The organism is Stenotrophomonas sp. HMSC10F07 (assembly GCF_001807895.1).
GTDB classification, from domain to species: domain Bacteria; phylum Pseudomonadota; class Gammaproteobacteria; order Xanthomonadales; family Xanthomonadaceae; genus Stenotrophomonas; species Stenotrophomonas sepilia.
Genome location: NZ_KV791319.1, coordinates 1 through 41,487 on the forward strand (window position 1 = coordinate 1; position 41,487 = coordinate 41,487).

Consider the following 41,487-nt stretch of genomic DNA (forward strand, 5'->3'; position numbering starts at 1 on the left):
GGCCGGGCCCCGGAGGGGTACTTGCAGCGGCCCCTGCAACCGGACCCCCCCGCCATCCCACGGAATGCCAGCTTTTGCTTTTGCTTTTGCCGTTGTTTCGGCAGGTGCAGGGCTGCAAGCCCTGCCGCAGGTACACCCCTCATACCACCGGAATGCTGTGCTGTCCCAGATTCCGGTACGGCGGCGTGGACATGACCATCTCCGCCAGCGAATAGGCCAGCTCGCGCTCGGCCATCACCGTGCCATCGGCACCATGCTCCAGCAGATGCTTCACTTCGGCATCGCTGTGCGCACGTGCCAGCAGGGTCAGGTCCGGGTTGATCGCACGCAGCTTGGCCAGTGCCTCGCCGGCTTCCAGCGGCTGTGGGATCGCCAGCACTGCGATCTTGGCCCGCTCCGGATGGGCCTCGGCCAGCACCCGGTCGGCGGCGGCGCTGCCACGGATCGCGGCCAGGCCCCTGGCGTGCGCCTGCTCGACGTGCTCTTTGTTGTCATCGATCACCAGCACCGGCACGCCGCGATCGCGCAGTACCTGGGCCAGCTCGCTGCCCACCCGGCCATAGCCGATCACGATGGCATGGTCATGCAGGTCGCGCGACGGGCCGGTCGCCTCTTCCGGCTCCGGCGTTTGCGGCTGCTTTTCCTGCTTGGCCTGCCATCGGTCGAGCAGGCCGAACACCAGCGGGTTGAGCATGATCGATACCAGCGCGCCGGCCAGCACCAGCGACTGGCCTTCCTTCGGCAGGATCTGCAGCGCCACGCCGAGGCCGGCGATGATGAAGGCGAACTCGCCGATCTGGGCGAGGCTGGCCGAGATGGTCAGCGCAGTGCTGGTCGGGTGGCCGAACGCACGCACGATGAAGAACGCGGCTGCCGACTTGCCGAACATGATGATCAGCACCGTGGCCAGCACCTGCCACGGATGCTGGACGAGGATGTTGGGGTCGAACAGCATGCCGACCGAGACGAAGAACAACACCGCGAACGCATCGCGCAGCGGCAGCGAATCGTGCGCGGCCTTGTGGCTCAGTTCCGATTCGTTGAGCAGCATGCCGGCGAAGAACGCGCCCAGCGCGAACGAGACGCCGAACAGCATCGCCGAGCCGAACGCCACCCCCAGCGCGATTGCCAGCACCGACAGGGTGAACAGTTCGCGCGAACCGGTACCGGCGATACGTTCGAGGATCCAAGGGATGACCCGGCGTCCGACCACCAGCATCACCGCCACGAACAGGCCCAGCTGCACGAAGGTCCAGCCGATGTCGGCCAGCACGCTGCCCAGCGAGTGCGACTCCTTGGCCGCGTCGGGGCCGAACACACCGGCCATCACCGGCATCATCACCAGTGCCAGCACGCAGGCAAGGTCTTCCACGATCAGCCAGCCGACCGCGATCTTGCCGCGCATGGTTTCCAGCAGACGGCGTTCCTCCATCGCCCGCAGCAGTACTACGGTACTGGCCGTGGCCAGCGAGAAACCAAAGATGACGCCGTGAATGGCCGGCCAGCCCATCAGCGAGGCCACGCCCCAGCCGAGCAGGGTGGCCACCGCGATCTGGCCGATGGCGCCGGGGATGGCGATGGCCTTGACCGCCATCAGGTCCTTCAGCGAGAAGTGCAGGCCGACGCCGAACATCAGCAGCATCACGCCCAGTTCGGCCAGCTGGTTGGCCAGCGCCTGGTCGGCGACGAAGCCAGGGGTGAACGGGCCTACGCAGATGCCAGCAACCAGGTAACCGACCAAGGGAGACAAGCGGAGCTTGTTGGCCAGCGCGCCGAAGATGAAGGCGAGCCCCAGGCCAACGGCCACGATGTTGATCAGGTCGGTGTCATGGTGCATCGGCACTCGCAGGAAATCGGGGGTGCCCCGATTTTCACCGATGAGGCCAGATACGGCAAACCCGTCCAGCGTATCGGATCGTTGCGTGGGCGGCTTGTACGGGCGAGATATCAAGCCTTGTTGAGAGATGGCAGGCCCTGACGGGCCGAATGGAGCCTACCTATGGGGGCTCCAGGCGTAGCCGTCGATGATCACACCATCTGCCGGCGCTGGGTCTCTTCAAGGGCAGGCTCGGCCTGCTGCGGCGAGGCGGCCAACTGCTTGTCCAACTGATGAATCTGCCGCAGCGACTCCGCAACGGATGGCTGAAGGGCCGTTTCAATGTTGATGGGGGCACGCAGATGGCCCGGGTCATCCAAGGCTCCTTGAATGACGAAGATGTTCTCCGGCCTTGGGGGCTGACCAGTCGGCAAGCCCAATACCACATGGTCGATCCGTTCCAGACCTTGTGCCCGGGCAAGTTGGGTGAGGCTGGCCGCGATGCGTTGGCTGGATTCATCAGATGTGCGACCCAGCGATGCGTCCAGCGCATGGACGCCGGCGAGTGCCTGCTGGTGAAGCGATGCCGAGGCATCGCTCAGCGATGGGATGCTGGTTTCCGGCCGTTCGGTTGCCGGTTGCGGCTGCGAAGGACTGGTGGGCCGCACGCGCTCTGCCTTGCGAATGGACTCGATCAGCTCCCGCGGCGTATCGGTGAACAGCAGTTCGCCTGCATCCAGGGACTGCCCAGTAACCTTGTTCACGGTACTGGTCGCCCACGATGCGCAGGTATTGCCATATGACCAGGTGACATTTTCGCCCAAGGCCTGGTCAAGTCGCTTGACCTGCTCGGGAGTCAATTCGTAATAGCGTGAGGCCGAAGATGTGGCCCGGGCTTCCATGCCTTCGCGGATGTCCGAACCTGGGCCATTGTCCTCAACGAGTGGATGGTTGTCTGGCCACAGGCCATGGAACGTCGTATGGCCGTTTCGCGTCACCGAGATCCAGGCGTGGCCGTCCACGAACTGATTGAACGACCCCTGTGTATTGGGGTCTACGTGACTATGGATGCCGAGGACGACCTTGTCGCTCATGGGATGCCCTTACGGAAAAATCTGTGTTTCGCCATCGGCGTACAGCATCACCACGCGCGGCGCCATCAAGGGAATTTCCTGACGGGCCGGGCCAGCAGGTCCGGGCTTCACGTCGCGCCGCAGCATGGTTGTGCATTGGCCGGATATGGGACAGCGATCGACAACGACTTTCATGGTGTCCCCTTCCACGACATAGCTCATCCCTGCCGCGTAATACATGCTTTCCATCGGTTCATTGAACTGGACCTGGAGCTTCGACGCGGAGAGCTGGGTGACGACGACCGGCTCAAGGCTCGATTTGGAATAGCTGGGTTTCACGTGATCTCCTGAACACCCTGACAGGGGGGCCGCCAGCGCAACCCACGCGAGCGCAGCGTACACATGGCGGCGAGTGATGCAGGCTCTCGTCACGGAGCGGCTCCTTCGTTGGTCCGCTGATTATGCACGGGACGGCCTATGAGGCGCGTGCAACAGAGCACAGCCTGGAAACCGGGTGCAGGAGCTGGCAACGGTATACGGTCAGGACCGCGCCTGCCCCGAGGTCGCCGGCGGGTGTGTGGAGCAGCGCCGGGCAGGGCACGGCGCCCCCATTACCGCTTACCAGGTGTACTTGATCCGCCCGTACACATACGCGCCGTTGAAGCCGAACGGCGAGTAGTTGCTGTACGGCAGCATGCCGAAGGTGGAGTTCTGCAGGTCTTCGGTGCGGTCCGGGTACTTGTCCAGCAGGTTGTCGGCGCCCACGGTCAGGGTCCAGTTGCTGCTCGGCTTGTAGCTGGCCGAGGCATCCACCACCCAGGCATCGCCGTAGGTCTGGTCGCGCAGCGCGGTGGCCGAGTTGCGCACGGTGAACTTGCCGTAGCGGGTTGCGGCCAGGCCCAGTTCCCAGTGATCCGAACGCCAGGTGCCACTCAGGATCGCCTTGTCGCGCGGGTAGCTGTCCTCGATGCGACCGATCTCATCACGGCCGATCAGCGACTGGGTCAGGCCCAGGGTGCCGAACACCGCCGGAGTGCCGTCGACACGGCGCACTTCGGTGTCGTTGTAGCTGTAGGCGGCGGTCAGCTCCAGGCTGCTGGCGCTGAACGGCACCGTGTAGCTGGACACGAAGTCGACGCCACGGGTGCGCGTATCCAGGCCGTTGGTGAAGTACGAGAACGCAGTCACCTGCGGCAGACCCAACCCGGCCAGCAGGGCACTGGAGGCCGCGTTGGTAGTGATGCTGGACGACAGCGCGATGCGGTCATCGATGTCGATCTGGTACGCATCGACGGTGATGTACAGGCGGTCGACCGGCTGCAGTACCAGGCCCAGGCTGTAGGAGGTGGAGGTCTCGGCCTTCAGTGGCGAGGCGCCCAGTGCCTGCGCGGCCGGGCTGGTGGTCGGGAAGGTGCCGCGCTCGACGAACACGCCGTTGAGGAACTGGCTGGTGACCGCCTGGTAGCCCTGCTGCGCCAGCGACGGTGCACGGAAGCCGCTGGAGGCGGTGGCACGCAGCGCGACCTTGTCGGTGAACGCATACCGCGCCGACAGCTTGCCGGAGAAGCGGTCGCCGAAGTCCGAGTAGTCCTCGTAGCGGCCGGTGATGCCGGCCGAGAACTTCTCGGTCAGGTCCGCTTCCAGGCCCGCATAGACCGCGTAGTTGTGGCGGTCGGCATGCACTTCATTGGTCGGGGTGAAGCCGGCGAAGCCCTGCGCGCCGCTGCCGGTGTACGAGTTCAGTTCGCCCGGGTTCTGGTCCCACTTCTCCTTGCGGTACTCACCGCCGAAGGACAGCGTGACCGGGTAGGCAAGGCCCCAGTCCAGCGACTTGGTCAGGTCGGCGTTGAAGATGTCCTGCTGGTACTTCAGCGTGCCGTCGTAGAACGAGCGCGGGCTGGTCGCACCGAGGCTGTAGTTGATGCTGTTGCGGGTGTGGAAATCGAGGGTGTTCTCGCCGTGGTTCAGGCTCAGGTCCCAGGTCCAGCCGCTGTCGGTGTTGCCCTTGACCCCGGCCACCAGCGAGCGGTCCTTGGAATACTGGTTGATCTCCGGCACGTAGCCGTCCGGATAGGTCTGCGCCAGCAGCGCGCTCTGCCCGCTGTGGTTGCGCGAACGGTAGAACGCAAACGAGGTGATGTCGCGATTGCTGAGCAGCGCGCTGGCGTAGCCGGTCACGTGGTCGCTGAAGTCGAAGCTGGCGTTGGCCGACGCAGCAGTGGCATCCACGCGCGGGTCGCCGACGATGAAGGTCTTCTGGCCGATGCTGGGGAAGTTGCCGGTGTTCGGCGTGGTGCCGCGGTACGGGCCGGCGCGGTTGCTTTCATCCTGCTGGCTGATCTGGCCGGCCACGTGCACGCGGCCACGGCCGTTGCCGAACTCGACGCCGGTATCGCCGGAAAGCTGGTACTTGTTGCCGTCGCCGGCGGAGTACTGGCCGTAGTCCACGGCCAGGCTGCCGCCACTGCCGCTGCCCTTGAGCACGATGTTGATGACGCCGGCAATAGCGTCCGAGCCGTACTGCGCCGACGCGCCGTCGCGCAGCACTTCCACGCGCTCGATCGCGGCGATCGGGATCGCGTTGATGTCCACCGCTGACGAGCCACGACCGATGCTGCCGTTGACGTTGATCATCGCTGAGGTGTGGCGGCGCTTGCCGTTGACCAGCACCAGCACCTGGTCCGGCGACAGGCCGCGCAGTTGCGCCGGGCGCACGCCGCTGGTGCCGTCGGTCAGTGCCGGGCGCGGGAAGTTCAGTGAGGGCAGGGCGCGTGAAAGGGCGGTGGCCAGTTCGCTGGTGCCGGTGGACTGCAGCGCTTCGGGGGTGATGATGTCGATCGGCGACTGCGATTCGGCGACGGTGCGGTCGGCCACGCGGGTGCCGGTGACGATCACGGTGTCCAGGGTGTTGGCGGCGGTGCCGGCCTGCTGGGCGGCGGCGACGAACGGAGAGCCACCGAGTGCGACAGCGACGGCGGCGGCGATCAGGCTGGTCTTGCGGGTCATCGGGATGGGCTCCGGTTGGCGGGGGCGGCACCGGAATCGACATCACGGGGGTGAGGCGGACGGCGGTTGTTGCGGTGCGCAATACAGCAATTAACGGGATATTCAGTGCCTGTCAAATGCCGGTCATCGGAAAAAACGTTGCAGCAGCAACCATTTAGCCCGGACAGGCATCGGCGGGGAGGAGACCCGGGACGCGCGCGGCGAGGACGTGGGAGAGAGGAACGTCGGCCACTGCGCATCCCGGGACGCGTCAAGTATTCGTTAACGCTAGAATTGCGTCGCAGGAACAGTGCTCACCAGCACATTCCATCCGGTTATATGGACCCCTTCCCCGATGATCTCCCTTCGTAATTTCGCCTTGCGCCGCGGCGAGCGGCTGCTGTTGTCCAATGTCGACCTGACCCTGCACGCCGGTTACCGGGTAGGTGTGGTCGGCCGCAACGGTGCTGGCAAATCCAGCCTGTTCGCGGCGGTGAAGGGCGAACTGGAGGCCGACAAGGGTGACGTCGACCTGCCCGGCAAGGTCCGTATCGCCAGCGTCGCCCAGGAAACCCCGTCGCTGCCGGACCCGGCGCTGAGCTTCGTGCTGGGCGGCGATACCGAGGTGGCCGCGGTGCTGGCCGAAGAGGCCGAGGCGACCGCCCGCGAAGACTGGGAGGCGGTGGCCAACGCACACACGAAGATGGCCGAGATGGGCGCCTACGACGCCGAAGCGCGCGCCGGCAAGCTGTTGCACGGCCTTGGTTTCCCGGCCGAGACCCACCACCGCGCGGTGTCCTCGTTCTCCGGTGGCTGGCGCGTGCGCCTGAACCTGGCCCGCGCGCTGATGATGCCCAGCGACCTGCTGCTGCTCGACGAACCGACCAACCACCTCGATCTGGACGCGGTGTACTGGCTGGAACAGTGGCTGCTGAAGTACCCGGGCACCCTGCTGCTGATCTCGCATGACCGCGAGTTCCTCGACAACGTGGCCACCCATACCCTGCACCTGCACGGCGGCGGCGCCAAGCTCTACCCGGGCGGCTACACCGATTTCGAGCGCCAGCGCGCCGAACAGCTGCGCCAGCAGCAGATCGCGCACGAGAAGGAGCAGGCCGAGCGTGCCCACCTGCAGAGTTTCATCGACCGCTTCAAGGCGCAGGCCAGCAAGGCCGCGCAGGCGCAGAGCCGCATGAAGCGCCTGGCCAAGCTGGCCGGCACCGAAGCGGTGCGCGCCGAACGCGAGTTCCGCATCGAGTTCGCGCCGCCGGCCAAGCTGCCGTTCTCGCTGATCCGCCTGAATCACGTCGAGGCTGGCTATGGCCAGGACGCGGTGATCCTGCACAACGTCGGATTCGGCCTGGAAGCGGGCCAGCGCATTGGCCTGCTCGGCCCGAACGGCGCCGGCAAGACCACCCTGGTGAAGACCCTGGTGGGTGAACTGGCGCCGATCGTCGGTGAGCGCATGGCGCACCCGGACCTGAAGATCGGCTACTTCGCCCAGCACACGGTGGAGTCGCTGCACGAAGGCCAGTCGCCGATGGAGCACTTCCGCGAGATTGCCCCGGATGCGCCGAACCAGTCGTTCCGCGATTTCCTTGGCAAGTGGAATTTCCCGGGCGACCGTGCGTTCGAGCCGGTCGATGGTTTCTCCGGTGGCGAGCGCGCGCGCCTGGCGCTGGCGCTGATCGCCTGGCAGCAGCCGAACGTGCTGCTGCTGGACGAACCGACCAACCACCTTGACCTGGAAATGCGCGAAGCGCTGGCCGAAGCGCTGGCCACCTTCGAAGGCGCGATCGTGATGGTCTCGCATGACCGCCACCTGATCGGCCTGGTCTGCGATACCTACTGGCGCGTGGCCGATGGCGTGGTCGAGCCGTTCGACGGTGACCTGGATGCATACGCCGCGTGGCTGCGCACCCGTCCGCAGGCGCAGGGCACGAAGGCCCGCATGGAGCAGGTGGAAGAGCCGGTGGTGGTCAAGACCGCCCCGGTGGCACAGGTGGTGCAGAAAAAGCCCGTGAACCCGCACAAGCTGGCCGCCGCCGAGGCCAAGGTGGCCGAGCTGGAAGGTGTGCTGGCCGAGCTGGACCGCCAACTCGCCGACCCGGCCAACTATGCCGATGCCAGCCGCATGGCGGTGATCGGCCGTGACCGCGAAACCGCTGCCGCGCAGCTGGAAAAGGCCGAAGCGGCCTGGATGGAACTGCTCGAGTCCTGACCGGTAGTGCCGGCCGCTGGCCGGCAGCGCGATGCGCCCACAACGATCAAGGGATTGCCGGCCAGCGGCCGGCACTGCCTACGCGCCCTGCGCCTGCAGCCACTCGCGGAAGCGCTTGGCCGGCTCGCGCTCGGCGCGCGAGCGTAGCCGCGTCAGCCAGTATCGGCCCAGCTCCAGCGTGGTGCCGAACGGCTGCAGCAGGCGGCCTTCGGCCAGTTCCTGCTCGAACATGCGCAGCGGCAGCAAGGCCACGCCGGCACCGCCGGCGGCGGCCATCGCCACCGTCAGCGAGGAATCGAACACCGGCCCACGTGCTTCCACGCCGCTGACGCCGGCCGCCTGCAGCCAGCGCGGCCATTCGTCGCTGCGATAGGAACGCAGCAACGGCAGCGTGGCCAGGTCGCGCGGCTGCTTCAGCCGCCGCGCCAATGCCGGGGCGCACAGCGGCGCGAAGGGCGCATTGAGGATCGCCGTGCAGGCCTGGCCCTGCCAGTCGCCATCACCGAAGCGGATGGCCAGATCCAGCCCCTCGCCGGCCAGGTCGATGCGGTTGTTGTGGGTCTGCAGGCGCAGCTCGATGTCCGGATGCGAGGCCTCGAATGCGGCCAGCCGTGGCAGCAGCCAACCGGTGGCGAATGTGCCGACCACCCCCAGCGTCAGCACTTCGCGGGCGGGCCCGCCGGTGTAGCGCGCGATGCTGGCCGAGATGCGTTCGAACGATTCGTTGAGCACCGGATACAGTGCTGCGCCTTCATCGGTCAGCGCCACGCCGCGCGGCAGGCGATGGAACAGGCGGATGCCGAGCCGGTCTTCCAGGCCCCGGATCTGGTGGCTCAGCGCGGCCTGGCTGACGCACAACTCGAGCGCGGCACGGGTGAAGTTCTGATGGCGGGCGGCGGCTTCAAAAGCACGCAGCGCGTTGAGCGGCAGGGTCGGGTGCAGCATCGGAAAGCCGTGAGCCAGGGTGATGGCTGATCCTACCGTTCAATAAGGAATTTCGTAAATCTCAACAAGTTGATTACGACAGGTATGAGTTCAACTTATGGCTTGCCATTATTCTTCGCGCTGGTCGGCTGCAGGGGAAGCGCCAATAATCGAGCGGTCACCAGGAGAACCCCTATGCTCGCCCGTCGCCGATTCCTGCAGTTCAGTGGTGCTGCCGTTGCGTCCTCGCTGCTTGCCCCGGCGCTGGCGCAACCGGTTTCCGCCTCGTCTGGCATAACCGCCGCGAACGCCGCCATTGCCGGCGCCGCCGATTTCGCCGCGCTGGAGAAAGCCAGCGGTGGCCGTCTGGGCGTCACCGTGCTGAACACCGGTAACGGCCGTCGCATCGGCGGACATCGTCAGGACGAGCGCTTCCCGATGTGCAGCACGTTCAAGTCGATGCTGGTTGCCCATGTGCTGAGCCTTGCCGATGCAGGCCGCGTTTCGCTCGACACACGTGTGCCCATCGCCGAAAAGGATCTGCTGTCCTACGCCCCGGTGGCGCGCCGCCATGTGGGCAAGGACCTGACGGTGCGCGACCTGTGCCGGGGCACGCTGACCACCAGCGACAACACGGCGGCCAACCTGCTGCTGGAGGTGGTGGGCGGGCCGTCGGCGCTGACGGCATTCCTGCGCGGGCAGGGCGACAGCGTTACCCGCAATGACCGCAACGAGCCGGACGTGAATCTGTTCGCGAAGGGAGACCCGCGCGATACCACCAGCCCGGCCGCGATGGCCACCAGCTTGGCCCGCTTCGCGGTGGGCAATGGCCTGCAGCCGGCATCGCGCCAGCAGTTCACTGATTGGCTCATCGACAACCAGACCGGCGATGCCTGCCTGCGCGCCGGGCTGGGCAAGCGCTGGCGGGTGGGGGACAAGACCGGCAGCAATGGTGATGACACGCGCAACGACATTGCCGTGCTGTGGCCGCATGCGGGCGGCGCAGCGTGGGTGGTCACTGCCTATCTGCAGGGCGCGTCGGTCGATGACGATCAGCGCGCAGCGGTGCTTGCACGGGTGGGGGCGCTGGCCGACGCGATGATCGGATGAGGTAACCGGGGTCATTCGAAAATGGCTTGCCGGATCGGTTCAGCGCGCGCATCCTGCGCGCGTTCCAACCCCACGGAAGACCCCATGAGCCATGAACTGATCTACCTGTTGCTGATCTTCGCGCTGCTGGTGATCCCACGCGCGTTGCAGCGTTTCAGCCTGCCTGCCCCGTTGACCTGCCTGCTGTTCGGCATCATCGGCATGCTCTGGCTGGGGGATCAGGCACATGATGCGGTGATCGGACTGCTGGCCACCCTGGGCATTTCCTCGCTGTTCCTGTTCGCCGGCCTGGAAGTGGATCTGCAGGCGCTGCGCCGGGGTATGTGGCCGCTGCTGGCACATCTGGTCATCCGTACCGGCACGCTGTTCGGCGTCGGCTGGTTGGCCTGGCGTTACGCAGGATTGCCGTGGCAGGCCGCCGGGCTGCTGGCGTTGGCGCTGCTGACGCCCTCCACCGGTTTCATCATGGACTCGCTGTCGCGGCTGGGCCTGAGTGAGGACGAACGGTTCTGGGTGACCAGCAAGGCCATCGCCGGTGAGCTGCTGGCGCTGGCTGCCTTGTTCATCGTGCTGCAGGCCGGCGATCCGGGCCACATGGCGCTGTCCAGCCTGGCGCTGCTGGCGATGATGGTCGGCCTGCCGCTGCTGTTCATCGCGCTGGGCCGCTGGGTGGCGCCGCACGCGCCGGGCTCGGAGTTCTCGCTGCTGGTGATGGTCGGCATGGTGGCGGCTTACATCACCTACCTGCTGGGTGTGTACTACCTGGTGGGGGCATTCATCGCCGGCCTGGTCGCGCGCCTGCTGCACCAGCGCATGCCGCTGCTGGCCTCGCACGAGAACCTGCACGCGCTGCGTCTGTTCGCCTCGTTCTTCGTGCCGTTCTACTTCTTCAACGCGGGCACCAAGGTGCCCAGCGAAGCGTTGAGCTTCGAGGCGCTGGGGCTGGGCATCGTGATCACCCTGGTGGTGCTGCCGCTGCGCATCGGCGTGGTCTGGCTGCAGCGCCGGGTGATGTTCGGCGAGAGCTTCCGCAGCAGCCTGCGGGTCTCGCTGGCGCTGGCCCCGACCCTGATCTTCACCCTGGTGCTGGCGGCGATCATGCGCGAGCGCTTCCAGATACCCGCAGTGCTGTTCGGCGCGCTGCTGCTGTACGCCGCGCTGACCACGCTGCTGCCGTCGCTGGTGTTCCGCACGCCGTTCGACGTCGATCCGGTGGAGCAGGAACCGGCGGGCGAGGGCGAGGCCGCACCGGTCGCGGCCACCGAAGTCAGCCAGGCCGAGCCGCCGAAGGCGCCGCTGCCACCGCTGGGCTGAGCCGCAGCCGCGTGCAGCGGCTTGCACTCCCGCGCGTCAACACAGACACTGCGCGCCCGTGAAGCGCGCCCTGCCGTGGGCGGCCACAGCCAGGAGCAACAGGCGTGACCCAGGAAAGCAACCCAGACCGCAGCCTGTTGCCGGGCAAGATCCTGTTGTGGTTTTCGGCAATCGCGCTGCTGGTCCTGCTGGGCTGCAGCTGGTCGATGCCCCCGGTCGATGCCTCCGGTTTCCGGCAGACGCAGACTGCCCTGTCGATCGACTGGTTGCTACGTGGCGGGCCCTGGCTGGACTACGTGACCCCGGTGCTGGGCGCGCCCTGGTCGATCCCCTTCGAGTTCCCGTTCTACCAGTGGCTGGCGGCGTTGCTGTCCAGCGTCACCGGCATGAGTGCCGACAACAGCGGGCGGCTGGTCTCCACCGTCTTCCATGCCGGCTGCATCTGGCTGGTCTATCGCACGCTGCTGGCATGGCGCCCTGACCGCACGCTGGCGCTGTGCGTGGCCGGCGCATTCGCCGTCTCACCGTACGCGCAGTTCTGGGGGCGCTCGGTGATGATGGAGTCCAGCGCGGTGTTCTTCGGCCTGCTCTTTGTCTGGGCGATGGCACGCCTGCGCAGCCAGCCGCGCGTGTGGGTGGGCCTGGTCGCCATCGTCGCGGCGGTGCTGTCGGCGGCCATCAAGGTCACCTCGTTCTTCGGCTTTGCCGCGTTCGTTGCGCTGGCCTTCCTGTGGCTGGCCCTGCACGAGCACGGCTGGCGCCCGCGGTGGCTGCAGCAGCATTGGCAGCTGCTGTTCTGGGGTGGTCTGTCCGCGCTTGCCGCGCTGGCCACGCTCAGCCTGTGGCTGCAGCATGCCGATGCGCTGAAGGCGCAGTCGGCGCTGGGCCGGCAGATCACCTCCGATGCACTGTCCACCTGGAATTACGGCACCCTGCAGCAGCGCCTGGATCCGGCTACCTGGTGGGGCACGGTGTTCAAGAAGCGCTTCTCCGGTGCGATCGGCTCCAACTGGATCTTCCTGGTCTTCGTCATCGCCGGGCTGTGGCAGAAGCGCACGCGCACGGCGGTGGGGATCCTGCTGCTGGCCTACCTGGCGCCGTTCCTGGTCTTCACCAACCTGCACATCGCCCATCCCTACTACCAGGCGGCCAATATCGTGTTCGCCACGTCGATCATCGGCCTGGTGCTGTGGTCGACGGTGCTGGCGGCCGAAGCGGCGGGCAAGCCGCGCCGTGGCGTTGCACTGGCGATCTTCCTGTGCGTGCTGTCGGTGGGCTTTGGCCTGGTGAAGTCGCTGAAGGACATCAAGGAAGCGCGCGAGCCGACACCGGTTTCGCAGATCGCCGAGGCCATCCGGACAGGCACCCCGGCGCAGGGCGTGGTGGTCGCGTTCGGTCAGGACTGGTCCTCCGAGCTGCCGTATTTCTCCGGCCGCCGTGCCGTGATGATTCCGGACTGGGCATCGGACGACGTGCTCGCATCGCTGGCTGCAGATGACGCAGCACTGGGGGGACTGCCGCTGGCCGCGCTGGTCAACTGCCCCAACCAGGTGGGCAGCAGCCCCGAGCGCGTGCAATGGCTGGCCGAGATCACCCGCCGCTATGCCGCCGGTGGCCAGAAGCAGGACGTGGGCGGTTGCGAGGTCTGGCTGCACCCCTGACGTGACGTGGCCGGTCAGCGCGGTTTGCGCGCACCGGCCCGGGTCGTTAGGGTTGGGGCATGAGACTGCCTGCCGTTGTTGCCGCTTCCGCCCTCCTGCTCAGCCTCGCTGCCTGCTCGCAGCGTTCCGATACGGTCGCCCATGATCTGGCGACCGCACCGGCCGATGCCTTCATGGCCGCCATCGCCGCGCATTGCGGCCAGGCCTTTGAAGGCCGGGTGGTGGAGGACACGCCGGCGCCGACCGGCAAGGACCCGTTCGCCGGGCAGCGCCTGGTCATGCATGTGCGCGGCTGTGCCGATCCTGCCCATGAATTGCGGATTCCCTTCCATGTGGGGGATGACCACTCGCGCACCTGGGTGCTGACCCGCACCGAAAACGGCCTGCGCCTGAAGCACGATCATCGCCATCAGGATGGCAGCGCGGATGCGATCACCCTCTATGGCGGCGACAGCACGCCACCGGGCACCGCCGAGCGCCAGCAGTTCCCGGCCGACTCCGATTCGGTGGCGATGTTCCGTCGTGCCGACATGCTGGCCTCCACGCACAACACCTGGGCGATGGAGATCGACCCCGACCAGACCTTCGTCTACGAGCTGGGCCGCCCGGACGGCCGCCGCTTCCGCGTGAAGTTCGACCTGAGCAAGCCGGTCGATCTGCCGCCGCCGCCGTGGGGTGACGACAAAGCGCCCGCACCGTGATCGCGGGGTCGGATGCCTCCTGTAAAGCGCTCCGCCCCGGAAAGACCCCCAGTAGATCCGCGCCATGCGTGGAAGCGGGATACCTGGTCGGCTCAGAGCCCCGGCCGCTGGCCAGGGATCCGACGCCGCAACTCAACGCGTACCGAAGCGCGCCCGGCAACCGTTGCTCACCCACACCTGGCCCCGTGCGTAGCCCCAGCTGCGGCCCTCCTGGCAGGCGCTGCCGGACAGCTGCTGCTGCAGCACCGGCCGGCCCTGGCGCTCATCCCAGTCACAGTTCTGCGTGCGGTTGTTGTTGCTGCTGCAGGTGATGGAGTAGTTGCTGTTGCCGCCGCCCCAGCCACCGCCCCCGCCGCCACCCCATCCGCGAGCTTCGGCGAATTCGGCGCGGCAGCCGTTGCTGACCCACACCGCGCCGTTGCGCACTCCCCAGGTACGGCCTTCGTCGCAGGGGCTGCCGGACAGCTGGCGGACCAGGCGGGCATTGCGCCAGCCGACCGGGCAGCTGCGTTCGCGATTGTTCTGGCTCTCACAGCGGATGGTTTCGCCGGGCCGGCCATTGTTGCCGCCCCAGCCACCGCCGTTGCCGCCGCCCCAGCCACCACGGGCCTCGACGAATTCGGCGCGGCAGCCATTGGTGACCCAGATGCTGCCATTGCGGCTGCCCCAGGTGCGGCCCTCGTCGCAGGCGCTGCCGGACAGCTGGCGGACCAGCTGCGCATTGCGCCAGCCTGTGTTGCACACGCGTTCTCGGTTGTTCTGGCTCTCGCAACGGATCACCCCGCTTTGCGCGGCGGCCGGGGCGGAGGGCAGGGCGAGCGTGGCGATGGTGCCCAGGCTCAGGGTCACGGCCAGGCGGGCCAGGGACAGCGGATTCATGGCGGCATCCCATACGGTGGCAGGTGCCTGACTATAGGGAGGGGGATGATCAAGCCGGTGTGACTGGCCGGATTTGCCCCGGCCGGGGCCTCGGCCGCAGAATACGAGGCTTTCCGGCCCCCATCCGGTGCCGGCGTTCTCCAGCGGAGCTTCCCCCAATGCGTACCCACTTCTGCGGCCTGGTCGACGAGACCCTGATTGGCCAGACTGTCACCCTCGCCGGTTGGACCGACGTGGCCCGTAACCAGGGCGGCGTCTGCTTCATTGATCTCCGCGATCATGAAGGCATCGTGCAGGTGACCGTGGAGGTCGACAACGCCGAAGTGTTCGCCGTGGCGGCTTCGCTGGGCTACGAAGACGTGCTGCAGGTGGAGGGCGTCGTGCGCGCCCGCCACGCGGTGAACGACAAGATGCGCACCGGCAAGGTGGAAGTGATCGCCACTGCCATCACTGTGCTGAACAAGGCCGCGCCGCTGCCGTTCCACGCCCACGAGAACCCGGGCGAGGAAACCCGCCTGAAGTACCGCTACCTGGACCTGCGCCGTCCGGAAATGCAGCGCATGCAGCGCACCCGCATCAAGCTGGTGCAGGCCCTGCGCCGCCACCTGGACGAGAAGGGCTTCCAGGACATCGAAACCCCGATCCTGACCAAGGCCACCCCGGAAGGCGCGCGCGACTTCCTGGTGCCGGCGCGCATGCACCCGGGCGAGTTCTACGCCCTGCCGCAGAGCCCGCAGCTGTTCAAGCAGATCCTGATGGTGGCCGGCTTCGACCGCTACTACCAGATCGCGCGCTGCTTCCGCGACGAAGCGCTGCGTGCCGATCGCCAGCTGGAGTTCACCCAGCTGGACATGGAATTCGCCTTCGTGCGCGAGCGCGACGTGCAGGACTTCGTCGAAGACATGATCCGCGCCATCTTCAAGGAAGTGGTCGACGTCCAGCTGGATGCCAGCTTCCCGCGCATGACCTGGGCCGAGGCGATGCGTCGCTACGGTTCGGACAAGCCGGACCTGCGCATCGCGCTGGAGCTGGTCGACGTGGCTGAGCTGGTCAAGGACAGCGAGTTCCCGGTGTTCACCGGCCCGGCCAACGATGCCGAAGGCCGCGTCGCCGCGCTGCGCATCCCGGGCGGTGCAGCGCTGAGCCGCAAGCAGATCGACGAGTACGCCGCGCATGCCGCCAAGTACGGCGCCAAGGGCCTGGCCTACATCAAGATCGCCGACAACGGCGAAATCAGCTCGCCGATCCAGAAGTTCTTCAGCGAGGCCTCCTTCGCTGCGCTGGTGGCCCATGTTGGCGCCGGCAACGGCGACATCGTGTTCTTCGGCGCTGGCGGCTACAACAAGGTCTCCGACTTCATGGGCGCGCTGCGCCTGAAGGCTGGCAAGGACTTCGGCCTGATCGCCGATGGCTGGGCGCCGCTGTGGGTCACCGACTTCCCGATGTTCGAATGGGACGAGGAAGAACAGCGCTACGTCGCGCTGCATCACCCCTTCACCGCACCGGCCGTGGATGACATCGCCGATCTGCGCGCCAACGCCCGTACCGCCGTCTCGCGCGGTTACGACATGGTGCTCAACGGCAATGAAATCGGCGGCGGTTCGATCCGTATCCACCGTCCGGACATGCAGAGCGCAGTGTTCGAGCTGCTCGGCATCGGTGCCGAAGAAGCCCGCGCCAAGTTCGGCTTCCTGCTCGACGCGCTGAACTACGGCGCGCCACCGCACGGTGGCATCGCCTTTGGCATCGATCGCATCGCCGCGCTGATGGCCGGCACCGAATCGATCCGCGACGTCATCCCGTTCCCCAAGACCACCGGTGCACAGGATCTGATGACCGACGCGCCGTCGCCTATCGTCGACGCGCAGCTGGCCGAAGTGCACATCCAGGTTCGCCCCAAGACCAACTGATCAGGAGATCCAGGCAATGACCGAGTTTGCGTTTTCGCTGGAGTGGGAAAAGCTGGGCAATGAAGGCTCCGAGGCCAACCTGGTCACCGAGCGTGCACGTGTGTTCGGTGGTTGGCTGGTCCGCGTCGGTACCAACCCGGCGGCAATGGCCCTGACCTTCGTCGCCGACGGCGAAGGCCGTTGGGACGGTGAAGACTTCGGCGTCGAGGATTACGAGGACGACGAAGAGGAAGAGTACGACGAGGACGAGGAAGGCGAGGAAGAAGACGACGAGGACGAAGAAGAGTACGAGGAAGAGGAAGAGGACGAGGAAGAAGAAGCGGAGTCGCCTGAAAAGGCTTGACCCCCGCTTCGCCCTGGCGTCAACTTCCTGCATGTATTCGATCCGCCGCGCCACTGTGGACGATGCGCCGACCCTGTCGGCGCTGGCCGCCCGCACGTTCACCGAAACCTTCGGCCATCTGTACCCGCCGCAGGACCTGCAGGCCTTCCTGGAGGAGGCCTACACGCTCGAGCGCCAGCGCGTGATCCTGGCCCATCCCGATTACGCGGTGTGGCTGCTGGAACTGGATGGGGAGGCGGTCGGCCATGCCGCCGCCGGCCCCTGTGGCCTGCCGCATCCGGATGTGAAACCCGGTGACGGCGAACTCAAGCGCCTGTACCTGATCAAGACGCAGCAGAGCTGCGGCTGGGGTAGCCGCCTGCTGGAAACCGCGCTGGCCTGGCTGGAGCGCGAAGGCCCGCGCACGCTGTGGCTGGGCGTGTGGTCGGAGAACTTCGGCGCGCAACGCTTCTACGCCCGCTATGGTTTCGAGAAGGCCGGCGAGTACCTGTTCCCGGTCGGCGATACCAACGATCTTGAATTCATCCTGCGCCGCGCACCGCGCGCGGCCTGACGTTCACCGCCGCTTGCTGCGCGCGCGTGTTCAATCACCTCACGTTCCTGCCCCGCTGACCGCCAGGCTGTTTGCATGACTCCCCCCGTATTGCTGCTGCATGGCATCTGGAATGCCCGCGCCTGGGTCGGGCCGCTGGCCTGGCGCCTGCGCGCGCGTGGTTTCCAGGTGCATGCGTTCGGTTACTCCTCGGTGTTCGGTGGTCCCGACGTGGCGGTGCCCCAGCTGCTGGAACGGTTGGCCGACGCCGGGCCGTTGTCGCTGGTCGGCCACAGCCTGGGCGGGTTGCTGGCGCTGGAAGCGCTGCGGCGCAATCCGCAGCTGCCGGTGCAGCGGGTGGTCTGCCTGGGTTCACCGCTGCGCGGCAGTGGCACCGCACGCTCGTTGTCCGAGCACGGCTGGGGCCTGGCGCTGGGACGCAGCAGCGAGCTGCTGCTCGATGGCCTGCCGGACTGGCAGGGCAGGGCCGAGGTTGGCCTGATTGCCGGCTCGGTGCCGCACGGGCTGGGCAGCCTGCTGGGTGCCATCGACGATGCCTCCGATGGCACCGTGGCACTGGCCGAGACCCGGCTGCCGGGCCTGGCCGACCATTGCGTGGTCCGCACCAGCCACAGCGGCCTGGTGGTGTCGCCCGACGCCGCGCGGCAGACCGCGCATTTCCTGCGCCATGGCAAGTTCGACCACAGCCGCGACGCGGCGGCAGCATAGGGGCCGGGGAGGCAGGCCGCCCTGTAGAGCCGAGCCCATGCTCGGCTGCATTCCGTCGGGCCCATTGAGCCGAGCATGGGCTCGGCTCTACAACAATACGGGCCTAGACACGGTTGCAGCGCCCGATCAGGTAGAATCCGCGCCTTGATCCTGAAGCAGCCAGACGGTAGCACCCATGGGTAGAGGCCCCTCCATCGAAGCCCGCAAGAACGCGTCCGACGCGAAGCGCGGCAAGATTTTCACCAAGATCATCCGCGAGATCGGCGTTGCCGCGCGCGGCGGTGGAGGCGACCCCAACAACAATCCGCGCCTGCGCGTGGCCGTGGACAAGGGCCTGGCCGTGAACATGTCCAAGGACGTGATCGAGCGTGCCATCAAGAAGGCGACCGGTGAGCTGGAAGGCGTCGACTACGAGGAAGTCCGCTACGAGGGCTACGCCCCGGGTGGCGTGGCCGTGATCGTCGACTGCCTGACCGACAATCGCGTGCGCACTGTGGCCGACGTCCGCCATGCGTTCAGCAAGTGCGGTGGCAACATGGGCACCGAGGGCTCGGTGGCCTTCATGTTCAAGCGCCTGGGCGTGCTCAGCTTCGCCGCAGGGGCCGACGAGGAAGCCATCACCGAAGCGGCCATTGAGGCCGGTGCCGATGACATCGTGGTCTACCCCGATGACGGCTCGATCGATGTGGTCACCAGCCCTGACGCGTTCAACGCGGTGAAGGATGCGATGGCCGCCGCCGGCCATGTCGCCGACCACGCCGAGATCACCTTCCGCGCGGACAACGACATCAAGGTTGAAGGCGACGTCGCCCTGCAGGTCAAGAAGCTGTTGGACATGCTCGAAGACCTGGACGACGTGCAGGACGTGTATTCCAACGCCGAACTCGGCGCCGACGCCTACGCCTGAGCCGTCTTCGACGGCCTGGGCGCGGGCCGTTGAACGGTCACCGCGGACAGTCATGAGCCCCTACGCCTGCCAGCGCATCCCGTTCCGCCCCGCCAGGAGTGCAGCATGACCCGCATCCTCGGCATCGACCCCGGTTCGCAGCGGACCGGGGTCGGCATCATCGATGTCGATGCCGCCGGCCGCGTCACCTACGTGCACCACCAGCCACTGGTGCTGCTGGGCGCCGACGACTTCCCGCAGCGCATGAAGCTGCTGGTGCTGGGCCTGGCCGACCTGTGCCGCGAGTACCAGCCGCAGGAAGTGGCCATTGAAAAGGTGTTCATGGCCCGTAATCCCGATTCGGCGCTGAAGCTGGGCCAGGCCCGGGGCGCGGCGATCTCGGCCGTGGTGCTGCGCGACCTGCCGGTGCACGAATACGCCGCCAGCGAGATCAAGCTCGCCGTGGTTGGCCGTGGTGGCGCCGAAAAGCAACAGGTTCAACACATGGTCGGGCTCATGCTCAACCTGAAAACCAAGCTGCAGGCCGACGCGGCCGACGCGTTGGCGGTGGCGATCACCCATGCCCACGTACGGGCAACGGCCAACCGCCTGGGGCTCAGTGCCCGCCAGGCGTGGGGCCGCAAATGAGGAGCTGCACGCAATGATCGGTCGACTGCGCGGCATCGTCGCCTACAAGGCGCCGCCGTGGCTGGTGGTGGACGTGAACGGGGTGGGCTACGAACTGGAGGCGCCGATGAGCACCTTCTACGACCTGCCCGAGCTCGGCCGCGAGGTCACGCTGTACACCCACTACGCGCAGAAGGAAGACAGCGTTTCGCTGTACGGCTTCCTGCGCGAGGGGGAGCGGCGCCTGTTCCGCGACGTGCAGAAGGTCAGTGGCATTGGCGCGAAGATCGCGCTGGCGGTGCTGTCCGGCGTTTCCGTCGAGGAGTTCGCGCGCATGGTCCAGGCCGGTGACATCACCGCGCTGACCCGCATTCCCGGCATCGGCAAGAAGACTGCCGAGCGCATGGTGCTGGAACTGCGTGACCGTGCCGCCCAGTTCGGTGCCGGCGGCGCGCTGCCCACCGGCAGCGGCCCGGCCCCGGCCGACCCGCTGTCCGATGCCACCGTGGCCCTGCAGCAGTTGGGCTACAAGCCGGCCGAAGCGGCACGCATGGCCCGCGACGCCTTCAATGAAGGCGACGAAGTGGCCACCGTGATCCGCAAGGCGCTGCAGTCGGCGCTGCGCTGAGCCGCGTCCCTTTCCTTCAACGAACCGCCTGAGCGTCGCCAGGAGTCCCATGTCCAGCAGTCAAACCCCGCACGCAGCTGCCCCCGGCAGCCACGGTCACGCCCCTCCAGCAGGAGGCATGGCGCTGATCATCGGTGCGATCGGCGTGGTGTTCGGCGATATCGGTACCAGCCCGCTGTACACGCTGAAGGAGGCGTTCTCGCCACACTACGGGCTCAACAGCGACCACGACACCGTGCTGGGTGTGCTGTCGCTGGCGTTCTGGGCGCTGAACATCGTGGTCACGCTGAAGTACGTGACCATCATCATGCGCGCCGACAACGACGGCGAGGGCGGCATCATGGCGCTGATGGCGTTGACCCAGCGCACGCTGCGCAACGGCTCGCGCTCGGCCTACGTGGTCGGCATCCTCGGCATTTTCGGTGCCTCGCTGTTCTTCGGCGACGGCGTGATCACCCCGGCGATATCGGTGCTGGGTGCGGTGGAGGGCCTGGAGGTGGCCGCGCCGGGCCTGCATGCCTTCATCGTGCCGATCACGGTGGTGGTGCTGTTGATGGTGTTTGCGGCGCAGCGCTTCGGTACCGAGAAGATCGGCAAGGCCTTCGGCCCCATCACCTCGGTCTGGTTCATCTCGCTGGCGGCGATCGGCATCTACAACATCGTCGATGCGCCGGAAGTGCTCAAGGCATTCAACCCGTGGTGGGCGATCCGCTTCTTCATGGAGCACAGCTGGCATGGGATCTTCATCCTCGGCGCAGTGGTGCTGGCGGTGACCGGTGGCGAGGCGCTTTACGCCGACATGGGCCACTTCGGGGCCAGGCCGATCCGGCACGCCTGGTACTTCTTCGTGCTGCCGTGCCTGGTGCTGAACTACCTGGGGCAGGGTGCACTGGTGCTCAACCACCCCGAGGCGCTGAAAAACCCGTTCTTCGAGGCGGTGCCGCCGTGGGCGCTGTACCCGATGATCATCCTGGCCACCATGGCGGCGGTGATTGCCTCGCAGTCGGTCATCACCGGTGCGTTCTCGGTCTCGCGCCAGGCGATGCAGCTGGGTTACATCCCGCGCATGCGCATCAAGCACACCTCGCACGACACCATCGGCCAGATCTACATCCCAGGCATCAACTGGGGCATCGCGGTGATGGTGATCGGCCTGGTGCTGGCCTTCCGCAGCTCGTCCAACCTGGCGGTGGCCTACGGCATCTCGGTGTCGGCCACCATGCTGATCGACACCCTGCTGCTGGCCCTGGTGGCCCGGTCGCTGTGGCCGAAGGCGCGCGCCTGGCTGCTGCCGCTGTGCGTGGTGTTCTTCATCATCGACCTCGGCTTCGTCATCGCCAACGGTGCCAAGCTGCTGCAGGGCGCCTGGTTCCCGGTGGTGCTGGGCATCTTCCTGTTCACCATGATGCGGACCTGGCGCCGTGGCCGCGAGCTGCTGCGCGATGAGATCCGCAAGGACGGCATCCGCCTCGATACCTTCCTGCCTGGGCTGATGCTGGCACCGCCGGTGCGCGTGCCGGGCACTGCAGTGTTCCTCACCGCCGACCCGACCGTGGCCCCGCATGCGCTGATGCACAACCTCAAGCACAACAAGGTGCTGCACGAGCGCAACGTGTTCCTGCACGTGGAGACCCTGCCGATCCCGTATGCGATGGAAGGGCAGCGGCTGAAGATCGAATCGGTGGGCGACGAGTTCTACCGCGTCTACGTGCGCTTCGGCTTCATGGAGACCCCGGACGTGCCACTGGCGCTGATGCGCTCGTGCGACCACGGTGGCATCTACTTCGACCCGATGGACACCACCTTCTTCGCCAGCCGCGAAACCATCGTGGCCACCGCCAACCGCGGCATGCCGATCTGGCGCGACAAGCTGTTCGCGCTGATGCACCGGAACGCCGCGCCGGCCACGGGCTTCTTCCGCATTCCCGGCAACCGTTTGGTCGAACTCGGGGCCCAGGTCGAGATCTGAGGTCTGGTAGTGCCGGCCGCTGGCCGGCATCCGCCGCACCACCGGTGTTCATGGGTTGCCGGCCAGCGGCCGGCACTACCGTGCTTCCGGCCCCGGAATGCAACTATTTACCGCATAATCACGGCATGACCGACGACCGCATCATCGGCGCCGGCGCCACCCGCGAGGATGACGCCGCCGACGCCAGCATCCGCCCCAAGCGCCTGGCCGACTATCTCGGCCAGGCCCCGGTGCGCGAGCAGATGGAGATCTACATCGAAGCGGCCAAGGGGCGTGGCGACGCGCTCGACCACGTGCTGATCTTCGGGCCGCCCGGCCTGGGCAAGACCACGCTCAGCCACGTCATCGCCAACGAACTGGGCGTGGCCCTGCGGGTGACCTCCGGCCCGGTGATCGAGAAGGCCGGCGACCTCGCCGCACTGCTGACCAACCTGCAGCCGCACGACGTGCTGTTCGTGGACGAGATCCACCGCCTGTCGCCGGTGGTCGAGGAAGTGCTGTACCCGGCGATGGAAGACTTCCAGATCGACATCATGATCGGTGAGGGCCCCGCGGCCCGTTCGATCAAGATCGACCTGCCGCCGTTCACCCTGATCGGTGCCACCACCCGCGCCGGCCTGCTGACCGCGCCGCTGCGCGACCGCTTCGGCATCGTCCAGCGGCTGGAGTTCTACAGCGTCGAAGAGCTGACCCGGATCGTGCGCCGCTCGGCCACCATCCTCGGCATCGACTGCACCGCCGATGGCGCCGGCGAGATCGCGCGCCGCGCGCGCGGCACCCCGCGTATCGCCAACCGCCTGCTGCGCCGCGTGCGCGACTATGCGCAGGTGAAGGCGGGCGGCCACATCGACGAGGCCGTGGCGCAGGCCGCGATGAAGATGCTCAAGGTTGATCCGGAAGGCTTCGACGAGCTCGACCGGCGCCTGCTCAAGACCCTGGTCGACTACTTCGATGGCGGCCCGGTCGGGATCGAGTCGCTGGCCGCGGCGCTGTCCGAGGAGCGCGGCACGCTGGAAGACGTGGTCGAGCCGTACCTGATCCAGCAGGGCTTCCTGGTGCGCACCGCGCGCGGCCGCATGGCCACCCACAAGGCCTACCGGCACATGGGCCTGAAGCCGAAGAACCCGCCGCAGGACCTGTTCGCGGAGGTTCCCGATGTCGGTTGAGCCACTATTCAGTTGGCCGACACGCATTTACTGGGAAGATACCGACGCAGGCGGCGTGGTCTACCACGCCCGCTACGTGGCCTTCATGGAACGGGCCCGGACCGAATGGATGCGTGCGCTCGGCTACGGCCAGGAGCGCATGCGCGCCGAGCACGGGATGGTCTTCGCAGTGCGTTCGATGCAGATGGATTTCATCAGGCCGGCACGGCTGGATGACACCCTGCAGGTGAGCGCCCGCCTGGTCCAGCTGAAGAAGGCCAGCATGGTCTTCGACCAGCAGATCCTGCGCGACGGCGAGCTGCTGCTGTCGGCCCAGGTCCGCATCGCCGCACTGGAAGCGGCCAGTTTCCGCCCGCGTGGCATGGACGAGGCCGTCCTTGCCATGCTGCAACCCCACCTCCACCCCGAATCCGAACACTGAGGAACAACGGATGATCGCAACGCTCCTGGCCCTGCAGGCCACGGTCACCGAGGCACTGCCGGCCGACGTCAGCAACGCCGCGACACAGACCCTTGCCCAGGCCACCACCGGCGGCGGCATCAACTACCTCGAACTGATGGCCAAGGCCAGCCTGCCGGTGAAGATCATCGTGCTGCTGCTGCTGGTCGGCTCGTTCGTCAGCTGGGTGATCATTTTCCGCAAGGCCCGCGTGTTCAAGCAGGCCACCCGCGAAGCCGACGAGTTCGAGAACCGCTTCTGGTCCGGCGCCGACCTGGGCAAGCTGTACAGCGCCGCCACCGACCGCAGCCGCAGCGTGACCGGCCTGGAAGCCATCTTCGAAGCCGGTTTCCGTGAGTACACCCGCCTGCGCGACAAGCGCCGCCTGGATGGCCGTGCGCAGCTGGAAGGCGCGCAGCGCGCCATGCGCACCACCTACACCCGCGAAGTGGACCAGCTTGAGCGCAACCTGGAACTGCTGGCCAACATCGGTTCGACTGCCCCGTACGTGGGCCTGGTCGGTACCGTGTTCGGCATCATGGTGACCATGCACGACATGATCAGCAGCGGTGCGCAGGCCGGTATCGCCGCCGTCGCGCCAGGCATCTCCGAAGCCCTGTTCGCCACCGCCATCGGCCTGTTCGTGGCGATCCCGGCGGTGTGGGCCTACAACCGCTTCACCACCCGCGTGGAGCGCATGTCGGTGCGGTTCGAGACCTTTGCCGAAGAGTTCAGCTCCATCCTGCAGCGCCAGAGCGCTGGCGACGAGTAAGCGCCTGACCCGGGAGTCCAAGCCATGTCCGCTGCCATCGGTCGCCGCAAGCGCCGCAAGCTGAAATCGGAAATCAACGTCGTTCCCTACATCGACGTCATGCTGGTGCTGCTGATCATCTTCATGGTCACCGCGCCGCTGCTCACCCTGAGCTTCGACGTCGACCTGCCGCAATCCAACGCCAAGGCGCTGGAAAGCAAGCAGGACCCGGTGATCGTCTCGGTGCGCCAGGACGGCCAGCTCAGCCTGAAGCTGCCCGATGCCAAGGAACCGACCGCCGTGTCGGCCGAGGAACTGGAAGGCCGCCTGGCAGGCATCGCCGCCCAGGACAAGGGCGTGCGCGTGATCGTCGCCGCCGACCGCGCCGTGGCCTATGAAAAGGTCATCGCCGCGATGGATGTGATCAAGCGCGCCAAGGTAGACAAGGTAGGCCTGGCCACCGATGCACGCTGACGCCCTGCCACCTCCACAGCAGCGCGAACCCGGCTGGGGCCTGCCCTTGGCGCTGGCGTTGCTGGTGCACCTGCTGGTCGCGCTGGTCTTCATCGTGGCCTGGTTCTGGTCGCCCGAGCGCAACACCGACGCCGCCGCCGGTGATCCGTCGGTGGAGGCCAGCCTGGCGCTGTCCGCGTCCGAGGCGTCCGCCGCCCGCCAGGCCCTGCGCCAGTCCGAAAAGCTGGAGGACCTGCCGCCGCCGGTGGCCGAGCCGATCCCGGTGCCGGAAGACACCGTTCCGCCGCCGCAGCCGATTCCCGAGCCGCGCCCACAGGACGCCCCCACGCCGCAGCAGCAACAGGCGCAGGAGCGCGTCGCGCAGCCGGATACCAAGGACCAGGAAGCGGTAAGTGCGCTGGCCATCTCGCAGGAGAAGGCCAGGCAGGAGCAGGAAGCCAAGCGCCGCCAGGAGCAGATCGACCTGACCGAACGCAAGCGCCAGGAAGAGGCCGAGCAGAAGCTGCGCCTGGCCAAGCAGCAGGAAGAAGACGCGAAGAAGAAGCTGGCCGATCAGGCGCGTCAGGCCGCGGACAAGGCCGAGGCCGAGAAGCAGAAGAAGATCGCCGAGATCCGTGCCCGTCGTGAGCAGGCCGAGAAGGAAGCCAAGCTGGCCGAGCAGAAGCTGCGCCAGGTGGCTGCTGCGCGCAATGCCGCCGGCAGTGCCGCAGCCGGTTCCAGCGGAGCGTCCCAGCCGGCTGCCGGTGGTGGTGGCAACAGCGATGATCTTTCGGCCAAGTACGCCGCGGCGATCCAGGCCAAGGTGCTGTCGCAGTGGGTGCGGCCGGACACGGTGCCGCTGGGCCAGCGCTGCCAGATCACCATCACCCAGATTCCGGGTGGCACGGTGATGCAGGCCAAGGTCAGCCCGAACTGCCCGTACGACGAGGCCGGCAAGCGTTCGATCGAGGCCGCCGTGCTCAACGCGCAGCCCCTGCCGTACCGTGGCTTCGAGTCGGTGTTCGCACGCACGCTCAACTTCACTTTTACTGCCCAGGATCGCTGAGGCAGCCGGCCAGGGAGGCTCTCGGGCCAACCGCGCCCACCGTTGTCGCGCTTGCCTCTGGTGTGCTCGGTTTCGACCGGGCAGGCTGTGGGCTGCTGTCGAACACCGTCCTCCGGGGCGGCGTGACCAGGGCAGACGGTGCGATGTTAGCCACGACGTTAACGGTGCGTGAGAAGACGGGCTGGAACTGACCCGGAATTCACGTACCCTTGGTTCATGATTGCGAAGCGGTTCACTCCCGCTTTGTTATCCCTCGTTCCGGTTTCCCCTTATTGAGCGCTCCATGAAAAAGATGCCTCGCTGGCTTGCCGTGTTTGCGGCCCTGTTGCTGCCCTTTGCTGCCGTCGCGCAGCAGAAGGGGCTGGATATCGACATCATCGGCGGCAATGCCTCCGCGCTGCCGATCACCATCGTGCCGATGCCCTATCAGGGTTCGTCGGCCGCTCCGCAGACCGACGTCGCCGGCGTGGTCCGTGCCGATCTGGAGCGTTCGGGCCAGTTCCGCACGCTGCCGGAAGCGCAGATCGTCGAGAAGCCCGTGCGGGGGGGGGATATTCAGTTCGCGACCTGGCGCGCGCTGAAGCAGAACTACATCGTGGTCGGCCGCGTGCTTGATGCCGGTGCGGGTGCCTACCGCGTCGAGTACGAACTGTTCGACGTGCCCAAGGGCGAGCGCCTGCTGGGCCTGGCGATGACCGCCCGTGGCAACGCCATGCGCGACGTTGCCCACCAGATGGCCGACGCCATCTACGAAAAGATCACCGGTGTGCGCGGCGCCTTCTGGACCCGCATCGCCTACGTGACCGCCAGTGGCAAGGGCGACGCCATGCGCTACGCGCTGATGGTGGCCGATTCCGATGGCTTCAACCCGCAGACCATCGTGCGCTCGGCCGAGCCGCTGCTGTCGCCGTCGTGGAGTCCGGATGGCAGCAAGCTGGCCTACGTCAGCTTCGAGCGTGGCAATTCGGCCATCTACATCCAGAACATCGGCACTGGAGCGCGCGAGCTGGTCACCAGCTTCCGCGGCATCAACAGCGCCCCGGCGTTCTCGCCGGATGGCCGCAAGCTGGCCCTGACCCTGTCGCGCTCCGGTAACCCGGAAATCTACGTGATGGACCTGGGCAGCAAGCAGCTGACCCAGCTGACCAACCACTTCGCCATTGATACCGAGCCGACCTGGGCACCGGACGGCAGCGCGGTGTACTTCACCTCCGATCGCGGCGGCCGTCCGCAGGTCTACAAGGTCGGTGCCGGTGGCGGCAGCGCCGAGCGCGTCACCTTCCAGGGCAACTACAATGCCAAGCCCTCGGTGTCCTACGATGGCAAGAAGATCGCCGTCGCCCAGGGCTCGGGCAACAGCTACAAGATCGCGATGATGGACAGCTCGCTGGGGTCGCCCCGCTGGAGCACGCTGTCCCCGGGTTCGCTGGATGAATCTCCGAGCTTTGCGCCCAACGCAAGCATGGTGCTGTACGCCGCCCGCGAAGGTGGCCGTGGTGTGTTGTATGCCGTTTCGGCCGATGCGCGGGTTCGCCAGCGCCTGGTCCTGGCCGACGGTGATGTGCGCGAACCGGCATGGTCCCCATACCGTACCCAGCGCTAAAAGAGTGTTAATATTTTCGTTGTCTTGAACCCCTCATCGGCTTAGGAGCCACAAAGGTATCGCCATGAACAAGTCCACCCGCGTTCTGCTTGTTTCCCTGCTGTCTGTGGCCGTCCTGGCCGGTTGCTCGAAGAAGGTGAAGGAAGAGCCGGCAGCCCCGGTCGACACCGGCACCTCGACCACCACCCCGACCGGTCCGTCGACCTCCGGCCTGTACGGCCCGGGCGACCTGGACACCGACGCCTGCCTGCGCCAGCGCGTTGTCTACTTCGACCTGGACAAGGAAGACGTGAAGCCGGAATTCCAGGCCATCATGGCGTGCCACGCCAAGTACCTGCGTGACCGTCCGTCCTCGCGCATCACCCTGCAGGGCCACACCGACGAGCGCGGTTCGCGCGCGTACAACCAGGCCCTGGGTGAGCGTCGTGGCAACGGCGTCAGCTCGGCCCTGCAGGCCAACGGTGGTTCGGCTTCGCAGCTGACCGTCGTGTCCTACGGTGAAGAGCGTCCGGTCTGCACCGAGTCGAACGAGTCGTGCTGGTCGCAGAACCGTCGCGTCGAAATCGTCTACACCGCGCAGTAATCCATGCGCATTGGCATCAAACTGATGCTGGTCGTTGCGGCAGCCCTTGTGGCTGCCGCACCGGCGCACGCACAGCGACAGAGCCTGGCTGACCGTGTCGGCGCGCTCGAGCAGCAGATGTACAACAACAGTGCCAACCAGGACCTGTTGAACCAGATCAATCAGCTGCGGCAGCAGGTCACCAGCCTGCAGGCCTCGATCGAGCAGTTGCAGCATGACAACGCCCAGCTCAAGCAGTCCGCCCAGGATCAGTACCTGGATCTGGACAGCCGCCTGAACCGGTTGGAAGGGGGCAACGCCGCCCCGGCCCTGCCGCCCGTTCCGGCGAGCGCGCCGAAGGCCGCACCGGCCCCGGCAAAACCCGCAGCGGCGGCCACTTCCGAGCGGCCGCCTTCGGTCCATGGTGATGCTGGCAGCCTTGCCGCCACCGGCGATGAGCGCACCTCCTACAACGTTGCCTTCGATGCGTTGAAGGCCGGCAGGTACGACGATTCGGCGCAGCTGTTCCTGAGCTTCCTGGAGTTGTACCCGAACGGCGTGTACGCGCCGAACGCGCTGTACTGGCTGGGCGAGAGCTACTACGCCACCCGCAATTTCCCGATGGCCGAGACCCAGTTCCGAGAGCTGCTCTCGCGCTATCCGACCCACGACAAGGCCGCGGGCGGCCTGCTCAAGATCGGCCTCTCGCAGTACGGCGAGGGAAAGGTCGACCAGGCCCAGCAGACGCTGGAGACCGTCGTGGCGCAGTACCCCGGCTCGGACGCCGCGCGCACCGCGCAGGACCGTCTGCAGTCCATCCGCCTGGGCAGGCAGATCCGCTGATCCGCTGATCCGCTGGGCGGGCGTACAATAGGTGCCCTGTAGAGCCGAGCCCACGCTCGGCTGCTTTCGTTTCCGGACCAGCAAAGCCGTCCGGTTGCTGTTGTAGAGCCGAGCCATGCTCGGCTGCTTTCGTTACCGGCCACGGTAGCCCACCCGCCACGTGTCCCACCAAGAAGTACCCGCCATGACCGCCGTTACCCCGTCAAACGCCGTCGCCACCCCCAGCGACATCGTGCAGTCGCCGCTGCCGCGCCTGAAGATCACCGAGATCTTCACCTCGCTGCAAGGCGAGGCCGATACCGCCGGCTGGCCGACCGTGTTCGTGCGCCTGACCGGCTGCCCGCTGCGCTGCCAGTACTGCGACACCGCCTATGCCTTCCACGGCGGCACCTGGTGGGACATCGACGACATCGTGGCCGAGGTGCTGGCCCAGGGCGTCCGCCACGTCTGCGTGACCGGCGGCGAGCCGCTGGCGCAGAAGCGCTGCCTGGTGCTGCTGCAGAAGCTGTGCGATGCGGGCATGGATGTCTCGCTGGAAACCTCCGGCGCGCTGGATGTCAGTGCAGTGGACCCGCGCGTGTCGCGCGTGGTCGACATCAAGACGCCGGGCTCGGCCGAAGCCGTCCGCAATCGCCTGGAAAACCTGCCGCTGCTGACCGTCCGCGACCAGATCAAGTTTGTCATCTGCAACCGCGAGGACTACGACTGGGCCAAGGCCATGGTCGCCGAGCACGGCCTGGTGAAGCGCTGCACGGTGTTCTTCTCGCCGAGCAAGAGCGAGATCAGCGCGCGGCAGCTGGCCGACTGGATCGTTGAAGACCGGTTGCCGGTGCGCTTCCAGATGCAGTTGCATAAAATCCTGTGGAACGACGAGCCGGGCCGATGAGCCGGCATGGCGTTCCCTGATGTACCTCCGGCGCGGGACAGCGTGCTGGCTTTCCCCTCCCAACCGGATGTTTTTCCCATGAAGAAGGCAGTCGTGCTTCTCTCCGGCGGCATGGATTCAGCCGCCGTCATCGCCATGGCCCAGGAACAGGGCTTCGCCGTGCATGCCTTGAGCGTGCGCTATGGCCAGCGCCATACCTCCGAACTGGATGCAGCGGCGCGCGTCGCCAAGGCCCAGGGCGTGGTCGCGCACAAGGTGGTCGACGTCGACCTGCGCAGCATCGGCGGCTCGGCGCTGACCGATGACATCGACGTACCGGAGGCGGGCGGTGCCGGCATTCCGGTCACCTACGTGCCGGCGCGCAATACCATCATGCTGTCGCTGGCCCTGGGCTGGGCCGAAGTGCTCGGCGCCAACGACATCTTCTGCGGCGTCAACGCCGTCGACTACTCCGGCTACCCGGACTGCCGCCCCGAGTTCGTGGCCGCGTTCCAGGCGCTGGCCAACCTCGCCACCAAGTCGGGTGTGGAGGGCGCGGGCATCAAGGGGCACGCGCCGCTGCAGTTCCTCAGCAAGGGCCAGATCGTCAGCGAAGGCGTGCGCCTGGGCGTGGACTTCGGCCTGACGGTGTCCTGCTACAACGCCGACGCCAACGGCGCCGCCTGCGGTCATTGCGATGCCTGCCGCCTGCGCGCGCAGGGCTTTGCCGAGGCCGGCGTGCCCGACCCCACGCTGTACGCTTGAGGTAATGGGGGCGATGTCCCCCCGTGGTGGGTGCGAATCGTTGGTTCGCACTCCCTGTTCCGCCGCTACCGGCGGCTGCAGTCTGGTAGTGCCGGCCGCTGGCCGGCAGCCTCATCAGGCAACCACCCCGATGCCTCGATGAAGGCCCGCACCGCCTCCGGATCGGCGTAATCCAGCTCGATCATCCGCGCGATCCCCGCCTTCTCATCGGCCTGCCGCCGCATGTACTCCTGCGCTATGCGATACCCGGCGTAGTACCCCAGATCACTCACCCCGAACGGATTGCGGGCGCTGTTGTAGAGCCAGTTGTCGAGGTTGTCCCCGCTCATCTCGGCAATGAACCGCGTGCGGATCTCCGCTTCGTGCGCGGGCCCGTAGGCATACAGCGGCAACGCCGGCCGACGCCCGCTCAGCCGCTCGGCCACGTACTCGGCCACACCCTCGCGCACCACGTACTGGGCAAGACTGCCGGTGGTCTCGCGCTGCTGGGTGTGCACGTACTCATGCAGGTTGTTCTGCGCGTTGTTCGCGCCCGGCCGGCTGTCGTAGAAGATCCGCAGGCGGTCGCGCATCTTCGCCGGCAGCTCGCTCACGTCCACGCGCTCATCGCCCAGCGCCATCTCCGCGCCGATCAGTACCTTGTCATCCAGCGTGGTGCCACCGGTGCGCAGCACGCCCACCGCATAGGTGATGGTGGCCGGGCGCAGGGCAGGGTAGAGCGCACGGAAGGCGACAAGATCGCGCTCCAGCGTGGCACTGGCCTGCTGTGCGTTGGCGGTGAGCGGCCGCACCGATGTCCAGAAGCGCGGCCACGCGTTCATGGCCTCGGCGTATTCGCGGGCGGTGTAGTTGCGCACCTGCATCAGCGCATGCAGTCCCGGGCTGCCCGGATCGATGTAGCGCTGCTGGACCAGCGCCACCCGGCGCTCGGCATCGGGTTCGGCGCGCACCGCGTCATAGGTGGCCCAGAAGCGGGCGATGTCGTCGGTGACGACCTGGGGCGGCGAAGCCAATGCTGTGTAGGGCAGCAGGGCGGCAAGCAGGCTGACGATCAGACGCATCCATGGCTCCAGAAAGGACCCCAGATGGGATGCGCCAGTGGCGCCAAAGGTTTAATCCCGCTGGTAGTGCCGGCCGCTGGCCGGCAACCCCGACACACCGGGGTTCCACGCGACCGGCCAAAATAGGGTAGAATGCCCACCCCGCCGAAAGGCCGGGGCAATGCACCGGGCCGTTAGCTCAGTCGGTAGAGCAGAAGACTTTTAATCTTTTGGTCGAAGGTTCGAATCCTTCACGGCCCACCAATTGCATCAATGATCCAGGTCATTCAAAAAGGCACCGCCAAGCGGTGCCTTTTTTGTTGCTTGTGCCAACCCCTACTTGGTCTTGGCACCCTGCGCTCGCGCCGTCTCGCGCTCCGCCGCTGCCTGTGCGGCAGAGGCCGCTGCATTGGCGGCCCGCTCGGCCGCGGCACGATCCGCACCGAACCGCGCCTGTCGTTGGACGCTGTAGGTGCGCTCCAGTTCCAGTGAGGCAAGGAAACTGTCGGGATGCTTCGCGGCGCAGGCCTGCTGCACAAGTTGCACAGCGCGATCGGACAGGCCAGGCTGAATGTTGCTGAGCAGGCAATCGGCGTACGGTACGGATGCAACGGGGCCAGCAGCCAGTGCGGCAACGATCACGAGATTCAACATGCAAACCTCCTTGCAGGCTTCGATGGGACTCGGGGTCGGTCCGGCCCCAGTATGGTCCAGTTCGTGGCACCGCGGCATCTACTCCGGCCGCACATCCCGGCACACCAGTTCCGCCAGCCCGCGGACGGCAAAGAACAGCCCTTCAACCACGCTGGCATCCAGATGCCGGTCCGGCGTGGCCATTGCCCGGCAGCGGTCGGCGGCGTGCAGCATTTCCGCCACGGTCAGCATGCCGATGGCGGCCCGTTCCACCCGCGACAGGGCAACCCCGCGCCCTGCGGAAATGCGGGCTTCAGGCCAGGGGAGGCCATCGGCGCCTTCGCCCGCGCGGATGCGTTTGAGGCAGCCCAGAAACGTGCTCAGTTCGGGTGAAGGGTTGTCGTCGTCATCGTGGGTGCTGGCGGTATCTGAAGCATAGGGCGGACGCTGGGTCATGTCGGCTTCCTCGGCGCTGGGGTGGGAATGCCACCGCGCAGGGCGGGTGGCGGGCGATGCGTGGCTGCAAGCCGGAATGACATCACGCAGTAACCGGCGGGCCCGAAGGCCCCCACGCACCGCCCACCATGAAGGCCGACGGATCACCCGCCGGCACGGTCCAAGGACAGTGTCGGCGGGTGAGCGCAAACAACAGCGTGAATGTCATTGCGGGCTTGCAGGCCCGCCGCCACCCGTTGTCGGTGGCGCTGCATGGTGTTTACGCACGCGCTTGGATTTCAATGAGGATTCTCCGAAGAGAAATGCGGAAACCAGGCACGCGACGATGGTGGCGCAGGCGCATCTGGTGCAGCAAGCGACAGCACGCGACGTGTTCATGCTTGCGCCCAGCCTATCGCGTTGGAAAATGTCGGAATCTGCTGGCGGCGGCGACTATGCCGTGATGTATCACGTGGATAGTTGGCGTGATTATCGCCTGTAGTGGTGGCACGACCCGCGAGTCATGTCCTCAAATATCGGTGCATTTGCGACGACCATGGGGCTAACGTCCGCGCCTGGGTGAGGTGTTGTAGAGCCGAGCCATGCTCGGCTGCGGTTTGCACCAAGGCCTAGCCGAGCGTGGGCTTGGCTCTACAGTGATCCATCCAAGCATGGCGTGGAACTACGCATCTGGCAGGCATGTTGAGCGCGCCGAAGCAGCCAATGCCTGCGGCCTGACGCTATGCTCGGCATCTTTCCCAGGGTGGGTTTTCCCATGCGCCTCATCGTGCTGTCGCTGTTGTTGTCCGCTGTCTCCGTCGCGCCGTTGATGGCTGCCGAACCGGCCTCGTCCGCACAACCAGCGGCCGCCACCCCGCTGGTCATCGGCGAAACCTTCACCATCGAGTCGAAGGCGCTGGGCGAAACCCGCCGCATCAATGTCTACCGCCCGCAGCCGTGGGGCCTGGATCCGAAGGTGCCGCTGCCGGTGCTGTACATGGCCGATGGCGGCATCGGCGAGGACTTCCTGCATGTGGCCGGGCTGGTGCAGGTGCTGAGCGGCAACGGCAGCATGCGCCCGTTCCTGCTGGTCGGCATCGAGAACACCGAGCGCCGTCGTGACATGACCGGCCCGAGCAGCGATCCGCAGGACCAGAAGATCGCGCCACGCATTGGTGGATCGGCGGCCTATCGCAGCTTCCTGCGCGACGAACTGATGCCGCAGGTACGCCATCGCTACCCGACCACCGACGAGCGCGCGCTGATCGGTGAATCGCTGGCCGGCCTGTTCGTGGTCGAGACGCTGCTGCAGGAGCCAACGTTGTTCAACAGCTACATCGCGCTGGACCCCAGCCTGTGGTGGAACCGTGGCGCAATGCTGGCCGGCGCAGCCAAACAGCTGCCGGCGGTGACGCGTGCGCAGCCGCGCGTATTCCTGGCCAGCAGTGGGCAGCTGGAGCTGGCCGCATCCACTGCACGACTGGCCGAGTTGCTGCAGCAGGCTTCGCCGTCGCCGCTGGTGAAGTACCTGCCGTTGCCGGAAGAAACCCACGCTACGATCTATCATCCGGCCGCATTGCAGGCGATGCGCACACTGTTCCCGGCGCCGCCGGCCTCGCCCTGACCGCACTGGCAGTGGATTGCGCACCATGCAAGGATGCGGCAGCGGCGCCATCCGGTGCGCCGCCCGCAATGGGAGCGTGTGGATGCAGCGTGTGCGTGGATGGAGTGTGGCGGCCTGCCTGGCCGTGAGTGGCTGTGCGATGTCGGTGGCGCCGCCGGCAGCGCAGAGTGAAGCGAAGGAGAGCCCGGCCGCCGCTGTGTCGGGTGTGGTGCTGCCGGATACCGAAGCGCTGCGCGTGCACGATCCGGTGGGCCGCGATTACCCGATCTGGGTAGCGCTGCCGGCTGACTACGCTGCGCATCCGGAGAAACGCTACCCGGTGCTGTATGTGACCGACGCGCTGTACAGCTTCCCGCTGGTGCGCAGCGTGCGCAACATGGTGGGGCAGAAGGGCGTCAACATCGAGGATTTCATCCTGGTCGGGCTGCCGCCGCAGGAAGGCTTGACGTCCAAGCAGAGCCGCTCGCGCGATTACACGCCCAGCGATCCGATGCGCACCGATCCGCGTGACTACAGCGACGACGTCAGCTACGGCGGCGCGGCACATTACCGCGATTTCCTCGCCGAGCGCGTACTGCCGCTGATCGATGCACGCTACCGCACCGATCCGTCGCGGCGCGCCTATGCCGGTCATTCCTATGGCGGCCTGTTTGGCGCCTACGTGCTGACCACGCGCCCGGACATGTTCCACAGCTACATCCTGTCAAGCCCGTCGCTGTGGTTCGACAACCATCGGGTGCCGCGCATGCAGGCCGAGGCCAAGGCGCCCACGCAGCCGACCACGGTGGTCCTGTCGATTGGCAGCTTCGAAACGGTGAAGCCGGAGCCGCGCTATTTCACCCGCAACGACATGCTGCGCCACAACGCCGAGTTCGCCGAGCAGCTGCGCGCCAGCGGGCATTCGTTGAAGGTGGAGAACATGGTGATCGACGACGAGGACCACTTCACCGTGTATCCGGACATGATCACCCGCGCGCTGCTGAAGGTGTTCCCGGGTACCGGACCGTACAGCAGCGGTTGAAGGTGGGCGCCATCCACGCATGGCGTCGATCTACTGCAAGAACCCGGTAGATCCACGCCATGTGTGGATCAACGCCTCACGCTGCCTGCGCGTCCGGCCCGATCAGTACGCCCACATCGGCGTGCCGGAAGCACAGGCGGATGGCGTCGAGCAGCTCGCTCATGTTGTAGGGCTTGGGCAGGAAATGAATGCCGTCGCGCAGCTGCGGCAGCACCTGGTGCTGGTCCATGCCCGAAGTCACCAGGATCGGCAGCTGGGGATACAGGCCGCGGACCCGGTTGGCAGCTTCAATGCCGCTGATCGGGCCCAGGTTGACGTCGGTGAACAGCAGGTCGAAACGCTCACCTGCGGCCAGCAGGCCCAATGCTGCTTCGGCAGAGCTCACGCCCACCACGTGGCAGGCCTGGCTTTCCAGCGCAAGACGGCTCAGCTCGCGGGTTTCCTCTGCGTCCTCGATCAGCAGGACGCGGGGTTCAACGTGGCGCTTGGACAGCAACATGGCGCTACAGCTCCGGAAAGCAGCAATGAAAAGGCGCGCAAGTATGCGCAAGCCGGGGGTGATCCCGGCGTGCACGGCAGGCTAAGTGAGCGTTACAGCAGGCGCGGGCGTCGCTGGCGTACCTGCCAGGCCAGCACCGCCACCGCCAGCAGCGCGGCGCCGATACGCAGGCTGGTGGCCTGCCAGCCCAGCGCGACGGCGTCGTCGAGGTTGAACACGTTCCACGCCATGTTCATCGATACATGCAGCACCAGGCCGCACCACAGGGCGTCGCCGTCCAGATGGTCAAGCCAAGCGAAGATGAAGCCGCCCAGTGCGATGACCGCGCCGACGAACAGGGCAGTGCCGCCGCCGTCGAAGCCGCCGAAGCCCAGCCAGTGCACCCAACCGAACAGCAGCGCCTGCGGCAGCGCAAGCAGGGACCATGGGCCACGCATGAGCTTCACCAGCAGCACGAAGCCGAGGCCACGGAACAGCACTTCCTCGGCCAGTGGGAACAGCACGGCGAGCATCGTCGCATCGAGTGCGGTCAGTGCGGTGTTGGGCGTGCCCAGCACCGCCAGGCCCAGCCAGCAGGGCAGGCTGGCCAGCAGCACCCAAAACGGGCCGCGCCAGCCGTTCCCGTGCAGCCCCAGGCTGGCCATCAGGCCCACCCCACGCGGGCGCAGCAGTGCGGCCAGGAGCAGCGCCAGCAGGACGGCCAGTGCGTTGTCCAGCAGGCTGCCGCCGTAGGGCATAGGCAAGGCGGGAATCGGCGCGCCTGCGGCCGCAGCGACATCGCGCAGATTCAGGCCAACGCCGACGCCGAGCAGCACCAGCAGCAGGCGCGCGGCGTCGGGCAGGCGGGACAGGACGGTCATGCACGCACTCCCTGCGGAACCAGCGTGCAGTGTGGAAGGCGGCCGGGACGCTGGCACGCGCCGGAAGTCTGTGTGCCATCGGTCATGTGTTGCCGCACAGTCATCGGTGGGCAGGTAGAGTCGTTGCCAGACCTTCAGGAGCCATGCCCATGCTGTGCCCCGTGTGCAAGACCCAGACCCTGCAGATGGCCGAGCGCCATGGCATCGAGATCGATTACTGCCCCGGCTGCCGTGGCGTGTGGCTGGACCGTGGCGAGCTGGACAAGATCATCGAACGCGCCGGCGCTGCGCTGCCGCCGCCGGCACCTGTGCAGGCGCAGCCGGCGACCACGCCGCCGCCGGTGATGCATCGTGATACCCGCCACTTGGGCCAGCGCTACGAGGACAACCGGGGCCACGGATACAAGAAAAAGAAAAAAGACAGCTTCCTGTCTGAGTTGTTCGATTTCTAGTTTGTAGCGTCGAGCCATGCTCGACTGGATGTTGCCGCCTATAGTCGAGCAAGCTCGACTCTACATGGAGCGCGTGATCACGTCCGCCGCAGGATGAACTCGCGGTCGCGCGTATCCCCGACGATGAAGTCGTACTCGCCGACCTTGCTGCAGCCATAACGCGCGTAGAAGCGCTGCGCGCCGAAGTTCTCCTCCCAGACGCCCACCCACAGGGTGCGGCGGTGCGGTTGGTCCAGCCAGGCCATGAACGCGTCCATCAGGCGTGCACCATGGCCGCCGTTCTGGTGTGCGGCCAGGATGTAGAACCGCTTCAGTTCGATGTCGCCTTCGCGGGCCTCGGCATGCGGCAGGGTGTTGGCACCAGCAGCCAGGTAGCCGACCACGTTGTCGCCGTCCACCAGCAGCCAGATCGCGCTGCGCGGGTCGGACAGTTCGGCGCGCTGCGGTTCGCTGCTGTAGTGCGCCTGCAGGAAATCCTGCAGCTCCTGCGCCGGATACGAGTCGCCCCAGGTTTCGTTGTAGGTGGCAATCGCGATGGCCGACAGGGCGTCGACATCGGCAAGGGTGGCGCGGCGGATCTGCAGCGACATGGCGGAGCCTGCATTGGAACGTGGCGCAGTGTAGCCGGCCCCGGCGGCTGCCGGGGCTGGCCAATGCTCACGAACCGCTGCTCAGAACCACATGCGCACGCCCGCCACCCAGCGCGTGTCGCGTGCGTGGTCGCCAGCATGATCGGCGGTGTCGCCAAACGTGCGCTCGTGGCTGATGCCGATGTATGGCGCGAAACGGCGGCTGAACTCATAACGCAGGCGCAGCCCGGCTTCGACCTTGTTCAGTCCGCGACCAATGCCGTACTCCGGCTCATCCTTGGCTGCGACGGTGGCTTCCAGCAGCGGCTGCAGGATCAGGCGGTTGGTCAGCAGCACGTCGTACTCGACCTCGGCCTTGGCCAGCACCTGGCCACCGGAACCCATGTACAGCGTCGCCGAGCTTTCGAACTTGTACGGCGCCAGGCCCTGGATGCCGATGGCCGCCCAGGTGCGCGAGTCGGCCGGCCGGAAGTCCTGGCGCACGCCGATCAGCACGTCCCACCACGGCGATACGCTGCGACCATACAGTGCTTCCAGTGACGACGATTCCGTGCTGCCGCGGCTGCGTTCGCCATCGGTGCGCAACCACAGGCGGTTGATGTTGCCACCGATCCAGCCGGTGGCCTCCCAGGCCTGGCCGGTGCTGTTCTTGCCGTCCCAGTGTTCGAGGCGATCGATCAGCAGCAGGCTGTTGATCTGTGGTGCATGCTCCATCGCACCATGCGCGATCGGAGGGAAGGCGGCAGCGCGGTCGGCATCGGTGGGAACCGGGATCGGCTCGCGCGGTTCGATCGGTGCGGGCGTGCCGTGACCCATGGCGGCGTGATCCATCGTGGAATGGTCCATCGCCGCTGGCTGCATCGCGCCATGGTCCATCTTCGAGTGGTCCATCGTGGAGTGGTCCACGCCGGCCTGACCCGCCGCACCCATGTTCATCTTCGAATGATCCATCTTCGAATGATCGACCGGTTCGGCCGGGGTCTTCGCGGTCTTCGGCGGCGGGTCCATCGTGCCCATGTCATGCCCGGCATGCGACTGCGCGAACACCGGCAATGCGGTGGCCAGGCCCAGGGCCAGCAGGCCGGGGGAAAGCAGTGAGCGGCTCATTCTTCGATCCTCACTTCGCGCATCATGCCCGCTTCCATGTGGTACAGCAGATGGCAGTGGTAGGCCCAGCGACCGAGCGCATCGGCACGCACGCGGTAACTGCGGCGGGTGCCGGGTGGCATGTCGATGGTGTGCTTGCGCAGCTGGAATTCGCCCTGCGCGTTCTCCAGATCACTCCACACGCCGTGCAGGTGGATCGGGTGCTGCATCATGGTGTCGTTGACCAATACGATGCGCATGCGCTCGCCGTAGTTCAGTCGCAGCGGCTCGGCGCTGGCGAACGGAATGCCATCGAATGACCAGGAGAACTTCTCCATGTGGCCGGTCAGGTGCAGCTCGATCTCGCGGCTCGGCTCGCGGCCATCGGGGTCCTCGAACAGGCTGCGCATCGCGCCGTAGGTGAGTACCTGGCGACCGTTGTCGCGCAGGCCGATGCCGGGATCGTCCAGCTTCGGTTCGGTGGCCGAGCTCTGCATGTCCACCAGCGGGTTGTTGCGCTCACTGGCCGGGTGCTTCGGTGCCCTGCTGGCGGTATCGCCGTCGTGGCCCATGCTGGCGCCGCAGCCGCCTTCCATGCCCTTCATCGCGGCCATGTCATGGCCACCATGGCCACCACTGCCCATGTCGTGCCCCATGTCGCTCATCGTCAGCAACGGGCGTGGGTCGCGCGCGGGAATCGGTGCCTGCAGGCCATGGCGGACTGCCAGCGTTCCGGCGGCAAAGCCGGTACGGCCCATGTCCTGGCAGAAGATGGTGAACGCATCCTGCCCGGTCGGTTCCACCAGCACGTCGTAGGTTTCGGCCGGCGCGATGCGGAACTCGTCGATGCTGACCGGATGGATGTACTGGCCGTCGGCGGCGACCACGGTCATTTTCAGGCCGGGAATGCGCACGTCGAAGTAGGTCATCGAGGCGCCGTTGATGAAGCGCAGCAGCACTTTCTCGCCGTTGCGGAACAGCCCGGTCCAGTTGCCGGCCGGCGCGGTGCCATTCATCAGGTAGGTGTAGGTGTGGGCATTGATGTCGGAGATGTCGGTGGGCGTCATCCGCATCCGCCCCCACATGCCACGGTCGGACAACGCGGCCGACCAACCGTCGCGCTTCACGTCACGCAGGAAGTCGGGCAGGGTGCGCTTGTAGTAGTTGTCATGCTCGGCGAGCTTCTTCATGCGCCGGAACAGCGCGCCGGGGTCCATGTCGGTCCAGTCGGACAGCAGGATTACGTGCTCGCGGTCGTGGTGGTAGGGCGCCGGCTCGGCCGGGTCGATGATCAGCGCTCCGTAAAGGCCGGCCTGTTCCTGGAACATCGAGTGGCTGTGGTACCAGTAGGTACCCGACTGCTTCAGTTCGAAGTGGTAGTGGTAGGTCTCACCGGGGCCGATGCCATTGAAGCTCAGTCCCGGCACACCGTCCATGTTCGCAGGCAGCAGGATGCCGTGCCAATGGATCGAGGTCGGGTGGCGTTCCAGAGTGTTGCGCACGAACAGGTCCACGGTCTGGCCTTCGCGCCAGCGCAGGATCGGTGCCGGCAGCGATCCATTGACGGTGATCGCCGGACGGGTGCGGCCAGTGAAGTTGGCCAGCGATTCGCCGATGGCCAGTTCGATGCGGGGGTCGCTGAGCACGGCGGGGGCGCCGGCCAGGCGTGGGGCGGCCGTGGCGGCGGCGAGCGCGCGCTGCGGCACGCCGACAGCGGCGATGCCGGCAACCACGCCACCGGCGGCCAGGCCCTGCACGAACAGGCGGCGCGACGGCATGGGCACAGCGCCCGGACCGGGGGGAATGCGGGTATTCATGGTGGTGACTCCAGACACGTAAAGACGCCGGCAGGCGGCCGGCTGCGGTGCGCAGGGCGCACGGTGCGTGTGGAATCAGCCGATGGGAGGGCGTGAGATCGGCGGCAGCGGCGGCGCCGGCCGGCCGGTGGCCGGCATCGGCTGCGGGGCCAGCGACAGCGCCGGTCCGGCCATGAACGGCAACGGCTGCACCACCAGCAGCGGGTGCTGGGCGCAGCTGCGCACGCAGTCCTTGATCTGGCAGTGGGCGTCGTGGGCCGGGGCCTTGGCCTGCGGGGCCGGGTCGGCCTGCATGCCCGCGTGGTGGTGGCAGTCGGCAGTGCCGCCATCAACAGCCGCGGCTGCGGCGTGGGCCATCCGCCCCATTTCTTCGTGACCACGGGCCAGGGCCGCGTTCAGCCCGTTGAGCAACAGGCTGAGCATGAGCACGACGCGGAGCAGGGTTGAGGCCAGGGACATGACGCTAATCTAGCCGCAAGCGGACGCGGATGCACTTCCGGCTGAATGGCCGGTTCAAGATTGGACCTGCACCAGCGTAGAGCCGAGCCCACGCTCGGCTGCTGTTCGCGCAGAGGCAGCCGAGCGTGGGCTCGGCTCTACAGGGGCGCC

At 66.8% G+C, this 41,487-nt stretch carries 42 protein-coding genes and 1 tRNA gene; 28 read left to right on the plus strand and 15 right to left on the minus strand.

What is annotated here, in order from left to right:
* Positions 1 to 139: 139 nt before the first annotated feature.
* The 4 genes from ybaL to HMPREF3114_RS01055 form a co-directional block, all read right to left on the minus strand.
* Positions 140 to 1,837 (minus strand): YbaL family putative K(+) efflux transporter, encoded by a 1,698-nt coding sequence (gene ybaL / locus HMPREF3114_RS01040; RefSeq protein WP_053501185.1) that lies wholly within the window; start codon positions 1,835 to 1,837, stop codon positions 140 to 142.
* 191 nt (positions 1,838 to 2,028) lie between these two features.
* The gene (locus HMPREF3114_RS01045; RefSeq protein WP_053501187.1) at positions 2,029 to 2,910 is read right to left on the minus strand and encodes an XVIPCD domain-containing protein; all 882 of its coding nucleotides are present in this window, start codon (positions 2,908 to 2,910) and stop codon (positions 2,029 to 2,031) included.
* Positions 2,911 to 2,919: 9 nt separating this feature from the next.
* On the minus strand, positions 2,920 to 3,228 hold the full coding sequence (locus tag HMPREF3114_RS01050; protein WP_005418535.1) for a hypothetical protein: 309 nt from the start codon (positions 3,226 to 3,228) through the stop codon (positions 2,920 to 2,922).
* A 279-nt stretch (positions 3,229 to 3,507) separates the two neighbouring features.
* On the minus strand, positions 3,508 to 5,895 hold the full coding sequence (locus HMPREF3114_RS01055) for a TonB-dependent receptor plug domain-containing protein (protein ID WP_070488793.1): 2,388 nt from the start codon (positions 5,893 to 5,895) through the stop codon (positions 3,508 to 3,510).
* A gap of 334 nt (positions 5,896 to 6,229) precedes the next feature.
* On the opposite strand from HMPREF3114_RS01055, the gene HMPREF3114_RS01060 reads away from it, so the two are divergent.
* The gene (locus HMPREF3114_RS01060; protein WP_005418533.1) at positions 6,230 to 8,095 is read left to right on the plus strand and encodes an ABC-F family ATP-binding cassette domain-containing protein; all 1,866 of its coding nucleotides are present in this window, start codon (positions 6,230 to 6,232) and stop codon (positions 8,093 to 8,095) included.
* Positions 8,096 to 8,173: 78 nt separating this feature from the next.
* On the opposite strand, the gene ampR is transcribed toward HMPREF3114_RS01060, so the two are convergent.
* Positions 8,174 to 9,040 carry a LysR family transcriptional regulator AmpR gene (gene ampR, locus HMPREF3114_RS01065; protein ID WP_070488796.1) on the minus strand — a complete coding sequence of 289 codons (867 nt, stop codon included), beginning with the start codon at positions 9,038 to 9,040 and terminating at the stop codon, positions 8,174 to 8,176.
* 174 nt (positions 9,041 to 9,214) lie between these two features.
* Here ampR and blaL2 point away from each other — a divergent pair, with 174 nt between their 5' ends.
* The 4 genes from blaL2 to HMPREF3114_RS01085 all read left to right on the plus strand — a co-directional run bounded on the left by blaL2 (position 9,215) and on the right by HMPREF3114_RS01085 (position 13,805).
* On the plus strand, positions 9,215 to 10,129 hold the full coding sequence (gene blaL2 / locus HMPREF3114_RS01070; RefSeq protein ID WP_053501017.1) for a L2 family extended-spectrum class A beta-lactamase: 915 nt from the start codon (positions 9,215 to 9,217) through the stop codon (positions 10,127 to 10,129).
* A gap of 84 nt (positions 10,130 to 10,213) precedes the next feature.
* A complete protein-coding gene (locus HMPREF3114_RS01075; RefSeq protein WP_053501015.1) occupies positions 10,214 to 11,443 on the plus strand; it encodes a cation:proton antiporter in 1,230 nt (409 codons plus the stop codon).
* A gap of 104 nt (positions 11,444 to 11,547) precedes the next feature.
* A complete protein-coding gene (locus HMPREF3114_RS01080; protein ID WP_053501013.1) occupies positions 11,548 to 13,104 on the plus strand; it encodes a glycosyltransferase family 39 protein in 1,557 nt (518 codons plus the stop codon).
* Between the two features lie 59 nt (positions 13,105 to 13,163).
* Entirely contained in the window at positions 13,164 to 13,805 is a 642-nt protein-coding gene (locus HMPREF3114_RS01085) for a hypothetical protein (RefSeq protein ID WP_053501011.1), read from the plus strand.
* Between the two features lie 132 nt (positions 13,806 to 13,937).
* Here the strand turns inward: HMPREF3114_RS01085 and HMPREF3114_RS01090 are convergent, their stop codons facing one another.
* Positions 13,938 to 14,684, minus strand: a complete 747-nt coding sequence (locus tag HMPREF3114_RS01090) for a DUF3011 domain-containing protein (RefSeq protein WP_069139338.1) — start codon at positions 14,682 to 14,684, stop codon at positions 13,938 to 13,940.
* Positions 14,685 to 14,842: 158 nt separating this feature from the next.
* Here HMPREF3114_RS01090 and aspS point away from each other — a divergent pair, with 158 nt between their 5' ends.
* The 18 genes from aspS to queC all read left to right on the plus strand — a co-directional run bounded on the left by aspS (position 14,843) and on the right by queC (position 30,821).
* A complete protein-coding gene (gene aspS / locus HMPREF3114_RS01095; RefSeq protein ID WP_053499386.1) occupies positions 14,843 to 16,594 on the plus strand; it encodes an aspartate--tRNA ligase in 1,752 nt (583 codons plus the stop codon).
* 16 nt (positions 16,595 to 16,610) lie between these two features.
* Positions 16,611 to 16,937, plus strand: coding sequence for a hypothetical protein (locus tag HMPREF3114_RS01100; protein ID WP_053499384.1), 327 nt, complete (start codon positions 16,611 to 16,613; stop codon positions 16,935 to 16,937).
* A gap of 31 nt (positions 16,938 to 16,968) precedes the next feature.
* Complete coding sequence (locus HMPREF3114_RS01105) at positions 16,969 to 17,490, plus strand: GNAT family N-acetyltransferase (protein WP_005418521.1); 522 nt, start codon at positions 16,969 to 16,971, stop codon at positions 17,488 to 17,490.
* A 75-nt stretch (positions 17,491 to 17,565) separates the two neighbouring features.
* Positions 17,566 to 18,198, plus strand: coding sequence for an esterase/lipase family protein (locus tag HMPREF3114_RS01110; protein WP_032954421.1), 633 nt, complete (start codon positions 17,566 to 17,568; stop codon positions 18,196 to 18,198).
* Positions 18,199 to 18,373: 175 nt separating this feature from the next.
* Positions 18,374 to 19,105, plus strand: coding sequence for a YebC/PmpR family DNA-binding transcriptional regulator (locus tag HMPREF3114_RS01115; RefSeq protein ID WP_005418519.1), 732 nt, complete (start codon positions 18,374 to 18,376; stop codon positions 19,103 to 19,105).
* Between the two features lie 105 nt (positions 19,106 to 19,210).
* Positions 19,211 to 19,732, plus strand: a complete 522-nt coding sequence (gene ruvC / locus HMPREF3114_RS01120; RefSeq protein WP_005418518.1) for a crossover junction endodeoxyribonuclease RuvC — start codon at positions 19,211 to 19,213, stop codon at positions 19,730 to 19,732.
* Between the two features lie 13 nt (positions 19,733 to 19,745).
* A complete protein-coding gene (gene ruvA, locus HMPREF3114_RS01125; RefSeq protein ID WP_005418517.1) occupies positions 19,746 to 20,339 on the plus strand; it encodes a Holliday junction branch migration protein RuvA in 594 nt (197 codons plus the stop codon).
* Positions 20,340 to 20,388: 49 nt separating this feature from the next.
* Positions 20,389 to 22,308 carry a potassium transporter Kup gene (locus HMPREF3114_RS01130; protein ID WP_053499382.1) on the plus strand — a complete coding sequence of 640 codons (1,920 nt, stop codon included), beginning with the start codon at positions 20,389 to 20,391 and terminating at the stop codon, positions 22,306 to 22,308.
* A gap of 125 nt (positions 22,309 to 22,433) precedes the next feature.
* Positions 22,434 to 23,474, plus strand: coding sequence for a Holliday junction branch migration DNA helicase RuvB (gene ruvB, locus HMPREF3114_RS01135; protein WP_005418515.1), 1,041 nt, complete (start codon positions 22,434 to 22,436; stop codon positions 23,472 to 23,474).
* A complete protein-coding gene (ybgC, locus tag HMPREF3114_RS01140; RefSeq protein WP_005418514.1) occupies positions 23,464 to 23,895 on the plus strand; it encodes a tol-pal system-associated acyl-CoA thioesterase in 432 nt (143 codons plus the stop codon). The genes ruvB and ybgC overlap by 11 nt, the downstream gene beginning before the upstream one ends.
* A gap of 10 nt (positions 23,896 to 23,905) precedes the next feature.
* A complete protein-coding gene (gene tolQ / locus HMPREF3114_RS01145) occupies positions 23,906 to 24,685 on the plus strand; it encodes a protein TolQ (protein ID WP_005410752.1) in 780 nt (259 codons plus the stop codon).
* 24 nt (positions 24,686 to 24,709) lie between these two features.
* Positions 24,710 to 25,138 carry a protein TolR gene (gene tolR / locus HMPREF3114_RS01150; RefSeq protein ID WP_005410751.1) on the plus strand — a complete coding sequence of 143 codons (429 nt, stop codon included), beginning with the start codon at positions 24,710 to 24,712 and terminating at the stop codon, positions 25,136 to 25,138.
* Complete coding sequence (gene tolA, locus HMPREF3114_RS01155) at positions 25,128 to 26,183, plus strand: cell envelope integrity protein TolA (RefSeq protein WP_053499379.1); 1,056 nt, start codon at positions 25,128 to 25,130, stop codon at positions 26,181 to 26,183. Before tolR ends, tolA begins: the two co-directional genes overlap by 11 nt.
* A 283-nt stretch (positions 26,184 to 26,466) precedes the next feature.
* Positions 26,467 to 27,786: a Tol-Pal system beta propeller repeat protein TolB gene (tolB, locus tag HMPREF3114_RS01160; RefSeq protein WP_005418511.1), complete on the plus strand. Its 1,320-nt coding sequence runs from the start codon at positions 26,467 to 26,469 to the stop codon at positions 27,784 to 27,786.
* Positions 27,787 to 27,850: 64 nt separating this feature from the next.
* Positions 27,851 to 28,369 (plus strand): peptidoglycan-associated lipoprotein Pal, encoded by a 519-nt coding sequence (pal, locus tag HMPREF3114_RS01165; RefSeq protein ID WP_005418510.1) that lies wholly within the window; start codon positions 27,851 to 27,853, stop codon positions 28,367 to 28,369.
* A 3-nt stretch (positions 28,370 to 28,372) separates the two neighbouring features.
* On the plus strand, positions 28,373 to 29,191 hold the full coding sequence (gene ybgF, locus HMPREF3114_RS01170; protein ID WP_053499377.1) for a tol-pal system protein YbgF: 819 nt from the start codon (positions 28,373 to 28,375) through the stop codon (positions 29,189 to 29,191).
* A 184-nt stretch (positions 29,192 to 29,375) separates the two neighbouring features.
* A complete protein-coding gene (gene queE / locus HMPREF3114_RS01175) occupies positions 29,376 to 30,077 on the plus strand; it encodes a 7-carboxy-7-deazaguanine synthase QueE (protein ID WP_053499375.1) in 702 nt (233 codons plus the stop codon).
* A 78-nt stretch (positions 30,078 to 30,155) separates the two neighbouring features.
* Positions 30,156 to 30,821: a 7-cyano-7-deazaguanine synthase QueC gene (gene queC, locus HMPREF3114_RS01180; RefSeq protein WP_070488799.1), complete on the plus strand. Its 666-nt coding sequence runs from the start codon at positions 30,156 to 30,158 to the stop codon at positions 30,819 to 30,821.
* Between the two features lie 65 nt (positions 30,822 to 30,886).
* Here the strand turns inward: queC and HMPREF3114_RS01185 are convergent, their stop codons facing one another.
* Complete coding sequence (locus HMPREF3114_RS01185) at positions 30,887 to 31,882, minus strand: DUF2268 domain-containing putative Zn-dependent protease (protein WP_053499370.1); 996 nt, start codon at positions 31,880 to 31,882, stop codon at positions 30,887 to 30,889.
* A gap of 167 nt (positions 31,883 to 32,049) precedes the next feature.
* Between HMPREF3114_RS01185 and HMPREF3114_RS01190 the strand changes: the two genes are divergently transcribed.
* Positions 32,050 to 32,125, plus strand: a tRNA-Lys gene (locus tag HMPREF3114_RS01190).
* A gap of 72 nt (positions 32,126 to 32,197) precedes the next feature.
* On the opposite strand, the gene HMPREF3114_RS01195 is transcribed toward HMPREF3114_RS01190, so the two are convergent.
* Both HMPREF3114_RS01195 and HMPREF3114_RS01200 read right to left on the minus strand, forming a co-directional pair.
* Entirely contained in the window at positions 32,198 to 32,515 is a 318-nt protein-coding gene (locus tag HMPREF3114_RS01195; RefSeq protein ID WP_053499368.1) for a hypothetical protein, read from the minus strand.
* 78 nt (positions 32,516 to 32,593) lie between these two features.
* Positions 32,594 to 32,950, minus strand: coding sequence for a hypothetical protein (locus tag HMPREF3114_RS01200; protein ID WP_053499365.1), 357 nt, complete (start codon positions 32,948 to 32,950; stop codon positions 32,594 to 32,596).
* Between the two features lie 271 nt (positions 32,951 to 33,221).
* Between HMPREF3114_RS01200 and HMPREF3114_RS20835 the strand changes: the two genes are divergently transcribed.
* The 3 genes from HMPREF3114_RS20835 (at position 33,222) to HMPREF3114_RS01210 (ending at position 35,574) form a co-directional block, all read left to right on the plus strand.
* Complete coding sequence (locus HMPREF3114_RS20835) at positions 33,222 to 33,431, plus strand: hypothetical protein (RefSeq protein WP_141750763.1); 210 nt, start codon at positions 33,222 to 33,224, stop codon at positions 33,429 to 33,431.
* A 273-nt stretch (positions 33,432 to 33,704) separates the two neighbouring features.
* Positions 33,705 to 34,553, plus strand: a complete 849-nt coding sequence (locus HMPREF3114_RS01205; RefSeq protein WP_053499363.1) for an alpha/beta hydrolase — start codon at positions 33,705 to 33,707, stop codon at positions 34,551 to 34,553.
* An 82-nt stretch (positions 34,554 to 34,635) separates the two neighbouring features.
* The gene (locus HMPREF3114_RS01210) at positions 34,636 to 35,574 is read left to right on the plus strand and encodes an alpha/beta hydrolase (protein ID WP_053499361.1); all 939 of its coding nucleotides are present in this window, start codon (positions 34,636 to 34,638) and stop codon (positions 35,572 to 35,574) included.
* 76 nt (positions 35,575 to 35,650) lie between these two features.
* On the opposite strand, the gene HMPREF3114_RS01215 is transcribed toward HMPREF3114_RS01210, so the two are convergent.
* Positions 35,651 to 36,073, minus strand: coding sequence for a response regulator (locus HMPREF3114_RS01215; RefSeq protein WP_005418495.1), 423 nt, complete (start codon positions 36,071 to 36,073; stop codon positions 35,651 to 35,653).
* Between the two features lie 92 nt (positions 36,074 to 36,165).
* Positions 36,166 to 36,933, minus strand: a complete 768-nt coding sequence (locus HMPREF3114_RS01220; RefSeq protein ID WP_070488802.1) for a CPBP family intramembrane glutamic endopeptidase — start codon at positions 36,931 to 36,933, stop codon at positions 36,166 to 36,168.
* Between the two features lie 149 nt (positions 36,934 to 37,082).
* Here HMPREF3114_RS01220 and HMPREF3114_RS01225 point away from each other — a divergent pair, with 149 nt between their 5' ends.
* Positions 37,083 to 37,385 carry a TFIIB-type zinc ribbon-containing protein gene (locus HMPREF3114_RS01225; RefSeq protein WP_053499357.1) on the plus strand — a complete coding sequence of 101 codons (303 nt, stop codon included), beginning with the start codon at positions 37,083 to 37,085 and terminating at the stop codon, positions 37,383 to 37,385.
* 77 nt (positions 37,386 to 37,462) lie between these two features.
* Here the strand turns inward: HMPREF3114_RS01225 and HMPREF3114_RS01230 are convergent, their stop codons facing one another.
* The 4 genes from HMPREF3114_RS01230 to HMPREF3114_RS01245 all read right to left on the minus strand — a co-directional run bounded on the left by HMPREF3114_RS01230 (position 37,463) and on the right by HMPREF3114_RS01245 (position 41,337).
* Positions 37,463 to 37,975 carry a GNAT family N-acetyltransferase gene (locus tag HMPREF3114_RS01230; RefSeq protein ID WP_005418491.1) on the minus strand — a complete coding sequence of 171 codons (513 nt, stop codon included), beginning with the start codon at positions 37,973 to 37,975 and terminating at the stop codon, positions 37,463 to 37,465.
* Positions 37,976 to 38,056: 81 nt separating this feature from the next.
* Positions 38,057 to 39,082: a copper resistance protein B gene (locus HMPREF3114_RS01235; protein WP_070488805.1), complete on the minus strand. Its 1,026-nt coding sequence runs from the start codon at positions 39,080 to 39,082 to the stop codon at positions 38,057 to 38,059.
* Positions 39,079 to 40,878 carry a copper resistance system multicopper oxidase gene (locus HMPREF3114_RS01240; protein WP_053499353.1) on the minus strand — a complete coding sequence of 600 codons (1,800 nt, stop codon included), beginning with the start codon at positions 40,876 to 40,878 and terminating at the stop codon, positions 39,079 to 39,081. The genes HMPREF3114_RS01235 and HMPREF3114_RS01240 overlap by 4 nt, the downstream gene beginning before the upstream one ends.
* Positions 40,879 to 40,953: 75 nt before the next feature.
* On the minus strand, positions 40,954 to 41,337 hold the full coding sequence (locus HMPREF3114_RS01245) for a CopL family metal-binding regulatory protein (protein ID WP_005418474.1): 384 nt from the start codon (positions 41,335 to 41,337) through the stop codon (positions 40,954 to 40,956).
* Positions 41,338 to 41,487: the final 150 nt, after the last annotated feature.

Bases quoted from the DNA above. Each gene is read 5' to 3' on its own strand.
- HMPREF3114_RS01045 (WP_053501187.1), bottom strand. From the start codon at position 2,910: ATGAGCGACAAGGTCGTCCTCGGCATCCATAGTCACGTAGACCCCAAT.
- HMPREF3114_RS01215 (WP_005418495.1), bottom strand. From the start codon at position 36,073: ATGTTGCTGTCCAAGCGCCACGTTGAACCCCGCGTCCTGCTGATCGAG.
- aspS (WP_053499386.1), top strand. From the start codon at position 14,843: ATGCGTACCCACTTCTGCGGCCTGGTCGACGAGACCCTGATTGGCCAG.
- HMPREF3114_RS01110 (WP_032954421.1), top strand. From the start codon at position 17,566: ATGACTCCCCCCGTATTGCTGCTGCATGGCATCTGGAATGCCCGCGCC.
- HMPREF3114_RS01055 (WP_070488793.1), bottom strand. From the start codon at position 5,895: ATGACCCGCAAGACCAGCCTGATCGCCGCCGCCGTCGCTGTCGCACTC.
- tolQ (WP_005410752.1), top strand. From the start codon at position 23,906: ATGATCGCAACGCTCCTGGCCCTGCAGGCCACGGTCACCGAGGCACTG.
- ruvB (WP_005418515.1), top strand. From the start codon at position 22,434: ATGACCGACGACCGCATCATCGGCGCCGGCGCCACCCGCGAGGATGAC.
- HMPREF3114_RS01245 (WP_005418474.1), bottom strand. From the start codon at position 41,337: ATGTCCCTGGCCTCAACCCTGCTCCGCGTCGTGCTCATGCTCAGCCTG.
- blaL2 (WP_053501017.1), top strand. From the start codon at position 9,215: ATGCTCGCCCGTCGCCGATTCCTGCAGTTCAGTGGTGCTGCCGTTGCG.
- HMPREF3114_RS01105 (WP_005418521.1), top strand. From the start codon at position 16,969: ATGTATTCGATCCGCCGCGCCACTGTGGACGATGCGCCGACCCTGTCG.
- ybgF (WP_053499377.1), top strand. From the start codon at position 28,373: ATGCGCATTGGCATCAAACTGATGCTGGTCGTTGCGGCAGCCCTTGTG.
- HMPREF3114_RS01100 (WP_053499384.1), top strand. From the start codon at position 16,611: ATGACCGAGTTTGCGTTTTCGCTGGAGTGGGAAAAGCTGGGCAATGAA.
- ampR (WP_070488796.1), bottom strand. From the start codon at position 9,040: ATGCTGCACCCGACCCTGCCGCTCAACGCGCTGCGTGCTTTTGAAGCC.
- HMPREF3114_RS01185 (WP_053499370.1), bottom strand. From the start codon at position 31,882: ATGCGTCTGATCGTCAGCCTGCTTGCCGCCCTGCTGCCCTACACAGCA.
- HMPREF3114_RS01090 (WP_069139338.1), bottom strand. From the start codon at position 14,684: ATGAATCCGCTGTCCCTGGCCCGCCTGGCCGTGACCCTGAGCCTGGGC.
- HMPREF3114_RS01130 (WP_053499382.1), top strand. From the start codon at position 20,389: ATGTCCAGCAGTCAAACCCCGCACGCAGCTGCCCCCGGCAGCCACGGT.
- queE (WP_053499375.1), top strand. From the start codon at position 29,376: ATGACCGCCGTTACCCCGTCAAACGCCGTCGCCACCCCCAGCGACATC.
- pal (WP_005418510.1), top strand. From the start codon at position 27,851: ATGAACAAGTCCACCCGCGTTCTGCTTGTTTCCCTGCTGTCTGTGGCC.
- queC (WP_070488799.1), top strand. From the start codon at position 30,156: ATGAAGAAGGCAGTCGTGCTTCTCTCCGGCGGCATGGATTCAGCCGCC.
- ruvC (WP_005418518.1), top strand. From the start codon at position 19,211: ATGACCCGCATCCTCGGCATCGACCCCGGTTCGCAGCGGACCGGGGTC.
- HMPREF3114_RS01235 (WP_070488805.1), bottom strand. From the start codon at position 39,082: ATGAGCCGCTCACTGCTTTCCCCCGGCCTGCTGGCCCTGGGCCTGGCC.
- HMPREF3114_RS01220 (WP_070488802.1), bottom strand. From the start codon at position 36,933: ATGACCGTCCTGTCCCGCCTGCCCGACGCCGCGCGCCTGCTGCTGGTG.
- ybgC (WP_005418514.1), top strand. From the start codon at position 23,464: ATGTCGGTTGAGCCACTATTCAGTTGGCCGACACGCATTTACTGGGAA.
- ruvA (WP_005418517.1), top strand. From the start codon at position 19,746: ATGATCGGTCGACTGCGCGGCATCGTCGCCTACAAGGCGCCGCCGTGG.
- HMPREF3114_RS01200 (WP_053499365.1), bottom strand. From the start codon at position 32,950: ATGACCCAGCGTCCGCCCTATGCTTCAGATACCGCCAGCACCCACGAT.
- HMPREF3114_RS01225 (WP_053499357.1), top strand. From the start codon at position 37,083: ATGCTGTGCCCCGTGTGCAAGACCCAGACCCTGCAGATGGCCGAGCGC.
- tolA (WP_053499379.1), top strand. From the start codon at position 25,128: ATGCACGCTGACGCCCTGCCACCTCCACAGCAGCGCGAACCCGGCTGG.
- HMPREF3114_RS01060 (WP_005418533.1), top strand. From the start codon at position 6,230: ATGATCTCCCTTCGTAATTTCGCCTTGCGCCGCGGCGAGCGGCTGCTG.
- HMPREF3114_RS01210 (WP_053499361.1), top strand. From the start codon at position 34,636: ATGCAGCGTGTGCGTGGATGGAGTGTGGCGGCCTGCCTGGCCGTGAGT.
- tolR (WP_005410751.1), top strand. From the start codon at position 24,710: ATGTCCGCTGCCATCGGTCGCCGCAAGCGCCGCAAGCTGAAATCGGAA.
- HMPREF3114_RS01240 (WP_053499353.1), bottom strand. From the start codon at position 40,878: ATGAATACCCGCATTCCCCCCGGTCCGGGCGCTGTGCCCATGCCGTCG.
- HMPREF3114_RS01115 (WP_005418519.1), top strand. From the start codon at position 18,374: ATGGGTAGAGGCCCCTCCATCGAAGCCCGCAAGAACGCGTCCGACGCG.
- HMPREF3114_RS01205 (WP_053499363.1), top strand. From the start codon at position 33,705: ATGCGCCTCATCGTGCTGTCGCTGTTGTTGTCCGCTGTCTCCGTCGCG.
- ybaL (WP_053501185.1), bottom strand. From the start codon at position 1,837: ATGCACCATGACACCGACCTGATCAACATCGTGGCCGTTGGCCTGGGG.
- tolB (WP_005418511.1), top strand. From the start codon at position 26,467: ATGAAAAAGATGCCTCGCTGGCTTGCCGTGTTTGCGGCCCTGTTGCTG.
- HMPREF3114_RS01230 (WP_005418491.1), bottom strand. From the start codon at position 37,975: ATGTCGCTGCAGATCCGCCGCGCCACCCTTGCCGATGTCGACGCCCTG.
- HMPREF3114_RS01195 (WP_053499368.1), bottom strand. From the start codon at position 32,515: ATGTTGAATCTCGTGATCGTTGCCGCACTGGCTGCTGGCCCCGTTGCA.
- HMPREF3114_RS01075 (WP_053501015.1), top strand. From the start codon at position 10,214: ATGAGCCATGAACTGATCTACCTGTTGCTGATCTTCGCGCTGCTGGTG.
- HMPREF3114_RS01085 (WP_053501011.1), top strand. From the start codon at position 13,164: ATGAGACTGCCTGCCGTTGTTGCCGCTTCCGCCCTCCTGCTCAGCCTC.